Origin of the sequence: Flexivirga oryzae (assembly GCF_014190805.1) — a bacterium.
Classification (GTDB): domain Bacteria; phylum Actinomycetota; class Actinomycetes; order Actinomycetales; family Dermatophilaceae; genus Flexivirga; species Flexivirga oryzae.
In genome coordinates this window covers 1,771,240-1,827,122 of the sequence record NZ_JACHVQ010000001.1, presented here as the reverse complement: position 1 = coordinate 1,827,122, position 55,883 = coordinate 1,771,240, and the positions used below count along the sequence as shown (strand labels likewise).

Genomic DNA, 55,883 nt, shown 5'->3' with positions numbered 1-55,883 from the left:
GCGCCACCAACGCGCGCGGCGGAACGTTCGACTTCGGCAGCGGCGGGGACGACCAGTTCACCCCGGTGGAGATCATGCTCGCGGCGATCGCCGGGTGCACCGGCATCGACGTAGACATCTTCACCGCACGGCGCAGTGAGCCCACGCGTTTCGAGGTGACGGCCGAGGGTGACAAGCTGCGCGACGAGCAGGGCAACCACATGGGGCCCATCGACATCACCTTCCGGGTCGAGTTCCCGGAGGGTGCGGACGGGGACGCTGCACGCGAGATCCTGCCCGAGTCGATCCGCAAGTCGCACGAACGGTTGTGCACGGTCAGTCGCACCGTCATGCTGCCGACCGAAGTGACCTCCCACCAGGCGGAGTGAGTGGCGGTGCGCCACATCGTCTTCCTGCGTGCGGTCAACGTCGGTGGTCGCTGGGTGAAGATGCAGCGGCTGCGGGAAGTGTTGACCGGGGCCGGCTTCGCCGACGTCGAGACCCACATCCAGAGCGGCAACGTGCTCATCGGCAGCCCGACGCGCAGCGGCGCGAAGGTCGCGGCGACACTCGAGCCGCTGCTGGAGGAGGAGTTCGGTTTCGCCATACCATGCATCGTGCGCAGCCCGGCCCAGCTGCTGGCGACCGTCGAACGGGCGGACTCGTTGACCGACCCGCTGGACGGAGCGACGCTGCGGCGTTACGTCACCTTCTTCCGTGACCCGCTCCCGCCGGACCGCCGCTCGGAGTTGGCCGACTGGGACGTGCCGGGGGAGCGGCTGCACCCAGATGGAAGCGAATTGCACTGGTGGCTGGGCAAACCCGCACACGAGGCGAAGATCTCCAATGCCCGGATGGAGCGCGGTGGGTTGGTTGCCACCACGCGTGATCTGAAGGTCGTGCGGACCCTGGCGGACAAGTGGGCGTGACCCAGGACGACGGCGGAAGTGCGCCGGAACCTGGTTTCGAGACGACGTTGCTCCTCGCGCCGGCAAGCCGGTCCGGCGCCGTAGCGCGAACGTGCACAACGTGGGGCAACACAGGGGTTTCTTGCGAGTGGCGGTGACCTCCGCACATTTGTCGACAGGGGTATGGCGAGGGCGCTTGTATTCGTCCACCGGGACCCACGGACGAATCACGGGACCCCTGAATCCTGCGGAGAGTCATGCTTACTCCTGTCATTGGTGCGCCCCGATTTCGCCCGTTGCGCTGGTTCGCCGGACTCTTCGCGGCGGTTCTGATTGCCGCCATGCTCCCGATGGTTGCTGCACCCGAGGCGCATGCGTCAACCGTGAGTGAACAGGAGCCAAATGGTTCGATGGCGACTGCCAACGCCGTCGCGCTCGGCACCACGGTGTCGGGTTCGTCGTTGTCGGCCGGCTGGGGTGACCATGACTATTTTGCGTATGACGTGCCGTCGGCGGGTCGGGGGAAGTTGTCGTTGACGTTCCCGTCGGGGTTGGGGACCGGGACTGCGTATGAGGTCGCGGTTTACGACCAGAGTGGTTATGAGTTGTACGACTTCTATCTGGACGGTGGCGACTGGAACGGGAAGTGGCTCGCCGGGCAAGCGACGTATCTTCCGGCTGGGCGCGTCTACGTGATGATCTACGGTACGGACAGCGAAGCTTCGTGGGGACAGCCCTACCAGCTGACGGTTTCCGTGGCTGCTGGGGTGGTGGAGACGGAGCCGAATACTTCCACCGCGTCGGCGGATGTGGAGTCGTTGGGCAGGACGGTGTCGGGTTCGTCGTTGGCGGCCGGCTGGGGTGACCATGACTATTTTGCGTATGACGTGCCGTCGGCGGGTCGGGGGAAGTTGTCGTTGACGTTCCCGTCGGGGTTGGGGACCGGGACTGCGTATGAGGTCGCGGTTTACGACCAGAGTGGTTATGAGTTGTACGACTTCTATCTGGACGGTGGCGACTGGAACGGGAAGTGGCTCGCCGGGCAAGCGACGTATCTTCCGGCTGGGCGCGTCTACGTGATGATCTACGGTACGGACAGCGAAGCTTCGTGGGGACAGCCCTACCAGCTGACGGTTTCCGTGGCTGCTGGGGTGGTGGAGACGGAGCCGAATACTTCCACCGCGTCGGCGGATGTGGAGTCGTTGGGCAGGACGGTGTCGGGTTCATCGTTGGCGGCCGGCTGGGGTGACCATGACTATTTTGCGTATGACGTGACGTCGGCGGGTCGGGGGAAGTTGTCGTTGACGTTCCCGTCGGGGTTGGGGACCGGGACTGCGTATGAGGTCGCGGTTTACGACCAGAGTGGTGATGAGTTGTACGACTTCTATCTGGACGGTGGCGACTGGAACGGGAAGTCGCTCGGTGCGAAGGCGCTGGCACTTCCGGCTGGGCGCGTCTACGTGATGATCTACGGCACGGACAGCGAAGCTTCGTGGGGAAAGCCCTACCAATTGACACTTTTCCGAACTTTGACTGCGACGCCGACACCGAAGATCTCCGGGACCGCGAAGGTCGGCAGCACGTTGAAAGCAGTGCCCGGGGCGTGGAAGCCGAGCCCGGTAACCCTGTCGTACCAGTGGTTGCGCAACGGCACTGCGATCAAGGGTGCGACAGGTGCCTCACGCAAGGTTTCCCTCGCTGACGCGGGCAAGAAGATCACCGTTCGCGTCACAGGCCGCAAGACGGGCTACGCCACTGTGTCGAAGGCGAGCGCCGCGAGAGCGATCCCGCTGCTGAAGCTGACCGCGACGCCGACACCGAAGATCTCCGGGACCGCGAAGGTCGGCAGCACGTTGAAAGCAGTGCCCGGGGCGTGGAAGCCGAGCCCGGTAACCCTGTCCTACCAGTGGTTGCACAGTGGCACTGCGATCAAGGGCGCGACAGGTGCCTCACACAAGGTGACTGCCGCCGACGCGGGCAAGAAGATCACCGTGCGTGTGACAGGCCGCAAGACGGGATACGCCACCGTCTCGAAGACCAGTGCCGCGAGAGTTCCCAAGGGTTGATGCCCTTGGGAGGACAGGACGTACGGTAGGCGCATGGCTCGCTACTTCGACGTGCACCCCAAGGACCCGCAGCCGCGCAGCATCGCGCAAGCCGTGCAGATCCTGCGCGACGGCGGACTGATCGCCTACCCCACCGACTCGTGTTTCGCCCTCGGCTGCACGCTCGGCAACCGGGACGGCCGTGACCGGATCGTGCGGATCCGGCAGCTGAACGACAAGCACAACTTCACCCTGATGTGCCGCGACTTCGCACAACTCGGGCAGCTCGTGCACGTCGACAACCGCATCTTCCGGGCGATCAAGGCGGCGACGCCGGGGCCGTACACGTTCATCCTGCCGGCCACGTCCGAGGTGCCGCACCGGCTGCTGCAGCCCAAGAAGCGGACCGTCGGCGTGCGGATCTGCGATCACCCGGTCGCCCGCGAGCTGCTCGCCGAGCTCGGCGAGCCGATCATGACCAGCACGCTGCTCCTGCCGGACGAGGAGGAGCCGCTCACCGACGGCTGGCAGGTGAAGGAGGAGCTGGACCACCAGGTGGACGCCGTGATCGACTCCGGGGAGTGTGGTGTGGAGCCCACGACGGTCGTCGACTTCTCGGGCGGGTATGCCGAGGTGACTCGCGTCGGCGCCGGTGACCCGGCACCGTTCGAGGCGTGAAGCAGCCGGATCCGGTCGAACGCGCCCTCGCACATGTTCGGGCTCGCGCGAGCGGTCCCGCCCTCGACCCCACGCTGCGCGTCACATGCAGCTTCCACCCCGACCGGTTCGCCGGCCCCGGCTCGTCGGAGCTCGTCATCGAGCGACTGGCCAGGGAGGGCGTGTACGCGTCCCAGTTCGTCACGGGCACCAGCAACGGTGGTTTGACCGCGTTCGAGGGCGGAGACCGGTTTCGTTGGGAGAGCGCGCTTTTCGGCGGGGCGTATGACGCAGCCGATCCCGACCTGCGCCCGAAGTACGGCGCTCTGAACCATCGACGTCGCAGCACGGGTGCGTCGCCGAGATTCGGCTCGTCATACATCAGGCTGGCGGCGCACACCCTGGAGCGCACGACGTTCTGCTATCCGGACAGCGTCGATGACCCGTCGGATCTCGCAGTGGCGACGGCGTGCCGGCTGACCGCGTTGGCCGATGCGGACACTCGCGACCTGCTCGACGACTACGTCGAGGCGCAGGTGCACGGGCACCTCGCGCTGGCCGACGACGTGGAGGCGGTCGTGCTCGATCCCAGCTTCCGTGGCACCCGGGTCGAGGATGTGGCGCAGCGGCTGCCGTGCGCGGTGGAGTGGCACCACGGGTTCTGCGCCTCTGTGCCGGACATCGAGGCGCACCCCGAGTATCGCGGTCACGAGATCGTCGCACTGGCAAGGGATATCGCGCTCGACGGTCGGCTCACACCGAGGCTGATCGGCGACCGGGCGCGGCTCGGCGGTGCGGATCTGCAGGCCGTGAAACGGGTCTGGCACTACACGGCTCGGTTCGGCACCACCGAAGGGCGCGGGACGCCGGTGACTCACTAGGCTGGCAGCCATGACACGTGCTCTTCTGGTGACGAAACCCGGCGACCGATCCGTCCTCGAAGTGCGAGACGTCGACGTCGCGCCCCCCGGAACAGGTGAGTTGCAGGTGCGGGTGGCCGCAGTGGGTGTGAACTTCATCGACGTCTACCAGCGGCAGGGCGTCTACCCGATGGAGACGCCGTTCGTGCTCTGCCAGGAGGGCGCCGGCACGGTGGAAGCGGTCGGCCCGGAGGTCGAGGGCGTTGCCGTCGGTGACCGGGTCGCATGGGCGGGACCGATGGGCAGCGCCGCTGAAGTCGCGAACATCCCTGCGGCCAAGGCGGTCCCGGTGCCTGACGGGCTCGACCTGGACGTCGCTGCAGCCGCGATGTTGCAGGGTATGACGGCGCACTACCTCGTCAACTCGACCTGGCCCGTCGAGACCGGCCAGATCGCGCTGGTGCACGCGGCCGCCGGGGGAGTCGGACAGTTGCTGGTGCAGCTCATCACCGGCAAGGGCGCATCGGTCGTGGCGACCGCCGGAAGCGACGAAAAGCTGGCGATCGCAGAGCAGCTCGGCGCTGCGCACCTGATCAACTACCGCGAGTTCTCCGGCGACGCGCTGGCCGAACAGGTACGGAAGCTGGCCGGGCGGGGCGTGGACGTCGCCTACGACGGTGTCGGCAAGGCCACCTTCGACGCCTCGCTGAAGTCGTTGCGACCGCGGGGGATGGGGGTGCTCTTCGGCGGAGCGAGCGGCCAGGTCGAGCCCCTCGACCTGCAGGTCCTCAACCGGCTCGGCTCCCTCTTCGTGACCCGCCCGACCCTGGTGTCCTACGTCGCGGACCGCGAGGAACTGCTGTGGCGGGCCGACGACATCCTCGGGCAGCTGGCCGACGGCCGGCTGAAGCTGCAGGTGGGTGCCCGCTTCGCACTCGACGACGCGGCCTCGGCCTACGAGGCGCTCGAGGGACGCGGGACGACCGGGAAGCTGCTCCTGATCCCCTGATCAGCCCACTGTGGCGCTGGCCGGGTGACCACCCCCGCGCCGGGCTGGGTGACCGCCCCGCGCCGGGCTGGCTGACCGCCCCGTGCCGGGCTGGGTGACCACCCCTGCGTTGGCCGAGTAGTCCGAGTCCGAGCTGGCCGGGTGACCACCCCCGCGCCGGGCTGGGTGACCGCCCCTGCGTTGGCCGAGTAGTCCGAGCCGCTAGGCGAGGACGTATCGAGGTCAACCACCACGCGCACCAACAACCCGGGACACCGGCGAATCCACGAAAAACACTGACAGGACACGAAATACAGGCGATCAACCCTTGCCACCAGCATCGAACACGCGTACCATAAGTTCATGGGAGGGAACACCAACAACACCGCACCTGGTGCGGGCATGACCGCCGCGGAGAAACTCCATGCGGCGATGCAGTTGCTGACCGCCGCGTTCGACGACAGTCGCCTCGATGAGATCACCCTGACCAAACACGACCTGCTGCAGCAGACCGTCGCCGCGCAACAGGTGCTGAACACCGCCTGGGCGATCCAGTCCGCCCGCCTGGCCCAAGCCGCCGCGGTCGAAGAAACCGTGATCCCCGACCATGACGAACCCGACGGGTCGAGGACCCGGCAGGTCCGGCACGCGATCGGGGCGCACCAGGACGAATACATCGGGTGTGAGGTCGGGCCCCTGCTGGGGTGGACCCCCGGGTACGCCGTGCACCGGGTTGCCGAGGCCAGCGACGCGATCACCCGCACCCCCAGACTGTTCCGGCAGGTCGCCGCCGGACGGCTGGAACCGGCCAAACTGAGCACCATCCACCGGGCCCTGGGCCGGGTCAGCACCGTCAACGACGACGGCGACCCCATCACCCTGGACCTGGCCCGGCAGATCGAGACCGCGTTGCTGGGCGCCGACCCGGACGACCCCGCCACCCGCGAAGGGCTCACCCACGCGCAAGCCGTCGCCGCCGAAGACGCCAACATCGACCTACTGGCCCGCCAATCCACCCGGCAGCTGCAACACCGCACCCACAAGGCCCTGGCGGCCCTCGACCCGGTCGCCGGCGGCAACGCCGCCGCCCGACGCCGCCGCGACCGGATCGGCGTGTACACCCACCCCGACGACGAACCCGGCCTGTGCCACCTGCACGCCATCCTGCCCAGTACGGCAGCCGCGAAAATCATGGCCGCCGTGGACGACCTGGCCCGGCACCTGCACACCGACACCACCACCACCAAAACACTGGCCGAATGCCGCGCCGACGCCCTGACCGACCTCATCCTCAACAACGCCCAGGTCACCACCAACCTGCTCATCCAAATCCCCATCCACACCCGTACCGGCGCCACCAACGGCATGACAAGTGACAGTGGGACAGACCGCACCGCCGAAGGCACCGCCTTCCAACCACCAGCAACCGGAACCGGCAGCGCAGTCCCTGGCAGCGCTGGGGTCGGTGGGTGCACTCCGGGGTGGCCGGCCGCGTTCGCACACCCGATCACCGGCCTGAGCGTCTTCCCGCACGGCACACCCGTTCCATCGCCGGACGACAGCGGCGGCGGCGGTGGTGCGCGGACGGTGCTGAAGACCGAAGCGCAGATCGAAACCGAGTTCAACGACCTCCTGCAACGCCTCTACCCACCCGACCCCGACGACGAGTGCGACCCGGACGACTACCGGGACGACCGGGACGACTGGCAACACCACCAGCAGCACGAACACCAGCAACACGAACACCCGAGAGACTGCGACACCACGACGAGGTCACCGGGCCAATCACCACCGGCCCCGGCGACACCACCATCGTCACTGCAGCCCGCGGTGACAGCGTGGCTCGGTGATGCCACCGTGCCCGGGGTCGGGATCATCCCCGCCGCCGTCATCCAGGAACTGTCCCGATCGTTCGGGGCCACGATCACCCGCGCCCTCATCGACGCCGACACCGGCGTCACCATCGCAACCAGTAACACCCACTACCGGCCCAGCACGAAACTCGCGGCCTTCGTGCGGGCCCGGGACGTGCACTGCCGGTTCCCCGGCTGCACCCGCCCCGCCCGCTGGTGCGACATCGACCACGTCACCCCCTGGCCGGCCGGGGACACCACCCCGACCAACCTTCACTGCCTATGCCGCCACCATCACCGCGCCAAGCACTCCACCGGCTGGTCCGTCACCATGACCCCCGACGGCGTATGCACCTGGACCACCCCCACCGGACGCACCCACACCACCACACCCGCCGAATAACACGACAACACAACATGTTCGGCCCGTGACCGCGGGTCTCGGTCTCGACGCGGATCCCTCAGCGCTTGAACCGGGCAGGGACCTTGGCCAGGTCGACCGACAGCAGTTCACCGGTGTCCTGCGTGCCGTTCGGGAGCGTCTTCACCTTGAGTCGGTAGGGCGCAGTGTCGTTCGAGAGCCCGTCGATCCCGAAGTCGCTGTCGTTGGAGATGACGACCCGCTTGCCGCCGTCGACGACCGCGACACCCTCGATCTTGTCGTGGCCGAAGAAGCCGCCGGTCGGGTCGATCGAGGTGACCAGTCCCGCCACGTCGAGGAAGAGCGAGCTCCTGACCGGCTTGATCCCGACCGCCCCCAGGTCGTTCGTCGCCGCCGCTGTCGCATCCTTGCCGACGATGCCCTCGATCGTGTGGCCCGAGACGAGCAGCCCGCCGCCGACCGCGTCATACCTCGAATTCCGGACCGTGGAGAACTTCCCGACGTCCGTCGCACCACGCAGGTCGATCCGGTAGAGCTTCTTGTTCGCGTTCGGCTCCATCTCGCCATCGCGTTCGTCCACGAGGAACTGGTGATCGTTCAGTGCCGAGATCTCGCTGACCGCGGTCGACGGCTTGTCGTCGCTGTGCAGCAGGTAGATGTATTCGGCTGTGCGACGTGTCCGTATGTCGATCGTGACGATGCGAACAGCGCTGACGTTCTTCGACTTCGGGCCGTCCGGCGCGTTGAGACCGGCCTGCATGATCCCGACCAGGGTCTTGCCGTCGGGAGTGACGGTGAGACCCTCCATCCCCTTGTTGGGTTCGCGCTCGGACAACTCGGTCGGCAGCGAACCGTCGAAGGGCGACAGCCGCTCGATCGCGCGCCCGTCGCGGGAGAAATGCGTGATGAACGGACCGTATTCATCGGACACCCAGAACGAGCCGTCGCGCATGACCGCAAGCCCCTCCGGGTCGTAGCCGTACGGACTCGCCGGCAACTCCTTGCCGTCCAGGTCCACGATCGTCTCGCCGGTGTTGCCCGCCAGACTCGTCAGGCCGTTGTATGGCGTGCCGTCCGACGCCCGCAACGGGATCGTGCGAACCAGCGTGGCCTTACCGTTGCGCAGCCGGAACTCACCGATGGCCGGCGTGAAGTCGGGGAGCGGCTCCACCTTCACGCCGTCGGGGCCGTCGACGTTCGGCCCCCGGTCAGTGAGCCCGTAGAAGACATCACGCGATCCGGGCTTGAGGGCGAAGGAGGACCCGTAGCCGGCGCCGTCGATCGTCACGCCGCCGACGTTGCCGAGTGGCTTGACCGACTCGGTGTAGAGCTGCACCGCGGCGCGGGCAGAGGGCCGTCCGTGGTGGGAGTCGGCGAAAGCCGGTGCGGCGGTGACGCACGCAGCGGTGGTGACGGCGAGGACTGCGGCAGCGCGACGGGACATGGACGCTCTCCTGAGATGTGGGACGACATTCGATGTGGCCGGTGGCCGACGCGCAGTCAATCGGCGCCAGGTGGCCGGAAGGTGTGCATTCGACGTGCTGTCGATGAACAGTCCGGTGTCCGGAGTGCCCGATTTGAAAAATACATAGAATATGCATATAGTTTCCCGTGGTTCTGAAGTCATCCAGTCGAAGGAGCGAAGCGTGAGTCACGCTGAGGCCGGGGAGAAGCGGCCCTCAATGTTCAACCAGCCGAAGGCGGTGTACGCGGTTGCGTTCGCCTGTGTGGTGTCCTTCATGGGCATCGGGCTGGTCGACCCGATCCTGCCGGCGATCTCCAGCCAGCTGCACGCCACGCCCAGTCAGACGACGCTGCTGTTCACCAGCTACCTGGTCGTCACCGCGGTCGCCATGCTCGTGACCAACGCGGTGTCCAGTCGCATCGGCGCGAAGAAGACGTTGATCGCCGGCCTCGTGCTGATCGTGGTGTTCGCCGCCCTCGCCGGTTCGGCCGGTTCGATCAACGGCATCGTCGGCTTCCGGGCCGGATGGGGCCTCGGCAACGCGCTGTTCATCGCGACCTCGCTCGCCGTCATCGTGTCGTCCGCGACCGGTGGCTTCGCCGGTGCGATCATCCTCTACGAGACGGCGCTCGGCGTCGGCATCGCGTGCGGCCCGCTGCTCGGCGGCGTGCTGGGGGAGGCCAACTGGCGCTACCCGTTCTTCGGCGTCTCCGTGCTCATGCTCATCTCGCTCATCGCGACGATCTTCTTCCTCCCGGCCACGCCGAAACCCAAGACGCACACGTCGCTCGCCGCGCCGCTGAAGGCGCTGCGTCACCGGGGTCTGCTGACCATGGGCGTTGCCGCACTCTTCTACAACTGGGCGTTCTTCACCATGCTCGGTTACGCGCCGTTCCCGATGAAGCTGTCGGCCATCCAGCTGGGCTTCGTCTTCTTCGGCTGGGGCATCCTGGTCGCCATCTTCGCGATCTTCGGTGCGCCGTGGCTGCAGCGCCGGTTCGGCACGGCACCGACCCTGTATGTCGCCCTCACGCTCTTCGCCGTGGATCTCGCGCTCATCGCGATCTGGCCCACCAACCGCACGGTCCTGATCTGCGCGGTCATCGCGGCCGGGATCTTCATCGGCATCAACAACACCCTGACGACCCAGTCCGTGATGGTCGTCTCGCCGGTCGAGCGACCCGTCGCGTCCGCGTCATACGGCTTCGTCCGCTTCATCGGCGGCGGTCTGGCCCCGTTCGTGGCGGGCAAGCTGGTCGAGCACTTCAACCTGCACGTGCCGTTCGCACTCGCAGCGGTCTCCGCCGTCGTGGCCGCGCTGTTGCTGAGCACCGCGCACCGCACGCTCGCCAACGCCGACAAGGGCCTGGACGAGGACGGTCACCACGTGGAGGGCGCGGACGCACCCGAAGAGGTCGCCGGTGAGGTCGGGGACGAATTCGGCGGCGCGGCAGGCGCGTTGGACGACTACGAGGTCGAAGAGAAGCGCAGCTCGAAGCTCGTCGGCTGACCTTCTTGGAGGCCGGGCACGCCCATGAGAAGCTGATTTCATGGCCCTTCCCTCCACCCCGTTGACCGAGCAGGATGTCGAGCTCCTCCGCAAGGAGTTCGACGCCCGCCCGGTCAATCGGCTGTTACAGAACGCCGTCACGACCAGCCCGATCACCAAGGTCGCTCTCGACCGGTCGATCGTGACGACCACCGATCGCTCGATGTCGCACCGACTCGACAAATGGACCGCGACCAGCCAGGAGAAGAGCGGCCGGTGCTGGATGTTCGCCGGGCTCAACCTGCTGCGGGCAGGGGTGATGGACAACCTCGGGGTCAAGGACTTCGAGCTGTCCCAGAACTACCCGTTCTTCTGGGACAAGCTGGAGCGCTGCAACTACTTCCTGGAGTCGATGGTGCAGTTGGCCGACCGGCCGGCGGACGATCGCACGCTCGCCTGGCTGCTGCAGGACGTGATGGGCGACGGGGGACAGTGGAACATGTTCGCCGCGATCGTCGGCAAGTACGGCGTCGTACCCAAGTCGGTGATGCCGGAGACCGAGTCCTCGTCCAACTCCGCCGCGATGAACAAGAACCTGCGCAGCCTGCTCCGGCAGGCGGCCCGCGACATCCGGGCGGCGAAGGACGACGCCGAGGTCCAGGAGACCCGCGCCCGGGTGATGGCGGCCGCCTACCGGATCCTCGCGATCCATCTCGGCACACCTCCGGCGAAATTCGACTGGCAGTGGACCGATGACACCGGAGAGTTCCACCGCGACGGCGGCATGACGCCGGCGGAGTTCCGCGACCGCTACGTGACGATCGACGTCGACGACTACGTGTGTCTCGTCGACGACCCGCGCCCGAGCAGCCCCCGCGGTCGCACCTTCACCGTCGACCGGCTCGGCAACGTCGTCGACGGGGCACCCGTGCGCTACCTCAACGTGCCCGCCGAAACACTCAGAACGCTCGCCGCCGAAGCGATCACCTCCGGAGAACCCGTCTGGTTCGGCTGCGACGTCGGGCAGATGATGGAGCGCGACCTCGGCATCTGGGACGCCGCGCTGTACGACTTCGACGGCGTCTACGACACGACCTTCGCGCTGGACAAGGCCGAGCGGCTGCAACTGCACGAGACCCTGATGACCCACGCGATGCTGCTGACCGGTGTCGACCTGGACGGTGGGACCCCGCGCAAGTGGCGCGTCGAGAACTCCTGGGGCGACGACAAGGCCGACAAGGGCTTCTACACGATGAACGACTCCTGGTTCGGCGAATACGTCTTCGAGATCGCCGCACCGCGCGACCGGCTGCCCGCAGACCTGCAGGCCGCGCTCGAGGCGGAGCCGATCGTGCTGCCCGCCTGGGATCCGATGGGCTCCCTCGCATGAGCGTCGCGCCCGACACGGGTGAGATCACCCAGCACAGCTTCGCGTCCTTCGACGGCGTCCAGCTCGTATGGCGCGAGCTCGGCGAAGGCCGCCCGCTCCTGCTGATCCACGGCTTCGTGTCCAACGCACTGACCAACTGGATCCGCTACGGACACGCGAAAACCGTTGCTGCCAAGGGGTTCCGGGTGATCATGCCCGACCTGCGCGGCCACGGTGACAGCGGCCGGCCGCACGACGCAGCGGCATACCCGCCCGACGTGCTGGCCATGGACGGCGCGGCACTCGTCGAGCACCTCGGGCTGGACGACTACGACCTCGGCGGCTACTCGCTCGGCGCGCACACCAGCGTCCGCATGTGGTTGCGGGGCGCGCGCCCACGGCGGCTGATCGCTGCGGGGATGGGCCTCGACGGGATCGAGAACCTCCACACCCGCGACGAGGTCTACGAGGAGGCGTTCGACCTCGACCGGGAGGTCGACAAGCGTTCCGCGGCCGGCAAGGCACGCATCTTCATGCGCCAGACCGGCTCCGATCCCGTTGCGCTGCGCGGGATCTGGCGATCCAGCGTGCGCACCGACCCGGCTGAGCTCGCCTCTCTCACCGCACCGTTCCTGGCGCTGTGCGGCGCGGAGGACGCCGACCACCGGCCCGGCTCCGAGCGACTGGTCGAGTTGGTGGGGCACGGGACGTTCGCCGAGATCCCCGGCAATCACATGAGCGCCGTGGCCAACCCCGCGCTGGGCCGTGCGATCGCCGATTGGTTGGCCGCTCCGGCGGACTGACGCACCGGTTCGGGTTCCGCTCGCGCGACTGCTATCGTTCCCTTAACGAGAATGAATATCAATACTGATTGAGGGAGACGTTTCGTGAGATTGCGCTGGCTCGCCGTCGCGGCCGCACCGACCCTGCTCCTGGCCGGCTGCGGGTCGAGCTCGGGCGGGGCAGCGAAGTCCGACGGCCGGGTCCCCGTGGTGGCGAGCACCAACGTCTACGGCGACATCGTCCGGCAGATCGGCGGCTCGCACGTCGACGTGACCTCGATCCTGAGCGATCCCAACGTCGACCCACACGGTTACGAGTCCAGTGTGAAGAACGCCGCCGCCGTCTCGGACGCGAAGCTCGTGGTCGAGAACGGCGTCGGCTACGACGACTTCATGTCGAAGCTGACCGGTATGGCCGACGCGCACGGCCAGACGGTGATCACCGTCGCCACCGTGCTGGGTGTGAAAGGCGCGGACGCGAACCCGCATCTCTGGTACGACGTGCCGAGGATGCCGAAGGTCGCACAGGCGATCGCTGCCGCGCTGGCGAAGCTCGATCCGACGCACGCCGCGGCGTACACGAAGAACGCCACGGCCTTCACCCAGGCGCTGCGCCCGGTCGAGAAGGTCCTGCACACCATCAAGGGCAGGTACGACGGCGCGAAGATCGCCTACACCGAACGCGTCGCCGGTTACCTGCTGACCGACGCCGGACTCCGGCTCGGCATACCGGCGAGCTTCCCGCAGGCGGTCGAGGAGGGCGACGACCCGAGCCCGGCCGATACTGTTGCCTTCGACCAGGCTCTGCAGCACCACACGGTGCGGGCGCTGGTCTACAACAGTCAGGTGACCGACAAGCAGACGGACCAGTTGAAGAAGCAGGCGATGGACGCGGGGGTTCCGTTGGTGCCGGTCACGGAGACCATGCCGCCCCGGAGCGCGAGCTACCAGGCGTGGCAGCTCGGACAGGCCAAGAACCTCCTCGCAGCGTTGGAGAAGACGTCATGACGAGTGTGATCGACACCGCAACGCCGCCCCTGGTCGACTTCCGGGGTGCGACGCTCACGATCGGCGACCGCACCCTCTGGTCCGGCCTCGACCTGACCATCGGGCGCGGCGAGTTCGTCGCGATCCTCGGACCGAACGGTGCGGGCAAGACGACGTTGTTGAAGGCGCTGCTCGGCCTGATGCGGCTGTCCGGCGGCTCGGTGACGGTGGCCGGCAAGCGCCCGTCCCGGGGCAGTTCCGACGTCGGCTACGTGCCACAGCAGAAGATCTTCGACCCCGACCTCGGGCTGCGCGGCCGTGACCTGGTCGCGCTCGGCGCGGACGGGCACCGGTTCGGCGCTCCGTGGTCGAAGCGGGCCGTGCGCCGGGCTGCGGACGAGGTGATCCGGGCGGTCGGGGCGCAGGAGTATGCCGACGCGCCGATCGGCAGGCTCTCCGGCGGTGAACAGCAGCGGCTGCGGATCGCGCAGGCGCTGATGAGCGATCCGCAGGTCCTGCTGTGCGACGAGCCGCTCACCTCACTCGACCTGCGTCATCAGGAGGGTGTGCTCGACCTGCTCGACCGGCGGCGCCGCGAGTCCGGCACCGCCATCGTCATGGTGACGCACGAGATCAACCCGATCCTGCCGTTCGTCGACCGGATCGTCTATCTGGTCGGCGGGAAATGGGCGGTGGGCACGCCCGACGAGGTGCTCACCACCGAACGGCTCTCGCAGCTCTACGGATCACCGGTGGACGTGCTGCGCGTCCGTGGCCGGGTGATCGTCGTCGGCGGCGGCGAGTCACCCGAACTGTCCCACCACTGCGGCCCCGAGGCCGTCTCCGCGTGAGGACAACGCCGAAGTGAGCAACATGTTCGAGCTGCTGCACTACTCGTTCGCGCAGCACGCCCTCATCGCGGCGACCCTGATCGCGCTGACCTGCGGCCTGGTCGCTCCGTTCGTGGTGATGCGCGACATGGCCTTCGCGGTGCACGGCACGGCCGAGCTGTCGTTCACCAGCGCGGTCGCCGGGCTGCTGATCGCCGGTGACGCGGTCCGAGGTGCGCTCATCGGGTCACTCGTCATCGCGGCGGCGTTCGCGCTGCTCGGACGACGGCAACGCGAGGGGAACACCGCGATCGGCGTCGTCCTCGCGTTCGGGCTGGGCCTCGGTGTCTTCCTGCTGAGCTTCTACAACGGCTTCGCGTCGGCGGCGACCAACATCCTCTTCGGCTCCCTGGTCACGGCATCGACCGGCGACGTCCTGGTGCTCGGCGCGCTCGCCCTGGTGGTCCTGATCGTGATGGTCGTGATCTTCCGGCCGCTGCTGTTCGCCTCCGTCGACTCCGCCGTCGCGAGCGCGCGCGGTGTCCCGGTCAACGCGCTCAGCCTGGTCTTCCTGGTGCTGCTGGCGCTCACGGTGACCGAGGCGGCCCAGGTGGTCGGCACCCTGCTGGTCCTCAGTCTGGCGATCACGCCGGCGGCCTCGGCGCGGCGCTGGACCGCGGACCCGTTGAAGTTCGTCGCGGTCTCCGTGGCGTTCGCACTGATCGCCGCGGACGGTGGTTTCCTGCTGAGCCTCGCGCTGAGCGACACCGACATCAAGGCGAGCGTGCTGATCGCCTTCGTCAGCTTCGCGCTCTACCTGGTGTCGGTCGTCGCCGAGCGGGTGCGACCCGAACCGCGCCGTCAGGTCTCGGGCGCCGCCGCGTAACGGGACGCCAGCCAGGAACACATCATCAACTGCACCTGATGGAAGACCATCAGCGGCAACACGATGATGCTGACCCCGTGACCGGCGAAAAGCACTGCTGCCATGGGTAGTCCGCTCGCCAGGCTCTTCTTCGTGCCGCAGAACTGCACCGCGATGCAGTCCGCGTGGTCGAAGCCCAGCCGCTGCGCCGCGTGCCAGGTGAGCCACAACATGAAGATGACCAGCACGATCGACAACGCGATGAGGAACAGGATCTGCCCCGGGTCCACCGCGTGCCAGATGTGCTGCCGCACGCCCTTGCTGAACGCCGCATAGACGACCAGCACGATGGAGCCGCGGTCGACATACTTCAGCCGCGCCCGGTGCCCCTCGACGAAGGAGCCGACGAGCGGGCGGGCGAGTTGGCCGACGATGAACGGGGCGAGGATCTGCAGGCAGATGTCGACCATCTGCTGCCCGCTGATGGAGATGTTGCCGCTGCCGCCGATCAGCCCGGCGCTCGTCATCGCGATCACCAGCAGCGGCGTCAGGAACACACCGAGCAGGTTCGACGCCGACGCGCTGACGATCGCGCCGGCGACGTTGCCGCGCGCGATCGAGGTGAACGCGATCGACGACTGGACGGTCGACGGCACCAGGGTCAGGTAGAGCACACCGGTGTAGAGGTCGGCGGACAGCAGATGCGGCTGGAGCACCCGCAGGCCGATCCCGATCACCGGGAACACCACGAACGTGAACGCCAGGATCAGCGTGTGCAGCCGCCAGTGCTGCAGGCCGCGCCACGCCTCCTGCGGGTGCATGCGGGCGCCGTACAGGAAGAACAGCAGGGCGATCGCGGCGGTGACCAGGTGGTCGAGTGTGGGCGCGAACGACGCACTCGCGGGGAAGACGCTCGCGAGGACGACGGTGGCGAGGATCGCCACGATGAAGCCGTCGATGCGGAGCTTCGCGAGTGGATGCATGACCCCGTCACCCTAGGCCGACGCGGTGCCGCCTCGTGCGGCGGTCACCCCGGTGCGGCGGCTACCGCTCCTTGTGCCGGCCACCGGCCTCGATCAGCGCGATCGCGATGATCGTGAAAAGGGCTATCCCCACTGCCACCAGGCCGTACTGCGTCATGTCCACCCTCGGCACGTTAGGCGCGGTGTCTGGGCAACCACTGGACGTCGGGGGAGGGCCGAGCCGCCATACTGGCGCGTATGACGACCGCAGGGATCGTGCTGGCGGCGGGCGCCGGGCGACGGATGGGAAAGCCCAAGGCACTGGTCGACGGCTGGCTGGTCCACGCGGTCGACGTGCTGAGCGCCTGCGACCGGGTGGTCGTCGTGCTGGGCGCGGCCGCCGACCAGGCCCGCGGGCTGCTCGACGAGCACGCCGTCGACATCGTGGTGGCGCACGACTGGGAGACCGGTATGGGCGCCTCGCTGCGCGCCGGGGTCACCGCGTTGACCGACGAGACGCGGTGCCTGCTCACCCTGGTCGACCTGCCCGACGTCGGCGCCGACGTCATACAGCGGGTCCTCGCGCAGCCGGAGACGCCGCAGGTGCTGGCGCGGGCGGCATACCAAGGGGTTCCCGGGCACCCGGTGCTGCTGGGTCGCGAGCACTGGGCGGGCGCGATGGCCGAGGCGAAGGGCGACCGCGGCGCGCGGGACTACCTGCGTGCCAACCCGCCGGTGCTGGTCGAGTGCGGGGACCTGGCCACCGGCCAGGATGTGGACCGCTGAACGCGCTATCCAACCCCACACCAACCCGGCGGGCTTAGCCTGACGGCATGAACTCACCCCGCGCAGTGGCCCAGGCGCTGGAGCAGACCGGTTACCTGAGTGACTCCGCACTGGCCACCGTGACGTTCCTGGCGGGCGAGATGCAGCGCCCGCTGCTGCTGGAGGGCGAGCCCGGCACCGGCAAGACCGCCCTCGCCGAGGCACTAGCGCAGATCCACGGTGTGCCGCTGATCCGGCTGCAGTGCTACGAGGGCATCGATGCGACGCAGGCGCTGTACGACTGGGACTTCCCGCGCCAGATCCTGCACCTGCGGACCCTCGAGGCGGCCACCAAGGACGGTTCGCTCGATCCGACGGAGGCGGAGAAGTCGCTCTTCGACGAGCGTTTCCTGCTCTCCCGTCCGGTGCTGCGGGCGTTGCGGGAGTCGCCGGCGGTGCTGCTGATCGACGAGGTCGACCGGGCCGACGACGAGTTCGAGGCGTTCCTGCTCGAGGTGCTGTCGACCTGGGCGGTGAGCATCCCGGAGCTGGGCACCGTGGCCGCCGCGGTGCCGCCGACGGTCGTCCTCACCTCGAACCGCACCCGGGAACTGCACGACGCGTTGAAGCGCCGTTGCCTCTACCACTGGATCGACCACCCGGGGCTCGAGCGGGAGGTCGCGATCGTGCGCAGCCGCGAACCCGACGTCCCCGCAGCGCTCGCCCGGCAGGTCGTCGAGGTCGTGCAGGAGTTGCGTGGCGAGCACCTGCTCAAGCCGCCGGGTGTCGCCGAGACCCTCGACTGGGCACGGGCCCTGCAGCGCCTCGGCGCCAGCGAGCTGGACCTGGAGCAGGCCGCGAACACCCTCGGAGCGGTGGTGAAGTATCGCGAGGACACCGACCGGGTCAAGCACGTCCTCGACCGGATGCTCGCGAGATGACCGCTCAGCATCCACCCGACGAGATCCTGCTCGGCTTCACCCGTGCCCTGCGCGCCGCCGGCGTGCGGGTCACCCAGGACCGGGCCACCAGCTTCCTGACGGCGTCCGCCATCGTGGGACTGCACGACCCTGAGGCGGTGTATGTCGCGGGCCGCGCCACCTTGTGCTCGGGCCCGGACGCCCTGGAGCGCTACGACCGGGTCTTCGAGGCCTGGTTCGGCGACCGGTCCGAGCTGCCGCGCACCATCCCGCGCGAACGCCGGGAGGATGTCGCGGCGCCGTTGCCGGTCAGTGACGACCCGGGGGAGAACGGCGGGGAGGGCGAGCAGGACGTGGTGCGCGCCGCAGCCTCCGAGGCGGAGATCCTGCGCCACCGGGACGTCGCCGAGCTGGACGCGGCCCAGAAGGCGATCCTCGACGCGATGATCCGCGCCCTCCATCCGCGTGCGCCGCTACGGCGCGCGGCCCGTCATACCCCGTGGCGCCGCGGCGAGGTCGACCTGCAACGCACGCTGCGCGGCTCGTTGCAACTGATGGGGGAGCCGGGACAGGTACGGCGCCGCCGGCGCGGGACCGAGCCGCGGCGTGTCGTGCTGCTCGTCGACGTGTCGGCCAGCATGCGCCCGTACGCCGACGCGCTGCTTCGCCTCACGCACACCCTCGTGCGGACGGGCGCTCCGGTCGAGGTCTTCACGCTCGGCACCCGGCTGACCCGGATCACGACCGCACTGCGCACCGCCGACCCGGACCGTGCCCTGGTGCGGGCCGGCGACGAGGTCCCCGACTGGGCCGGCGGCACGCGGCTGGGCGAGACGCTCGAGGCGTTCCTGGACCGATGGGGCGCGCGCGGAATGGCACGGGGTGCCGTCGTGGTTGTCTTCAGTGACGGCTGGGAGCGCGGCGACGCAGCGCTGCTCGGTGGACAGATGGCCCGGCTGGGCCGCCTCGCACACCGGGTGGTGTGGGTCAACCCGCATCGCGGCAAGGACGGTTACGAGCCGGTGCAGCAAGGGATCGTTGCGGTGCTGCCGCACTGCGACGACTTCATCGCGGGTCACTCACTGCGTTCGTTCGAGCAGGTGTTGGAGGTGGTCGCCAGTGCGTGAGGTGCTGACGGAGCTGATGGAGTGGTACGACGCGGGCAAGACGGTCGGAGTCGGCACGGTCGTCGCGACCTTCCGGTCGGCGCCCCGGCCGCCCGGGGCTTCCATGCTCGTCGGGCCCGGTGGCGAGGCCGTCGGGTCGGTGTCGGGCGGCTGCGTCGAGGGCGCGGTCTACGAGCTCGCCGGTGAGGTCGTGGAGTCCGGCACCCCCGTGCTGCAGCGGTACGGCGTCTCCGACGACGACGCCTTCGCGGTCGGCCTGACCTGTGGCGGGATCCTGGACGTGTATGTCGAGAAGATCGACAAGACTACCTTCCCCGAGCTGGCAGCGGTCGCCCACGACATCGAGCACGAACGGCCGGTCGCGGTCGCGACGGTGGTCGACCATCCCGACAAGTCCTGGATCGGGCGGCGGATGGTGCTGCGGCCGGGGCAGGACCCGGTCGGCGACATCGGCAGCGACCGGGCGAACTCCGCGGTCTCCGACGACGGCATGGGTCTGCTGGCCAGCGGCCGCAGCGCGACCCTGACCTACGGCCCGGACGGGCAGCGGCTGGAGGACGGGATGCGGGTCTTCGTCTCGTCGTACGCGCCGCCGCCGCGGATGCTGGTCTTCGGGGCGATCGACTTCGCCGCCGCGGTCGCGAAGGTCGGATCGTTCCTCGGCTACCGGGTGACCGTGTGCGACGCGCGTCCGGTGTTCGCCACCAAGACGCGGTTCCCCGCCGCGGACGAGGTGATCGTCGACTGGCCACACCGTTACCTGTCCGGCGAACTCGAGGCCGGCCGGATCGACGGGCGGACGGTCATCGCCGTGCTCACCCACGACCACAAGTTCGACGTGCCGTTGCTGGAGGTGGCGTTGCGAGCTCCCGAGGTCGCCTATATCGGGGCGATGGGTTCACGGCGCACCCACGAGGACCGGATCGCCCGGTTGCGGGAGATCGGGGTTGCCGAGGACAACCTCGCGAAACTGCACAGCCCGCTCGGCCTCGACCTGGGCGCGCGCACCCCGGAAGAAACCGCGATCAGCATCGCCGCCGAGATCATCGCGCGGCAGTGGGGCGGCAGCGGTGGCCGCCTGGGCGAGCGGGAAGGTCGCATTCACGCCTGACGCGCTGCACTGCCGAGATAGTGTGATGGTGATCACAGGAGGTGCCGTGGACCACGTGGCTGCGTCATTGCGCGACCGCCGCCTGGATGCCGTGCGGGCCTGGACCGCCTTCGTGACAGAGGGCAACGAGTCCGTGCCGGTGCGTCCGGAGATCCTGTCCAGTTGGCGCCGGTCGGCGCAGGGGACCGCCCTGGAGGTCACGGGGGCACCCCTGGCCGACGAGGACGACACTGCCTCGTTCTGGCAGGACTCGCCGTTGCAGGCCGCCGTGATGGCGGTGCAGGACGAGTTGCGGCGCAGCGCGGAGGACGGCGACCTGGTGCTGGCCGTCACCGACACACAGACCCGGATCCTGTGGACCTACGGCGGGCGGGTGATGCGTCGCAAGGCCGAGACCGTCAACTTCGTCGCGGGCGGGCGCTGGGACGATGCCAGCGTCGGCACCAACGCGCTGGATCTGGCCGGCCGGCTCGACCAACCGGCGACCGTCTTCTCCGCCGAACACTTCTCGCCCATCGTGCACAACTGGGTGTGCTGGGCCGCCCCGGTGCACGACCCGGTGACCGGTGAACGTCTCGGGGTCATCGACCTGTCGACCACCTGGGATCGCGCACACCCGATCGGGCTGGCGACCGCCCGGATGATGGCGCGGATGATCGAGAGCGCCATGCCGGACACCCGGCAGCACCCCCGGCTGGGTCTGCCCCCGGTCGACCAAGGGCTCTCGCTGACGTTGCTGGGTGCGGCCGAGGCACGGCTGGACGGTCAGCGGCTGCTGCTCAACCGCCGGCAGACCGAGATCCTCGCGTTGCTCGCGCTGCACCCGGACGGTCTGTCGCTGGAACGTCTGCACGCGCTGTTGTACGGCGACGCCGCGGTCAGCGTGTCCACCCTCAAGGCGGAGGTGTCGCATCTGCGGTCCACCCTCGGCGGCGCCATCTCGTCGCGGCCCTACCGGCTGATGCTGCCGGTCACGATCGACGTCGACGAGGTCCTGGAGCGGATCCGCCAGGGCCAGGTGCTGGCCGCCGTCACGGCATACGGCGGTGACCTGATGCCCGGCACCAACTCACCGGCGTTGTCCGAGCTGGCCGAGGTCGTCGCGGTCGCGGTGCGTGAGGCGCTGCTGGCCGACCCCGACCCCGACGCGGTCCTCGGCTACAGCGAGATCGCGCCCTACGACGTCGAGGTGCTGGAAGCCTGCCTGGCCCGGCTCGGCACCACCGGACACCGTGCCGTCCCGCTGCTGCGCGGACGGCTCGCGGCCGCCCAGCGCTGAGGCCAACCTTCGGCCAACCAAGGCCACCTAGGTTCGGAGTTGACGCCACAAGTCTGCGTACTGAAAAGGGTGCCAACATGACGAAGATCGAACTCACCGTCGACGGGGGCAAAGTCGCCGAAGACGTCGAGCCACGGATGCTGCTCGTGCAGTTCCTGCGTGAAAAGTTAGGTAAGACAGGCACACTCATCGGTTGCGACACCAGCAACTGCGGTGCCTGCACCGTCCACCTGAACGGGCACGCGGTGAAGTCCTGCAACATGCTCGCCGTGCAGGCCGACGGCGCCGAGGTCACCACCATCGAGGGCCTGGCGGCGACCTACGACGGAGGCGATCTGCACCCGATGCAGGAGGCCTTCCACGAGTGCCACGCCCTGCAGTGCGGCTACTGCACGCCGGGCATGATCATGCGGTCGGTCGACCTGCTGAACGAGAATCCGGACCCGACCGAGGAAGAGATCCGCGAGGGCCTGGAAGGCAACCTGTGCCGGTGCACCGGCTACCACAACATCGTCCGCGCGGTGCAGACCGCCGCGGCCGCAGGGAAGGGAGCCGCCCAGTGACTGTCACCGATGACCGACCCGCCGCCGAGATCGGCAGGGACCGGCGCCGCAAGGAGGACCGTCGGCTGATCACCGGCAGCAGCCGGTACACCGACAACATCGTGCTGCCGGGGATGCTGCATCTTGGCATGGTGCGCAGCCCGTTCGCGCACGCCAAGATCACGTCGATCGACACCACGGAGGCCAAGGCCGCCACCAACGTGGTCGCGGTCTACACGGCGGCGGACCTCGACGAGTCGGTCGGCGTCCTGATCAACGCCTGGCCGATCACCCCGGACCAGAAGGCCCCGGTGCACGCCGTGCTCCCGACCGACCGGGTGAGTTTCGCCGGTGAGATCGTGGCCGTCGTGGTCGCGCGCAGCGCGGCTGCCGCACGGGACGCCGCCGAGCTGGTCGACGTGGACTACGAGGAGCTGCCCGCGGCGATCGACCTGAAGGAAGCCGCCGCGGACAAGGTGCTGGCGCACCCGGACCTCGGCACCAACAAGTCGGCGCTGTGGGTGTTCGACTCGGCGGAGGCAGGCACGGGCGGCAACGTCGAGGACGCCATCGCGCAGGCCCGCACCGACGGTGTGGTGATCGAGCGGGAGTTCCGGCAGAACCGGCTGATTCCCGCGTTCATGGAGCCCCGCTCGGTCGTCGTGGACCCGACGGGTGAGCAGCTGACGATGTGGTCGGCGACCCAGGTCCCGCACATCCTGCGGTTCGCGCTCGCCGCGACGACCGGGGTGCCGGAGAACAAGATCCGGGTCATCGCACCCGACGTGGGCGGCGGCTTCGGCGGCAAGTTGCAGGTCACCCCCGAGGAGTGGCTCGCCTGGTGGATCGCCCGGCAGCAGCACAAGCCGGTGAAATACACCGAGACCCGCTCCGAGTCGATGATGGCCGCCCACCACGGCCGCGACCAGTGGCAGAAGCTGACCCTGGCCGCCACCAAGGACGGCACGCTCACCGGCCTCAAGGTGGAGCTCACCGCGGACCTCGGGTCGTATGTCGCCATCGTCGGCGGCGGCGTCCCGGTCCTCGGCGCCTTCATGTACAACGCGATCTACAAGATCCCGGCGTACCACTTCGCCTGCCAGACGGTCCTGACCAACAAGACGTGGACCGATGCCTACCGCGGCGCCGGGCGCCCGGAGGCGACGTTCGCGATCGAGCGCCTGATGAGCGAGCTCGCCAACGAGCTCGGCGTGGACCCGCTCGAATTGCGCGAGAAGAACTGGATCAAGCACGAGGAGTTCCCCTACACCACCGTCGCCGGGCTCGAATACGACTCGGGCAACTACGAAGCCGCGACCGAGGCCGCCAAACAGTTCTTCGGGTATGACGAGCTGCGTGCCGAGCAGGCCCGTCGGCGTGAGGCCGGGGACCCGGTGCAGCTGGGCATCGGCGTCTCCACCTTCACCGAGATGTGCGGCCTCGCACCCTCCCGGGTGCTCGGTTCGCTGGACTACGGCGCCGGTGGCTGGGAGCACGCGTCGGTGCGGATGCTGGCGACCGGCAAGGTGGAGGTCGCCACCGGCACCAGCGCGCACGGCCAGGGGCACGAGACGGCGTTCAGCCAGATCGTCGCCGACCGGCTCGGGGTGCCGTTCGAGGATGTGGAGATCCTGCACGGCGACACCCAGGTGTCGGTGAAGGGCCTGGACACCTACGGCTCCCGGTCACTGGTGGTCGGCGGCGAGGCGCTGGTGAAAGCCGCGGACAAGGTGGTCGAGAAGGCCAAGCCCGTCGCCGCACACCTGCTGGAGGCGTCGGTGGACGACATCGAGTTCGCCGGTGGCCGCTTCAGCGTCAAGGGCACCGATGCCGGCCTGTCCATCCAGGAGGTCGCCGGTGCGGTCTTCACGGCACACAACCTGCCGGACAGGATGGAGCCGTCGATCGACGCGGAAGCTACCTTCGACCCGGTCAACTTCAACTACCCGCACGGCACGCACCTGTGCGCCGTCGAGGTGGACACCGAGACGGGTCAGGTCAAGCTGCACAAGTACACCTGCGTCGACGACGTCGGCAACATCGTCAACCCGCTGATCGTCGAAGGACAGGTGCACGGTGGCCTCGCGCAGGGCATCGCGCAGGCGCTCTACGAGGACGCCGTGTTCGACGAGGCGGGCACGCTCGTGTCCGGGTCGTTCGTCGACTACTTGGTGCCGAGCGCAGCCGACCTGATCAGCTTCGACGTGCACAACGCGACGACACCGGCGACCACGAACACGTTGGGCACCAAGGGAGTCGGCGAGGCCGGCACGATCGCCTCAACCCCGGCTGTGGTCAACGCGGTGCTCGACGCCGTTCGGCAGTTCGGCGTGAAGGACGTCATCATGCCGTGCTCACCGGCACGGGTCTACGCGGCCATCGCGGCTGGACGGGCCGGCGATACCGGCTCGGCGACGGAAGGAGCAGGCCAATGATTCCTGCAGCGTTCGACTACGCGGCACCGGCGACCGTCGAGGAGGCGCTCGCGCTGCTGGCCGAGCACGGTGACGACGCCAAGATCATCGCGGGCGGGCAGTCGCTGCTGCCGGTGCTCCGATTGCGGCTGAACGCACCGGAGTTCGTCATCGACTTGGGGAAGATCGATGCGTTGCGGGGCGTGCGGGACGATGGCGACGCCATCGTCATCGGCGCGATGACGACGCACACCGCGGTCGCCACCGACCCGCTGGTCGCCGAGCACGCCGCACTCGTCGGCAAAGCGGTGCGCACGGTCGCCGACGCACAGGTCCGCAATCGCGGCACCTTCGGTGGCGCGCTCGCACACGCGGATCCGGCGGGTGACGTCGGCGCCCCCGCGCTCGCGCTGGGTGCGCAGTTCGTCATCGCCGGACAGGGCGGCAGCACCCGGACGGTCGATGCATCTGACTTCTTCGACGACCTCTTCGAGACGGCGATCGGTGAGGACGAGTTGCTCACCGAGGTGCGCATCCCAAAACACACCGGCTGGGGCGCGCACTACGAGAAGTTCGTACGCATCGCGCAGCAGTGGTCGATCGTCGCGGTCGCGGCGGCGGTCAAGGCCGAGGGCGCCACCATCTCGCAGGCACGGGTGGCGCTGACCAACATGGGCTCGACGCCGTTGCGGGCCACCGCTGTCGAGCAGGCGTTGCAGGGGCAACCCGCGACCGAGGACGCCATACGAGCGGCAGTCGGCGCAGTTGCCGACGGCACCAACCCGCCGACCGACCTGAACGGCGACGCGGACTACCGCAAGCACCTCGCGGAGGTCCTCACCCGTCGCGCCGTCTTGACCGCTGCGACAGGATGATCACATGGATCTGACACATTCCTTCACCGTGCCCGCCGGCGTCGACGAGACCTGGGCGGCGTTCCAGGACATCGAGTCGGTCGCGGAGTGCTTCCCGGGAGCGCAGGTGACCTCGGCTGACGACGAGGGTTTCGAAGGCACCGTCAAGGTCAAGCTCGGCCCGATCGCGCTGGTCTACAAGGGGTCCGGCACGTTCACCGAGCGCGACGAGGCCGCGCACAAGATGGTCATCGACGCCAAGGGCAAGGACAAGCGCGGCAACGGCACCGCCGGTGCGCTGGTCACTGCGACCATGACTCCCGTCGATGACGGGACGAAGGTCGAGGTGGTCACCGACCTGTCGATCACCGGCAAGCCGGCGCAGTTCGGCCGCGGCGTCATCCAGGACGTCTCGGACAAGCTGCTGGGTCAGTTCGTCGACTGCCTGCAGGGCAAGGTCGGCGCCGGTGGTGGCGATGGCGGGCCCGAGGAAACCGCCGCGCCTGCGGCGGAGTCGGCTCCGGGTGCATCGACTCCGGCGCCTGATGCTGCCGCTGCGGCCGCACCGGCACCGGAACAAGCGGCCACCCCGCAACCCGCGGCGGCACCCGCTGCGACAGCGCCGAAGTCCGGTGACGACGCCCTCGACCTCGGTGCCACGGTGCTGCCGGTCATGGCGAAGATGTACTGGAAACAGGCGGTGGCGGCACTGGCCGGTGTCGCGGTGCTCGGCGTACTGATCAAGCGCCTGCGCCGCCACTGACGCGCACCCGCCGTCAGTCGGCGGGTGCTGCTGCCGGTCGCGTGTGCAGGGTGTCCCGCACGACGATCCAGCTCACGGCGGCGCACATTGCGAGCGCGGCAGTGGCGGTGAACGCGGTCGGGAAGCCCCATTCCTGGGCGAGGAAGCCGGCAACAACCGGCCCGATGACGGTGCCCAGGTCCCGGCTCATCTGGAAGATGACCAGCACCGGGCCACCGCGTCCGTGGCCGTACATCACGTCGGCCAGCACTGCCTGCTGCGCCGGGCTGACCATCCCGGTGCCGATGCCGCCGACCAGGGTCGACGCGAAGGCGACCCAGACCGACCCGGTGAAGGCCAGCACCAGCGTCGCCAGCGCGAGGATCGTCATACCGAGGACGATGAGTGGGCGGCGACCGACCCGATCCGCGAGCCGGCCTGCAGGCATCATCGCGACGACGTCGCCACAGGCGTATGTCGCCAGGGCGAGTCCCGCGACGCCGTCGGGCTGGTTCAGCACCAGGGTGAAATAGAGCGGCACGATGGACACCCGCATCGCGTACACCCAGCCGAAGATCGCGGCAGTGGCGACCGCCGAGCGATAGCCGCCGATCCGCAGCGCGTCCGCCAACGGCATCGCGTTCGTGGGCGAGTCGTCGAGTTCGGCGAGGTCGGTTCCGCGCAACTGGACGTGGACGACGGCGATCGCACCGAAGAGCGCGACGGCGTACACCAAGAACGGGACGCGGAGCCCGAAGCCGATGAGCGCACCGCCGAGCATCGGCCCGCTGATGCTGCCCAGGACGAAGCTGGAGGAATAGAGCCCGGAGATGCGGCCACGCGCCTCCGGTGGCGAGATGCGGATCATCAGACCCATCGCGGACAGCGAGAACAGCACTGAGCCGACGCCACCGACGCCCCTGAAAATCATGAGTTGCCAGTAAGTTTGGGCGAACGCGGAGGCGAGTGTCGACAGGGCGACGATGAACACGCCGAGGACGTACATCGGACGCTCGCCGAACCGCGTCACCAGCCGGCCGCTGGTGGGCGCGCAGGCCAGCCGCATCGCTGCGAAGACCGACACGATCGCCGATGCCGCGGTGACTCCGACACCGAAGCTGTGTGCGAACTGCGGCAGCGCCGGCGCGACCACGCCGTAGCCGAGAGCGATGACGAAGCCCGCCGACACGAGCACCCAGACCTCGCGCGGCACGGCGGGGGCGTCCTTCGCCGCGGCGGTCTTCTCGATCATCTTGGGAACAAGTATGTCCCAGCCCGGTGACCCTCGATCGGTCACCGGCTCAACAGCAGCAGCACCTCGTGGTGACCGGTCTGCGGGAACATGTCGAACAGCCGCGCACGGGTGACCCGGAACGACTGCATCGCCGCCAGGTCGGTGGCCAGGCTGGTGACGTTGCAGCTGGAGTAGAGCACGTGCGGCACGTCCGAGCGCTCGAGGTCGCCCGCGAGGTCACCGATCCCGCGGCGTGGCGGATTCACGATGACCAGATCCGGCGTGTCCGAGCTGAGCGCGGTCGTCGCGTCACCGACCGTGAACTGTATGTCGTCCAGTGCTTCCCGCTGCGGCAGCTGCGTCGCGCTGAGCCTGGCGCTGGCCACTGCGTCCGGTGAGATCTCGATGCCGCGCATCCTGGCTGTCGACGTGCCCGGTGCCGTCGCCGCATGCAGCGCAAACCCTCCGACGCCGCAGAACAGGTCGAGGACACTGGCGGGACCGAGCTGTGACACCCATTGCTGTGCCTGACGGTAGAGCTGCGAAGCCACCGCGGTGTTGGTCTGGAAGAAGCTGCGCGGTCGCAGGTGCAGCACGATGTCGTTGACATGCATCGGCAGCGTCTGCTCCTCGGTGAGGAAGGTCTCCTCATCGCCTTCGAGCGCTGCCTTGTGCTCCGGCAGCAGATTGACCGAGACGACCCGAGCTCCGGGGATCGACGCCCGGAGGTCGGGCAGTGCACGCTCGATCCGACCCAGCTGCCCGGGCGAGCGCAGCACGAAGCGGATCATCGACTCACCGTCGGGGGAGTGGGTGACGATGAGGTGTTTCAGCTCGCCGGTGCGGCGCGGCACGTCGTATGGCGTCAGACCGACCCCGGTGACGAAGTCCGCGAGCTGTCGCACCGTCTCGTGCAGTCCTGGCTCGTAGAGGCCGCAGTCGCGCAGGTCGACGCCCTGCCCGCCGCGGTCCAGGATGCCGAAAGTGGGCGACTGCCGGGTGCCGCCGACGACCAGCTTGGCCTTGTTGCGGAAGTGCGACTCGGGGCCGGAAGCCGGTCGCGCCCAGCCATGCTCGGGAAACCGGTCGGACAATGCCCGCGCGACCAGCGTCTGCAGGTCCTGGAGCTGCGCGTCATACCCCTGGCCCATGAGGGTGCACGATCGGCACGCGCCATCGTCGAAGTAGTCGCACTGCACGACACCGATTCTCCCTGATGCCTGTCACAGCTTCCGGCTAGCGTTGACCGTAAACCCGACCAAGGAGTCACCATGACCACTCTGACCGACAGACCAGCGACCGCACTGCTGGTCATCGACGTGCAGCAAGGCGTCGTCGACGGCGCCTACGAGCGCGACGCCGTCGTGAGCAACGTGAAGTCGCTGGTCGACCGCGCACGGAAGGAGGACGTCCCGGTCGTCTGGGTGCAGCACCACGACGAGCAACTCCAACAGGGCTCTCCCGAGTGGCAGTTGGCGCCGGAGCTGTCCCGTGAGGACTCCGAGCCGCTGGTGGAGAAGACCTTCGGCGACTCCTTCGAAGGCACCGACCTCGAGGACGTGCTCGCAGCTTCAGGGGTCGGTCACCTCGTCGTGACCGGAGCCCAGACCGACATGTGCGTCCGGTCGACGATCCACGGCGCATTCGCCCGCGGCTACGACGTGACGCTGGTCGGTGACGCGCACACCACCGAGGACCTGTCCGAGTACGGCGCGCCGAGCCCCGATCTCGTGATCTCGCACACCAACCTCTACTGGGGTTGGCAGGGCGGCCCGGGCAAGTCCGCGGCGACCGTCAACACCGTCGATGTCGTGTTCGAGGCGCCGCACGGTGGGGAGTGATCCGGTGGCGGACGGCCATGACGTCATCCAGGTGGTGGGTGCTCGGGAGAACAACCTGCGCAACGTCTCGTTGGAGCTCCCCAAGCGGCGCCTGACGGTCTTCACCGGAGTCTCCGGGTCGGGGAAGAGTTCACTGGTCTTCGACACCATCGCGGCGGAGTCACAACGGCAGATCAACGAGACCTACAGCGCGTTCGTGCAGGGCTTCATGCCGACGCTGGCCCGTCCGGACGTGGATGTGCTCGCGGGTCTGACGACGGCGATCATCGTTGATCAGGAGCGGTTGGGGTCCGACCCGCGTTCCACGGTCGGGACCGCCACCGATGCGCTGGCGATGCTCCGGATCCTTTTCGCGCGCCTGGGGGAGCCCAATCTCGGCTCTCCGCGCGCCTATTCGTTCAACGTCGCCTCGGTGAGCGGAGCGGGAGCGGTGACGGTCCAGAAGGCCGGCCGGACGGTGAAGGAGCGGCGCAGCTTCAGCGTGGTCGGAGGCATGTGCCCACGGTGCGAGGGACGTGGCAGTGTCACCGACTTCGATCTGACTGCCTTGTATGACGAGACGAAGTCCCTTCGTGAGGGCGCACTCACCATCCCCGGCTACAGCATGGACGGCTGGTACGGCCGGATCTTCCTCGGCTGCGGGTTCTTCGACCCCGACAAGCCGATCGCCAAGTTCACCAAGCGCGAGCGAGAGGCGCTGCTCTACAAGGAGCCCACCCGGATCAAGGTCGATGGCATCAACGTCACCTACGAAGGCCTGATCCCGAAGATCCGCAAGTCGTTCCTGGCCAAGGACCGGGAGGCGATGCAGCCGCACATCCGGGCGTTCGTGGATCGTGCGGTCACGTTCACGACCTGCCCCCAGTGCGAGGGCACGCGGCTCGCCGAGGCAGCACGCGCTTCGAAAGTGGCGGGCTGCAGCATCGCAGAGGTCAGCGCGATGCAGATCAGCGACGTTGCCGACTGGCTTCGCGAGGTCTCCGACCCGGCCGTTGAGCCGTTGCTGGCCGCGCTGCGACAGACGATCGACTCGTTCGTGCGCATCGGGCTGGGCTACCTGAGTTTGGATCGTCCCTCCGGGACGCTCTCGGGCGGAGAGGCACAGCGCACCAAGATGATCCGGCACCTCGGGTCATCGCTGACGGACATCACCTACGTCTTCGACGAGCCGTCGATCGGCTTGCACCCGCACGACATCGAGCGGATGAACGACTTGCTGCTCCAGTTGCGCGACAAGAGCAACACCGTGTTGGTCGTCGAGCACAAACCGGAGCTGATCGCGATCGCCGATCATGTCGTCGATCTGGGGCCAGGTGCCGGCACGGACGGTGGTGAGGTCGTCTACGAAGGCACGGTCGACGGGTTGCGGTCTGCAGCCACCCGCACCGGCCGGCACCTGCACGACAAGGTCACGGTGAAGGACGCGGTGCGGTCGTCGAGCGACGCGTTGGAGATCCGCGGGGCGTCGCTGCACAACCTGCAGGACATCGACGTCGATGTGCCTCTGGGCGTCCTGTGTGTGCTGACCGGGGTCGCCGGTTCCGGGAAGAGCTCACTCGTCCAGGGATCGATCGCCCGACGCGACGGTGTCGTCGTGGTCGACCAGGCACCGATCCGCGGGTCCCGGCGCAGCAACCCGGCCACCTACACCGGGCTGCTGGACCCGATCAGGAAGGCCTTCGCCAAGGCCAACGGGGTGAAACCCGCTCTGTTCAGTGCAAATTCGGACGGGGCCTGCCCGGCCTGCAACGGCGCCGGCGTCGTCTACACCGACCTGGCGATGATGGCGAGTGTGGCCACGACCTGTGATGTGTGCGACGGCAAGCGATTCCAGCCCGAAGTGCTCGACTACCTCTTCGGCGGCAAGAACATCAGCGAAGTGCTCTCGCTGCAGGTGTCGGAGGCCGAGCAGTTCTTCGCCGATGGCGACGGCCGGCTGCCGGCAGCCCACAAGATCCTGCGGCGGCTGGTCGATGTCGGGCTGGGCTACGTGACCATCGGGCAGCCGCTCACCACCTTGTCCGGGGGAGAGCGACAACGCCTGAAGCTCGCCGCACAGATGGCCGACACGGCCGAGGTCTACGTGCTGGATGAGCCGACCGTCGGTCTGCACCTGGCCGACGTGGAGCAGTTGCTCGGCCTGCTCGATCGTCTCGTCGACGAGGGCAGGTCGGTCATCGTCATCGAGCACCATCAGGCGGTGATGGCGCACGCCGACTGGATCATCGACCTCGGCCCGGGGGCTGGGCACGACGGTGGCACTGTCGTCTTCGAGGGCACCCCGGCGGAGTTGGTTACGGCGAAGTCGACGCTGACGGGCAAGCACCTCGCGGCATACGTCGGGTAGCGCGGCAACTGGGCGTCACGGGCCTCTAACCTGGCCACAATGACCACGACACGAATGTTCGTCGCGATCCGGCCGTCGGAGGAGGTCCGGGAGCAGCTCGCCGACTTCCTCCGGCCACGTACCGGCATGACCTGGATCGACGCCGCCCAATGGCACCTGACCCTCGCCTTCCTCGCCGCCGTGCCCGCACACCGCGACGACGAGCTGGTCGACGCCCTTCGCCGGACCGCGCTGCGGCACAACACTTTCAACCTGCAACTTGCCGGCGCTGGTGCGTTCCCGAACCCGTTGGAGGCGCGGGTGATGTGGCTGCGGCCGAGTGTCGACCTGACCGCTCTCGCGACAGGTGTGCGGCACGCGGCCAACTCGGTCGGCGCGACACCGGATGGACAGCGCTTCGTCGGTCATCTGAGTGTGGCGCGTCCGCGACGTCCGATCGACGCGCGCCGGTGGCTGCAGGTGCTCGACACCTTCCGCAGCGACACGTGGCGGGTCGACGGGATCGAGCTGGTCGCGTCATACCTGGGGGAGGGGCCGCACCGCAGGCCCCGCCACGAGACCGTCGCCACACTGCCGTTGCAGCACGAGGGCGGATGAGGGGTTCGCCGGCACGGGTCTAGCGTGAGTGTCATGGCATCGCGTCATTACCCCGCGCCGGAGCTGGACGTCAGCGAATGGATCGGGACACCGCACACCCTGGAGGAACTGCGCGGCAAGGTGGTCCTCATCGAGACGTTCCAGATGCTCTGCCCGGGGTGTGTCCGCTACGGGTTGCCACAGGCGCAGAAGGTGCACCGGGCGTTCCCGCAGGTGACCGTGCTCGGGTTGCACACGGTGTTCGAGCATCACGAGGTGACCGGGGTCGACGCGCTCAAGGTTTTCCTCAGCGAATTCCGGATGACCTTCCCGGTCGGCATCGACCGGCAGGACGGCGGCATGCTGCCGGTGACGATGCGCAAGTACGGCCTGGAAGGCACTCCCTCGACGCTGGTGGTCGATCGCGAGGGTGGTCTGGCGCTTTCGCACTTCGGCCAACTGGACGACCTTGCGCTCGGTGCTGTGCTGGGTCAGGTGATGGCCGACGGCCGCAACGAATAATCCGTTTGCATTCCTCGCCGTAACGGTGTGGGCTCGCAGTCATGCCGATCGCATTGAGCACACCGGACATCACGGACCTGCCCACCGTCACTGCGGCGCTGCGCGACTGGCAGCGGGACGATGTGCCGCTGCAGTTCCACCCCGGTGATCTGGGGTGGTTCCACCGGTTCGGTGCCGAGCGCACTGCGGCAGCGACCCGTACCTGGACGTCGGACGGTCGCATCGTTGCGGTGGGCATGGCCGATGAGCCCGATCTGATCCGCCTGACGATGGCGCCGGATCTGCTGGCGGATCGGCAGCTGGCGGAGCAGTTGGTCGCCGATCTGTCGGATCCGGAACGGGGCGTGTTGGGCGAAGGCGAGGTCTTCGTCGAGGTTCCGAACGGGGCGCTCGTGCGCGAGGTCTTTCGTGAAAGCGGCTGGCAACTGGACGAGGAGTGGACTCCGCTCAGTCATGATCTGGTCGATCTGCCCGAGCCGTCACTGCGCATCGAGGTGGTCGGTCCGGAGCTCGCCGGCCTGCGGAGCGAGCTGCAACGAACCTCTTTCACCAAGTCGACGTTCACGCAGGAGGGCTGGCAGGCGATGGCGACGGGAGCGCCATACCAGGACGCCCGCTGCCTGATCGGGTATGACGACTCCGGCACACCCGTTGCCGCAGTGACGGTGTGGGCCGCAGGACCGGGGAAGCCGGGACTCATCGAGCCACTGGGTGTGCACCGTGACCACCGAGGTCATGGGCACGGACGTGCCATCAGCCACGCCGCCGGAATCGCGTTGCGCGACATGGGATCGTCGTCGATGCAGGTGTGCACGCCGAGCGCGAACGTCGGCGCGGTCGCGACATACCATTCCGCCGGTTTCCAGCAGCTCCCGCTACGTCGCGACCTCGCACGCAAGGCATAGTGCGCACTGGATTCATCTCCGTGGCAGGCGTTTTCGGGCAGAGTCGGCTCGCGAGGCCCTGCTCACCATCCCATCAACCATTCATCACGCTCTGGATTGACGAGAGTTTCCCGCCGGATCACATTGTCCTCGCAACGGATTAGGAACAGCTCACCCGTGTCGTCACGCTCGCCAGCGATGATGCCGTTGACGACGTGGTCGAAGGTGAAGGGCTCGAACTCTGGCCTGCCGTCGAGGCGAGCATGTGCCCCCGGCCGGAGGAAGTGGTCGATGAGGTATTGCAGCCATTCTTCGGCCATCCGGGACTTCTCGCGGCGTTCCCACCCAAGACAGCAGCCCTGGGTGCATGGCTGCCAATCGAGATAGGGATACGGCGAACCGTCATCAGGGGACAACGACTTGAAAGGGTCCCTGCCGTCGGGGCGAGAGCCTGCCTGGTGCTGTTGCCAATCGTCGATTGCGAGGGCGCGCGGATTCATGGCCACTTCGTAGGGCTCGGTGTAGTGGCGTCGGTCTATCGCGGCGAACGCGCGGAGCCACTCCACCTCGAAATCGTTGAGCAACGGGTGGATGTCGAGGCGTCCCAAGTACGTGGTGCTGAATCCCATGACACGACAGCGAAGCACGTTTGCCGCGATCGCGTCCGGCGCTATCCACAGGAGACTGGGTTGTGGAAAACCGCTGGGCGGTCTTGGAGTTCGTGCAACCGTAGATGGATGACTCTTGAACGTTGGCAGCTACGAGACCCGAAAACCACACTCCTTGAGATCAATGAACGGTGCCCCCTGGAGCTGGGTCGCACGGTCGTTGCGGCGGTGCGTATGACGGATCAAGCCGTGACTGCGGCCAGGGTCGCACTGGAGCCTGGCCAGCACTTGCGTCCGCATCCATACGACAGCGATTTAGCCCGGGGTATCGCCGAGGAGATCGCGCCCGACCGAGGGTCACTGGGGGCCGAGAATGGTGGAATCAGCCACATCCTGGTCACCGTGGTGTGTCGTGACGGCTACGTCGTCCCTGCCAGGCGAGAGTTCGAGTGGTTCCGTGCATGGCGCTACAGCAATCACTTTCGCGGTGCCATTGACGGGGATGTGTATGTCGTGACCCCGCATGGTTGGACTGGGGCACTGGATTCGCGGGCAGGTTACGAGCCTTGCCTTGTCGAGACGAAGGAGGAGCCGTCGTGAAACTGTTGTTGACGTCCGGGGGAGTGACCAACGACAGCATCCGCAGCGCGCTGGTCGACATGGTGGGTAAGTCGATCAGCGAGTGCACGGCGTTGTGCATCCCGACCGCGATGTACGGTCACCCGGCGGTCGGGCCGGGGACGAGGGTGTGGGACTTCATCAGTGGGAGGTCCACGAACCCGATGGTCGATCTGGGGTGGAAGTCGGTCGGCGTCCTGGAGCTCACGGCGCTGCCGAGCATCGAGTCCGAGCGGTGGATGCCGATGGTTAGAGAGACGGATGTTCTGTTGGCGGCAGGCGGGGACGTGCTCTACCTGTGCCACTGGATGCGGGAGTCCGGTCTAGCGGAGTTGCTCCCGTCGTTGACGGACACGGTGTGGGTCGGGCTCAGCGCGGGGAGCATGGTGATGACGCCGCGGGTGGGGGAGGACTTCATCCAGTGGCGACCACCATCCGGTGACGACAGCACCCTCGGCGTCGTCGACTTCTCCATCTGCCCGCATCTGGCTTCGGCTGGTATGCCGGGCAACTCGATGGCCGAGGCCGAAGCGTGGGCTGCCGGCATCTCGGGCCCGGCATACGCGATGGACGACCAGACCGCCATCGCAGTCGTGGACGGCGAGACGGAAGTCATCTCCGAGGGCCACTGGTCGTTGTTGCACCCGTAGGTCCACGAGAACCCTGGATCTTGACGGGATCAGATCGTCAGGAAATACTGACGTCAGTAATTGCTGACGAAGGGATCTGGGCGCATGAGTCATGAGGCCACGACAACCGACAGTCAACCCGATTGGGTGATGGGCTTGCAGGGCGCCGATGTCTTGTATGGCGACGCCGCACCACCGGAGTTCACCAGCGCGCCGTGGACCGTCCACTTCTCGCTCCCGTCGGACCTGTCCGAACTCGACGGGGTGGCAGATCCGTTGCTGTTCGTGCACGCCGGTTCGGCTCACGTGCGGGCGATCGAGTCGAAGATGGATGAACTTGTCACGATGGCCCGCGCGCAGGGTCGCTCGTGGACCGAGATCGGCCGGGCGCTCGGGGTCACGAAGCAGACGGCGTGGGCGCGCCTGTCGCGGATCGTGGCCGAAGGCAAGACCAAAGTCATCGAGGACGCCGGCAATGGGGAAGTGGTGGTGCGCAGCAAGGACGACATCACGGCCGGCGATGGCGCCAAGCACGACGTGCTCCAGGGCAAGGCCGCGGCGTCAACACGTACGACTGCCAATGTGTTTCGGCTGTTGGAGCGTCACGGCATACCCACCCACTTCGTGGAGGGTGTCGACGACGTTGCGTTCCGGGCCCGACAGGTGAAGATGATTCCCCTGGAGCTCGTTGCCCGTCGTTATGCCAGTGGCAGTTTCCGCGATCGCTTCCCGGAGCTGACCGACGGTGCTCGGCTCGACGAACTGGCCTTCGAGGTTTTCGAGAAGGACGATGCCCACCACGATCCGCTGTTGGAGTTCGACTTCGACGACGGCGTGCTGCGACGCTACGTCCCCAACGCCAAGGCTGCGGCAGCCATCGGGGCCGAGGCGAAACCCGGTGATCTGATCGGCGAGGAGGTGCTGGGGGAGAGCCGGTACTCCGACGTCACGCCAGACCTCTTGGCGAAGCTCCGGGTCCTCACCGTCTCATCCTTCGAAGCCATCGAGAGTGCCTGGAAGCAGCAGGGCGGCACCTACATCGACTTCAAGATCGAGTGCGGATTCGACTGCGAGACAGGCGAACTGCTGGTGGCCGACGTCATCGACAGTGACTCCGGCCGGCTGCGGTTCGGCGATGTCGACATGTCGAAGCAGTCGTATCGCGACGGCGCGGCGACGCTGCCCGAGGTCAAGAAGAAGTTCGAGGAGGTCGCCGCCCTCACCGATCGCTTCGAGTGACCAGCGGATCCGGCCGAATGCCGCAGCGCAAGAAGTTCATCCTCTTCGATCACGACGGCGTGCTGGTGGACACCGAGCACTGGTACTACAGGGCCGGCGAACGTGCTCTCGCGGACATCGGACTCACGTTGGATCGGGCGCAGTACCTGCGAGACATCCGAGCTCGTTCAGCGCGACTGGCGACCTTTGACCGGGCACTGGCCGCGACGCATCCCGAGCCCTGTGTTCTGGTGGCGAGCTGAAGTCGGGGCTTGGATTTCGGGACATCAAGGGTCGGATCTCGGTTGTTGCGGGGGAGTAACCGTGCGAAAATGGCGATATTGATGGGTACTCGATATCGCCACAAGGAGTCGCCATGGATATCGGCGTGAGAGAGCTACGTGACGGACTCAGCCGCCACCTGGCGTCTGTGCGTGAGGGTCACACGATCACCGTCACAGACCACGGTCGGCCTGTTGCACGGATCGTTCCAATCGGTGTCCCGACAAAGTTGGAGCAGCTTGTTTCCGACGGCAAGGTGACACCAGCGGTCCGTCGGAAGGGGCCACGTCCAGCGCCGATCAAGACCGCAGCAGCGGTGAGTGATCTCGTCGACGACCAGCGCAGGTGATCATCTATTTCGACACGTCGGCGCTCGTGCCGCTGTTGATCGATGAGCCGACCTCGGAGGTATGCGGCGAACTTTGGGATGGTGCCGACAACGTTGCCTGCACGAGGCTCGGCTACATCGAAGCCGTTGCAGCAGTAGCGATGGCAGAGCGCATCGGTCGGATTTCCGAGGCCGACGCCACCGCAGGGCGTGGCGTCTTGGACGAACTCTGGCCCGCGTTTGACGTGATCGAACTCAGTGGCGAACTGATGTCCGAGGCTGCGAGGTTGGCAATCCTGCACGGGCTTCGCGGCTATGACGCCACCCATTGTGCGGCGGCAATCGCCGTGAACGACGTCGAACTCGTCGCCGCATCCGGCGACAAGCGCCTGCTCGCGGCCTGGCGAGCCGAAGGCGTTTCGGTTTGTGACACGTCCGTGTGACTGGCGGATCAGTCCTATAAAACTGCACTGGGGGACGTGTTCAAGTGAGACAAGCGGCTTGACGTGTTTGCGACACGCAACGGCCGATGCGTACAGTTCTCTGTACGGAGGTGGTTATGAAAACCATGAGCTACACAGAGTCGCGCGCGAAGTACGCCGAGGTTCTCGACTCGGTCGTGAACGACCGGGAAGAGGTGGTCATCACGCGGGCCGGACACGAGCCAGCAGTCATCGTGTCGTTGGACGACTATGAGTCGCTCAAGGAGACGGCCTACCTCATGCGATCGCCGGCGAACGCGCGCCGCTTGCTGGACGCCATAGAGCGCCTGGAGTCCGGGCACGGCGAGCATCACGAGCTGATCGACACAGATTGACGTGCTGCTCATCTGGGATGAGAACGCCTGGGATGACTATCTGTGGTGGCAGGCGCAGGACCGCAGGGTTCTGAAACGAATCAACCAGTTACTCGCGGACATTCAGCGAAATGGCAATGACGGGATCGGAAAACCGGAGGCCGTCAAGCACAATTTCGCAGGTTACTGGTCGCGACGTGTCACAGATGAGCATCGCCTCGTGTACAAGCTGGCAGAGAATGAGATTCGCATCGCAGCTTGTCGGCATCACTACGGGTGAGCCCTCCAGTAACTGGTTCACTCACGTACCGGCCGAACTGGGCCGTGCCATGTGTTTCGATTCGTCCTATTTATGCGCCGATAATCTACATTATGTCAAGTATCAGTCTGCATATCGCATCAGACGAGCCATTCGAGGCGCGGCTGTCCTCTGCCCCGCCCGGTGTCTCAACGAAGGTCCTGGCCCGATCCGGTGGGATCTGATCGCCCAGCAGTACGACCAGATGATCAAGTACGACACCACAGAACGCCCGCGGTCAGTCCGTCGACGGCTTTACCGGTTGAAGAACATGGATTCGCGCCGTCCGGGCGTCACTGCGCCCCAACGAGGCCAGATAGTCGCGAGCGGTCGCCTCTGCGTCAGCGAGTTCGGCACACTGGGTCACGCCGACGCCGTCCACGTGCAGTTCCCACCCCAGCCGCCACGGCACGGGGCGAACCCAGTAGCCCCTGCGCCAGGTCTTGCCTCCCTCGCCATGCACGTCCGGACAGTCAGCGGCGCAGCAACCACAAATCGGGCCACGGCCGAGGTCGATGTCGGCTTCGTTCCCGCATGTGCAGTCCTGGCACGTGCATCGGAGTCCATCTTCGACTGACGACATCCAGTGAATCTAGCCAGCGCTGGCCCTGCAAGCGAGCGAGTTATTCGGCCGAATACGCCGGAACTTGATACGCAGGCTGTCCAGTAGTAGCCGAACCTACGACTCGGCACACCAGCGGTCGGGTGCGCTACGTGCTGAGACGCAGCCTCTCCGCGACTTCAGATGCCGTTTCAGCAAGACCGGCAGCTAGCAGCCGCCGGTCAGCGCTAACGAGAGGGATCTTCAGCGCTACGGAGGTGGCAGCCCAACTGGCGTCGTAGAACGACAAACTGTGCGTATCTGCGAGCCGCGCGGCGTCATGCAGCCAGTCCTGTGACATCACCAACGGCGAGCCGACGATCGCCACGAGGTCGTCCAACTGATCCGCAACGTCGTCTGCCCCCCACCTCAGCGCACGCGCCAGGACGTTGCCAACCTCGTATATGGCCAGGTCCAGCACGTGCGCATCGAGATCGCCGTGGACGTGTGAGTCCCGGATCGCCCGTGCTTCAGCGAGCTCGCTCTCCCCCTCCGAGTGAAACCACTTGATCAATACCGAGGTGTCGACCAGAAGGCTGGTCATCGACGCTCGTCTCGGTCTGCGCGCACGACGTCTGCCGACTCGAAGCTGCCGGCATCTTGAAAGCGACGCTCCGATCGCTCGACCGCACTCGCGAGGTCCGCCGGATCACGACGCTTGAGCTCCCGCCTGGCGGCCGCAGCAAGAAGCGCGCTGCGACTCGTCGAGCGACGCTTCACCTCCGCGTCCAGCTCAGCCAGGAGATCATCGGGCAGTGAAACCATCACTTTGGACATACTCGGAGTATAGCCGAGAATACAGCCCGCGACGCGCCGTTCCACGGGTTCAAGTCGAATACGACCAACCTTGATACGCAGGGTCTCCACTACTACTAGTGACACAACCGGCGCACGCGAGGGCGGACCCAGCTACCAAGACCACAAGGAACAAGAGCGTCGAGCCCGCGACCCTGGCTCGGATTCGGCTCATCGAGTCCTGTAAATACGTCCACAGTGGTCGATCCGGATCACGAACAGGGCATTTTGTTCCTGATCGATCCGGTACAGCACGCGATAGTCACCACGCCGGGCTCCCTGAAGACCTTCGAGTTCGTTGTGCATCGGCTTGCCCATGCGAGGCGGGTCGATCGGCAGGACTGCGGTCAGAAACTCGACGATCGCGCTGGCGTACCGAGGCGGGATCCGGCCTAGATCACGGATTGCTGGCGATGTCAGTTCGACGCGCCACAACCGCTCATCGCTCATCGCACCGGCGGCAAGCCGTACCGGGTACGCAGGTCGTCAGCGCTGACAGTGTTGCTGGTGGCAGTGTCGTCGTCGGCCTGCGCGAGGTCTTCGCGGATCCCGGGCTGAGACTGCCAGAACAACGTGTCTTGAATCGACTCCCACTCATCCGCAGAAATCATGACGGCCACCGGCGCACCGTTCTTGGTAAACGTGACGTGCTCATGCGTGCGTGCGGCGTCGTCAACGAGCTCGTTCAGCTTCGCCTTCGCCGCGCTGATCGATAACGTTCTCACGCGTCAATAGTACAAACTTTAAGACCTTAATCAAGGTCTTCTCCAGACCGAAACTGCGGACGGATCGAGCGAGCTAGTTCCAGGAAACTCAAGTGCACTCCCCGGACGCTCAACCTCCGCAGTCGACAGCGACCGAAAGGGCCTCGCACACCTGCCGCATTCTGCTGTCACTGAGGCGTCCGAGCCGTTCGACCAGCACCGCGAGCGACACACTTTCGACGGAGTCGAGGTTGACCGCCGATCGCAGCGGGATCGGATCGTCTTCCGGCTCGAGGACGACTTCGCTCACCAACCCGCGGATGGTTGTGGTGCACGGCGCGATGAGTGCCCGACGATGTCGGGGAATCACCGCGTCCCGCGACAGCACGACGACCGGTCTACGTCCGATCTCGGCCATTTCGCACCACCACACCTCGCCACGCCGGGGCACGGCATTCACGAGGCTGCGACGTTGCGTCGGAACGATGCCAGGTCACCCCACTCATCGGGTTCGTCGAGTGGATGCTCGTCGTACGCGGCATAGTTCGCATCGATCTCTGCGGCACGGTGACTCGCGAGCAGCGACGTCAGGGCTTCGTCCATGAGAGCCGCGTCCGTGAGGCCGGACCGGAGGCGACGCGCAGAGTCCAACAGGTCCGAGTCGACCGTGGTGCTGAGTCGTATGCGAGACATGCCACAAGTATGCCATTGCGATCCGTATGCTTGCTGGCGTGCCTGAGATCGAGATCGTCGTCGCGCACTCGGAGCGGACCACGCTGCGTGTGGGCAACGTGTTTCTCAAGGTCGACGCGGATCCGGCACGGATCGAACACGAAATCATCGCAATGGATCTCGCACCTATCCCGACACCGCAGGTGCTCTGGCACCAGCCCTCCGTGCTCGCTCTCGCAACGGTTCCCGGGAAGCCGCTCGGAAAGCTCGGTGAACCGTTGAGCGCTCCTCCGGCGGCCTGGGTCGCGGCCGGCGCCACCATACGAAAGCTGCACGAGGCACCGCTGCCACCGTGGACCGCCCCGGGTCACGACGAGCTCGCAGCGGAACTCGACCAGGAGTGCTCCTGGCTGATCGCGCACGACGTACTCCCGGCCGCGCTCGTCTCACGCAACCGCAAGGTCGCCGAGGCCGCGCTCCGCCCGTGGACGCCGGCATTCGCCCACGGCGATCTGCAGATCGCGCATGTGTTCGTCGACGACAACGAGGAGATCACCGGTGTGCTCGACTGGTCGGAAGGCGCCCAGGGCGACCCGCTCTACGATCTCGCGACGCTGACTCTCGGCCATGAAGAACGCCTCCACGACCTATTGACCGGATATGGCGCTCCGGTCGACCTCGACGTCATACGCGGTTGGTGGTCGGCGCGCAGCCTGCTTGCGGCACGCTGGCTGATCGAGCACGGCTTCGACCCGGACTCCCCCGGCTGCGAGTTCGACGTGCTGCGCGCCGCACGCTGAGCAGTCTTCGGGACCCGCAGCGGACTATGGCCGTGTAGGTGAGTTCCGACAGCGTTTGCCGATGAGTTTCAACAGCACCTGGGCATGTAGCCGATTGGATGTCAGTGAGCGTCTCCGCTGAGTCCGGCCTGCGCGTGCCGTAGGACTTGACCGCCGCTGCTCGTGACGGGCGAGCACCCTCGGCGACGCAGACCTGAGGTGCCCGGTCGTCCGCAGGAGCCGCAAAGGGAAGCGGAATCTAGTCCTCGTGCTCGACGGCGACATTGAAGGCCCACACGCGGCTCCGAGTGCCAGACTGCTGAACGGCCTCGGGGGACCGAAGAGCTGCCGACATCAGGGGGCGACCGGAAACACCATTTTCGGCCCGGCCGGGCCGCCCCGCCAGAGGCGACGAGAGACTGGTGAGAAACCTCACTGAAGGACTTGCGAGGCTATCGCTGCCGGAAGCGGCGTCGAGGGCGGTCGAACTCTGATGCGGCGCCGTTGACGGTTACGGTGATCTGGGTGCATTCCCACGGGTACACGGCAACCCAGAGTTGACCGTCGGATATGACGTCGTAGGGCTGCCAACCGCGGTGCCCTACTCGTGCCCTAAACCTGGGCGGGTGCGCGCTGACGCCGACTGCGATGGCCATCCGGCGGCCCTGCTCCTCCACGATGACGTCGCCGATGAACAGGTCCGTGGGGTCGTCTACCCAGGACTCGTCGGCCGAGTCCTGGGTAGACGACTCGGCAGGACGTATTCGATACCGACCGTTCGTAGCGTCCCGGTCGAGCACATGCCCGGTGCGCGGCAACGGGTACGTCCTGACTTCATTACGCGTTGTATCCACCATCTGCCGCATCTGCCGGAAGGTCCCATTCGAAGTAGCAAGCCGACGTCGAACTCGCGCAGTGCCAGATCGGTGAGCGGAGGTTCATCCACCAGAACCCTGGGTAGCCGCTCACCTCCCAGCTGCCGCCCACTTCGCCCGCGTAGTAGCGGTACGTGTTGTTGTACAGACCAGGGGCATTCCACGAATACGACTTGCCGCCAGCGATCGTCGTCTCTTTGGATTCGATCTCTGTACCGACGTGCGTGGCTGATGCCCCTTCAGCCCCGGAACTTGTACGAAGCAACTGTGATTGAAAGAGAAAGTTTTCGACGGAGTGGGTAGGGGAGATGCTGCTCTTCGAGGTCACGCGGTGGCCGTTCAAGGAAAATGTGACGTGCATGTGTACTTCCCCAAGGACCTTCGACCCGTACCCATAGTTACCGTTGCCATCGACCGTTGCGACGGTCCTACTCTCGTTGTAACACGCCTCCGCATCGCCACTGGTGCTACACCACCCGCCGCCCCCGGAGGGTGGTGGTATCGATGCCGGGGACACCTCCCGGGCGTTGGTTCCTCCCGGTGGCATCAGGGCACGACCACGCACCGACCCGGGCCGAGAGGGCGCGGCCGCACTGGCCGACGTTCGAAGTCGAGGCCGTGTAGTTTCTGATCACATTTGTTGCGTGCTGCGGTACTTCCGCGTGAGCTGTGGCGACCGGGCCGATGACGCTGCTAATGCCGAGCAGGCCGGTGACCAGGCCTATGCGTCGTAAAATCTTCATGAATCCCCTGTTCCCCTTCGAAATTGATGCCGCAAAGTTGCTGCATCGTGCGGGCGTGATAATACGCGCACTACCTCCAAATACGGGGGAAAGGGTGGAAGTTCCTGCGAGACATGATTCAGCCAGTTACGGCCAGGACATGGCCCGCTTACCGCTGGCCGGTCGTGCTGCTGGGAGCATCGAATCTGTCGCTAGCCATGGCTGACAGTCGGCGTGCCGCTGCCGACCGTCGCGCGGCCGCCTCGGACCACCACACGGCCAGGCCCGCCACCGCAAGCAACACCGTCGCACTGCCGCACGCCAAGGAACCGATCGCTGCACTCCGCAGCTGCTCGGCCGGAACGTCACTATGCGGCGCCGAAACCCCGATCAAACCGGCGACGACAATCACGGCGCCGATAGCCAGCGAAACGGCCGAAAGCACCCCAGTCTCGATTTGAGCGCTCTGCCACCGTGCAGAGGTCTGGGGCTCAGGGCCTGCCGCGAGCCGATCCGCCACCTTCGTCGACAGCATGGCGCCTAGAAGCACGATGCCCGACAGCACAAGAACCGGCAAAAAGAGCAACGCTCCTGAAGCGACAAAGGTACCGACCCGGCTCGAGAAATCGGGCTGCGTCACAGGGCCGTTGGCCGACTCGGACCAGCTGACCCCCAACCCGTACAGGGTCGCTCCTAGCATCACGGCCGCCGCTGCTTGCAGACAACGAATACAAATCCTCACCCAGGCACCCACGCATCGACCCTTAAGATTGGCAACGGAGATCTGAGGTTTCATCATCCACCAGTTGTCCCCCCGGTATGCCCCGGACCGCGACGTTGGTCGTGTCAGTAGCCATCGTCGTGGCGGTGATCCTACCCGCGTACGTGTCACTGTTTCGCGCCATGCACAGGTCGTCCAAGCAGCCGCCACCGGAATGGTGCTGCCGAAAGTCACCTACATTTCGGGCCCGCTGCAGCCCGGGGTGCTGTCGAAACTCATCGGCAAACGCTGTCGGAACTCACCTATACAGCCAGGACTACGGCACCCACCACCTCTACCGTCGAAGGGTGCACCAGAAGACGCCCGTCAATGTCCGCGGAGTGGCGTTGGTCGCGGGCGCGCACGTGGTGGACGACTTCTACCAGGGCGTCATACCTGCGCTGTTGCCGTTCCTGGTGTCCCAGCGGCACTACAGCTACGCCGCGATCTCGGGCATCACCCTCGCAGCCACCGTGCTCAGCTCCGTGGCGCAGCCGGCTTTCGGGGTGCTCGCCGACCGCGGCTCGCGTCGCTGGATGGTGCCGGCAGGAATGCTGCTCGCCGGCGTCGGCGCGTCCCTGGCGGGGCTGATGCCGTCATACATCCTCACCTGGCTGGTGGTCGCCCTGTCCGGTCTCGGCATCGCGGCCTTCCACCCGGAGGCCGCCCGCGGCGCCCGGCAGGCGGCGGGCAACAGCAACACCGCGATGAGTGTCTTCGCGCTCGGCGGAAACGCCGGTTATGCACTGGGGACCCTCGTCGCCACACCCGTGCTGCTCTGGCTCGGGGTGCACGGCACCGGTTTGCTGGTCCTGCCCGCGATCGTGATGGCGCTGATCCTGTCGCGGACCCTCGGCCGCACCCTCGACCAGCGCGAGGAGCACCGCTCGAAGTCGCGACTGCCCAGCGGTGACGACGACTGGCGCGCCTTCTCGACACTCACAGCGATCGTGATCGTCCGATCGATCTTCTTCTTCGGCGTGACGTCGTTCGTCTCGCTCTACTTCATCAATCAGCTCGGGACGTCCAAGGCAACGGGCAACGCCGCGCTCACCGTCTTCCTGGTGACCGGTGCCCTCGGCACCCTGGTCGGAGGTTGGCTGGGTGACCGGTTCAGTCCGATCGTGAGTATTCGCAGCGGTTTCGCACTGGCGATCCCCGCTCTGTCCGGCGCACTCCTGGCGCCGTCCACCCCGATGGCGATGGTGTGCGTCGCCGTTACCGGTATCGCGACGTATCTCCCGTTCAGTGTTTTCGTCCTACTCGGCCAGAACTATCTGCCGAATCGGATCGGCACCGCGAGCGGAGTGACGGTGGGGCTCGCCGTCAGCATCGGCGGGCTCGCCAACCCCTTGGTCGGCTGGCTCGCGGACGCGACCAGTCTGCGTATGGCGTTGACGGTCCTGCTCGTGCTTCCTGCGATCGCCCTAGGGGTTTCGATGTTCTTGCGTATGCCGGAACCCGGACGCTGACTCAGTGCTCCGCGTGCAGTCGCCGGAGCCGCATGCCGGCCTTCTGGAAGCCGACCAGGACGACCACGAAGATCGAACTGACGACGAGTGATCCCACTGTTGCACCGGCCAACTCGACCTGCTGCAAGCCGGACAGGGTGGTCTGCCCGGAACGCCAGTCACTGGTAATGATGCCGATCACCACCAGGCAGAGCGGAGCCGCGACCAGCCCGCACGGGGGCATGAGGGCGGCACCCAACGCCCAGGTCACGCCGGGACCGGTCCCCTGTTGCACGGACAACGTGGACAAGGTGGTCTCGAGAGGGCTCGGCGGCGTGAAGATCCGCGCCCGCTGGGTCACCTCGGCCGTCGACCAGGCCCGGACACTGCGGAAGAAGCTGGCCAGCCTCGACAGGTAGAACCCGGCAGCGCAGACTGCGATGACGACGGCAATCCAACCACCCGCAACCAGTGGCCAATTCACCAGCGGTCGGTTGGGTTCCGCCTGGTTCCACGTGCTCCCCAGCACGACCGTGAGCAGGCCGCCCGCGAGCAACCAGGAGATGCAGCCGAAGCCGGCGCCGCCGCGCAGGTGCATGAACGGCGACTGTGTGAGAGCGCGGCCGAGCGCCTCCCGCTCCGCGTCGGTCATCACTGCATCGGTCGTGTCCACGTCAGCTCTGTAACAGGATCCAGGTCTTGCCCCGCGCAAGCTGCAGTTGCCGACCCCGGTCGTCGCGCAGCCTGAACGGATTGTTCTTCGCGGTCCGATCCCAGGTGCCGGTCACCCGTCTGCCGTCACGGTAGAGGGTGAGGGAGCCCTTCCCGACGGACACGGTCTTGTACACGGGGGTTCCCGCCGGGTCCTTGTAACCGTCGGACACGGTGCGGGTCTTGAGCACCAGCACGTTGCTGGCGGTGACCTGCTGACCGCCAGCGCCACTGTCGGTGTATGCGCGACCGTTCCAGCTCGGCAGGTAGCGGTTTGCCTTGTAGGAGAACGAGAACCGGTCGCCCCCGATCTGCACCGTGAACTGCGTCTCCCGAGTAGCCGTCTTCAGGCGGGTGGCCGAGCCGAACCGCAATCCGATGTCGCGGGATGTCGGCAGCCCCTTGCGCTTCGAGAGCGCGGCCAGGTCGAAGTAGAGGTTGTGCGGCGCGACCCGCCCCGGATCGCGCGTCCCCTGGGAGTCCAACGTGATCGAGGCATTGCTGAGCTTGGGCCGGACCTGCGAGGCGACCCCGGAGTAGACGAGCAGCGGTTTACCGAACATCGGGAGGAGATCGATGTCGGTGCTGCGCACGCTCCGGACCGGTTCGACGCGCCGTGGAAAACGTGACTGGTAGACCGGCATCAGCCTCGTCAAGCTGCCTTCGACCTCTTCGACGAAGACGAGATCCGCTGCCGACAGGCCGAACTGCGGCATGGCGGCGGCCGTGTTCTCCAGCTTCACGGCGATGACCGGGTTACCGTTCCGCGCGAGACCGGTCAGTGGGTCGCGCCGTGCAGCAGGCGCGCTGCTTGTCGGCGCGGTTGCTTTCGGTGCGGTGGTCCGCGGCGTCGTCGATGCAGTGCCCGGCGTGGACATCGGTGACGACACCGACGCGGCGCCCGAACCACTGCTGGAGCATGCGGCCAGGACCAGTGCAGTTGCGGCGACACCCACCGTGACCACGCGGCGTCGAGTGTTGTTTCGCATTACGGCAACGCTACCGTCTCAACGATGGACCGCTCTCTGTCGACACTCACGGACACGCAGCGCGACCTCCTCCGGGAGTGGTTGCCCGATCTCCACGTTGTTCGTGACCACAGCTGGGGACTGGTCGACAACGTCGTCCTCGAGGTCGAGTCTCAAGGGCAGCGCTTCGTCGTCAAGGCGGACGGCGAAACCAATCACCACATCGCACGTGAACTCGACGCCCATGAACAATGGCTCGCACCATGGGTCGCGCTTGGTCGGGCACCACGACTCGTTGCCGGTGACCGGTCCGCGAAGATCGTTGTCACGGAATACCTGCCGGGTCACCTGGTCCTCGGCTCCGACGCACAGCGCAACCCGGACACCTTTCGGCAAGCCGGTGAGCTGCTCGCCATACTGCACGGCCAGCCCGCTGTGATCGACGCGTCGTACGAGGCCCGGGAGAACGCCAAGATCTTGCAGAATCTGGACAAGGAGCACCGCATCTCCCCGGAGTTGGAGACCGAACTGCGCGGCATCGTGATGGGTTGGCCGGACGAACCGGTGGCACTGGTGCCCACACACGGCGACTGGCAGCCGCGCAACTGGCTGGTGCACGATGGCCGGATCAGCGTCATCGACTTCGGACGCGCTGCCCTGCGGTCGGTCCTGGCCGACTGGACTCGCCTGGAAGCACGAGACTTTCGCGAGGACCCGGCGCGCGAGGCGGCGTTCGTCGAGGGGTATGGCGCGGATCCCCGCGAGTCCGGCGCCTGGTTCCGGGAACGCCTGCGCGAGGCGATCAACACTGCGGTCTGGGCACACCTCATCGGCGACGAGCCATTCGAGGAGCAGGGCCACCAGATGATCGCCCGCGCCCTCAACGCCTCCTAGCCGGCGGCCGTCCGGCGCCATACCGGTCCGGCGCCAGCAACGCGCTCCCGAGCGACAGCAGACCGAGCAACACCAGCAGGGCGACGATCGGGCGCGCTCCGCCACCCCACCGGAGCAACGCGGTCGCGATGAACGGCGTGAATCCGGACAGCATGGTGGCAACGTTGTACGCCAACGACAGACCGGTGTAGCGGGTGCTTCTGCCGAACAGCTCGGTGAACCAGGCAGGTTCGATCGCGAAGTTGACTCCGCTCGCGATCCCCCAGCCGAGGAACAGGGCGACCCAGACGATGACCAGGGAGTCGCTGGACAACATCTGGAAGAACGGCCACGCGAAGCCGATCCCGAAGACCGCACCCACGACGAAGACCCTCTGCCGGCCCACCCGGTCAGCGAGCAGCGCTGCGCCCCAATAGCATCCGACCCCAGCCAGCACGCTCGAGCTGACGGCGACCAGGGCCACGTCGCGGTCGAAGTGACCCGCCCGCGGCACATAGGACAAGGCGAAGACGAGCACCAAGTAGCCCCACATGTTCTCGGCCAACCGCATCCCGACCGACAGGAGCAAGGGCACTCGATCCGAGCGGACGGACTCGGTGATCGGGGCTGGTGAGATCGCGCCGGTGCTTTCCAGGGCCTGGAAGTCGACGGTCTCCAGGATCCCGGCCCGGATCCACACGCCGATCGCGAGCACGACGGAGCTCGCCAGGAACGGCACGCGCCATCCCCACGTCTGGAGCGCGGCGTCGGACAGCGTCGACACCGGTACGAACACCGCTGTTGCGAGAACTGCGCCGAGGGCCGTACCCATCTGGGGCAGGCTTCCCCACCGGGCCTTGCGATCGGCGGGTGCGTTCTCGACGGCGACCAGTGCCGCACCGGCCCACTCACCGCCCACTCCGAATCCCTGCACCAGACGCAGCACGACGAGCAGAACGGGTGCGAGCGAACCCACCTGGCCTGCTGTCGGCAACACCCCGATGGCCGTCGACGCCAGCCCCATCGTCCAGAGTGTCGTGAGCAGGACGCGCCGGCGTCCGTAACGGTCACCGAGCCGGCCGAGGACCAGGCCACCGATCGGTCTGGCGACGAATCCCACGCCGAGCACCGCGAACGACTGCATGGTGCCGCTGAGGCGCTGCGCCGATGGGAAGAAGACGTCTCCGAAGACAAGGGCGGACGCTGTCGCGAACGCGAAGTAGTCGTACCACTCCACGGTGCTGCCGACGAGCGATGCTGCGCGTGCGCGCCGACGCGCCCGCGAGAGTTCGGAACTTGCTGTAAACGCGCGTGTTTCAGGTATGGCAGTAGCCACCGAGCTTCCTTCCTTCGCCGGCATGACCCGGACAGGTTCGACGGTCGGTGGCCGGCTACCACCCTCTCAGCCCACGCATCGTGCGGACTCCCGTTGGATGGCGCCACCGTAGCCCGCCTACGACGCTGCGGGGTGGCAGGATCGCCATGTGGATATCACCGTCGCCCCCATCGCACACGTACGCCTCGGCCGGACCGACCCAGAGGATGACTTCTGGGGCGGTGCCCAGTGCCGTATCGAACTCGCGGAAGAGTATGACGCGGAAAGCCTTTCGGGCCTGGAGGATTTCAGCCATCTCGAGATCGTCTACCTCTTCGATCGCGTCGACCCGGGATCGGTGGAGACCACAGCGCGGCATCCGCGAAATCGCAGCGACTGGCCGCTCGTCGGCATCTTCGGCCAGCGCGGCAAGCGGCGCCCAAATCGGCTCGGGGTGAGCCGTTGCGCGCTGATCTCGGTCGAGCACCGTGCGCTGGTGGTCGAAGGCCTGGACGCGATCGACGGGACGCCCATCCTGGACATGAAGCCGTGGATGCGCGAATTCGGCCCCCGTGGCGAGGTGCGGCAACCGGAGTGGGCGACGGAGCTGATGGCCGATTACTACCGGCCCGAATCGTCCCGCTGAACCTCGCCCGCTCACCGAGCGTTGCCCGGCGGTCACCCGCAAGCAGGTCGAGTAGGCGGAGCGCTAGCGCAGCCGTATCGAGACCCCTGCGATCCCTGAGTAGCCCGGAGCTTGCGACGGGTGAAGACCCCTGCGATCCCTGAGTAGCCCGGAGCTTGCGACGGGCGAAGACCCTGCGATCCCTGAGTAGCCCGGAGCCTGCGACGGGCGTATCGAAGGGTCGCACCCGCGCGGGTCGAGTAGGCGGAGCGCTAGCGGAGCCGTATCGAGACCCCGCGAGGACACGCGGTAGAGGTCGGAACCGGCTGTGCTTGTGATGGTTTCGCCGCGAAGGGGTTGTCGGTGCTCACCCCTAGACTCGGTCCTAGAACAGCAGCTCAGGCAAGGCGGGAAGGGGTGACCGGCCATGACGAGCGACCCGCGGTGGGTGGACGTGTCCGGGCTACCCGGACCGATCGCGGATGCGGTCACCGCCCTGACCGAGCACACCGATCGCGCCCAGCCAGCCCGCGTCACCATCACCACCGACACCCACACCGATACCGATACCGGGCAGGTGTCTCGGGAGCGGCTGGGTGACCTGATCCAGGCCGCCGAAAAGGTGAAATCGTTCGCCGACGCGGCCCTGGTGGACGCGACCGCGGCCCTGGTCGCCGACATCACCGCCCACCACGGGGTGGGCGCCGACGACCCCCGGTACGCGGCCAAGGTCGCCGCCCACCGCAAAGCCGCCTGCCAAGCAGTCGTCCACGAGGTGCAGTTGTTGACCGGGTCCACGATCACCGCCGCCCGAGACCGGGTCAGGTTCGCCACCGCCCTGGACGCCCGCGTTCACGGGGCGCAGGACCTACACCTACTCACCCACCACCACCCTTCTAACCCAAACACACCCGGGCGGCCTCCGGGAGCGACCCTTCGATACGCCCTTCGCAAGCTCCGGGCTACTCAGGGGACGCCAGGTTCACAGCACCGCTGCGGGCTACTCAGGGGACGCCAGGCTCACACCACCGCTGCGGGCTACTCAGGGGACGCCAGGTTCACAGCACCGCTCCGGGCTACTCAGGGAACCCCGACGGAGAGCCACTCAGCGCGCAGGACGCCGTAAACCACTGAGTCGTAACGAATGCCGCGAACCTCCCGAGCTTCGCGAAACGTGGCCTCCTTCGTCCAGCCGAGCTTTTCACCGACCCGGCACATGGCGATGTTGCCGGACCACGTCACGAAGTCGAGGCGGTGTGCGGTCGAGGACCCGAAGACGTCATCGGTCAACATCCGCAGCGCCTGCGCACCGATGCCCTTCCCGCGCACCGCCGGGTCATACACCGTGAGACCGCACCGCGCCCAGCTGGATGCCTCGTGCTCCCAGTGCCAGGCAGCTCGCCCGACGAGCACGTCCTGGTCGTCGACGATCGCGAACTCGTCCGGCTCGGAATCACCTTCGGAGATCCTGGAGCTCAAACGCGCAACGTGCGCAGCAACGGCGGCCGGAGGTGGCTTGGAAAAATACGGAGCATCCCACAGATGCCACTCCTGCTCCGGCTGCAGCCAGTGCTCCAACTGCGGAAGATCGCGGACCCGGAACGGTCGCAACTGAATCCCCATCATCATCGGCACGACCCTCGCTCAGGTCTCGACACAGAACTCATTTCCCTCAGGATCGGACATAACGACTAGATCGTCTGACCTGCGCATCACCATGGCCCCGAGCCGTTCGAGCCGCAGCACTTCCTTTGCCAGCGGGCCGACGGCGCGCAAATCGAAGTGTTGCCGGTTCTTCGCAGCCTTCGGCTCGGGCACCCGCTGGAACCACAGCGTCGGCCCACCCCACCCGGGCGGCTCGACCCAGGCCCGACTCGACGTGCTGTCCTCGTCCACGGTCGAGCCGAGGGCAGCGGCCCAGAACTCCGCGACCGCCAGCGGGTCCGAGCAGTCGAATGTCACGGACTTCACGAAACTCACCACCCGGACACGCTATCCGCCGAGCACGACCCGAGCATTCGAAAATCGAGCGGCGAAGGTGCCAACCGGTGACGTACCGTCCAAGGGCCCGTCGCACCACACGCCACGCACCCACAAGGACACGAGCCACATGTCGCACGGAACCGTTCTGATCACCGGAGTCGGCCGCAGGCGAGGTATCGCAGCGGGTCTCGCCGTCGCGTTGGCGGCGGCCGGCTGGGACCTCACGCTCAACCACTGGCAGCCGTATGACGAACGTCTCGGCAAGGAGCACGGGCGCGACGACCCCGCCGACGTCGCGCAGGAGTGTCGCACTCACGGGGCCGAGGTCGACGTGATCTCGGCCGATCTCGCCGACGTGACCGTTCCCGATGCACTCATAGGCCGGGCGAACCGTCGTGACGACCTCACCGCGATCGTCCTCGCGCACACCGAAGGAGTGAACAGCGGCGTACTGGACACCACCATCGAGAGTTGGGATCGCCACTACGCGGTCAACGCCCGCACGAACTGGCTACTGATCAAGGCGTTCGCCGAGCAATTGTCCTCGCCCGTACGAGAGGCCGAGGCTGGACGGATCGTCGCGCTCACGAGCGACCACTCGGCATACAACCTCCCCTACGGAACGAGTAAGGGCGCGCTCGATCGCCTCGTCGTCGCCGCAGCCATCGAACTGGGAGGTGCGGGCATCCGGGCGAACTGCATCAATCCCGGTCCGATCGACACCGGCTGGATGGACGACGAGATCCGCGAGGCCGGCGTCGCGCAGACTCCGCTCGGACGTCTCGGAACCCCGCAGGACACCGCCGACCTGGTGACCTTCCTGCTCTCCCCCGCCGGCGGCTGGATCACCGGCCAGGTGCTCTACAGCAGCGGTGGCTTCCACACCTCGAAATAGCCCGTGCGAACCGCCTTTCCCGAACGCTGCACCCGACGACGCACAGTGCGCCCCGGAGCAGGCTGCGTAGAGTCGGTGAGACCAGCCAGGAGGTGTCAACGTGCGTGCCGGGGTTCGGAAGGTCGTGTTGCTCGAAGGCGTGAGTGACATCGCCGCGGTCACCGCGGCAGCCGCGGCACAGCAGTTGGAGTTGGACGACGTGGAGCTCGTCGACCTTGGCGGCGTCACCAACGTGCAGCGCGAACTCCTCGAACTCACCCACGCCCGCAGCGAATTCGAGATCCTCGGGCTCTGCGACGCTCCCGAGGTCCGCTTCGTGGAACACGCACTCCGTGAGGTCGGCTGTGCCGTCCGCGACCCGAGCGATCTGGCCGGCTACGGCTTCTTCGTCTGCCAGGCCGACCTGGAGGAGGAGCTGATCCGCGCCCTCGGAGCCACGCAGACGGTCCACGTCATCGAACAGCTCGGCCTCGGTCAGAAGCTCGCCACCATGCGGCAGCAACCCGCCTGGCAGGACCGTCCGCTGCCCGAGCAACTGCACCGGTTCTGCGGTGTCGCATCCGGCCGCAAGGAACTTCTCGCCGGCGCCCTGTCGGCCGCGCTCGATCCCGAGCACCTGCCCGATCCGCTGCTGCAACTGGTTGACCGGATCGCCGCCGCATGACCGACCCGTTCTGCCTCGGCCCCGCTCTCGCATTCGACCTGCACGACCCCACCGAGCCGCCGACCGGTGAGTGGCAGTCGCTGACGACGCGCATCACCGACGAGGCCCTGCGTCAACGCGTCGAACACGTCGGGGACGCGCTCTCCACCCCGGGCCGGGGCGAGGTGGACGCGCGGGTCGCCGCCTCGACCGAACAGTTCGGGTTGGCCGCTCGTCTCGTCGCCGCCCATATCTGCGCGAGAGCACTCGGACGGCACCTCGACCTGCACACCTCCTCGATCCGCTGGCGGCTGGACGCCCGAAGCGGGCTCCGGCTGTCCTTCGCCGCCACGCCGCACCCGGTGAACCCCTTGCAGGACAGTGCGATCGTGCAACTCACAGGCCGCATCCAGGCGTTGTATGGCGTCAGCCCGCACGTCGTGTGGGGCAACCTCGGCTCGGCAGCGAACAGCACGATCGCGCTGCTCCGCGCATCGCGACCGGAGCTGGTCGACGCCGCACGCACGACCGCCGATGAACTGCTGACCGACCCTCGCATCGACGGCGGCGACCTGCGGACCGGTCCCGGATTCCGCCGGGCGAGTTGCTGCCTGATCTATCGCGCGACCGACGGGCTGTGCGGCGACTGCGTGCTGCACCGTCGCGGGACCTCGCGGGTCTGAGACCGGCTCAGCCCTGCGGGTCGTCCAGGTCGTGCACCTCACGCACGAAGGCCGCGAAACCCGGCACGGTGAACTCGAGATACCCGTGACTGCTGTCGGTGATGATGCCTGCCCCGATCAGGCGGCCGCGCGGCACGCCGAGAGCGTCCGTGGGTTTGCCCATGGCAGCCGCGATGTCGTGACGTCGCACCGGGCCGTCGCCCAGCCGGGCCATCGCCAACACCATCTCGAGCTCGACCTGACGGGTGACCTTCGACAGCCTCGCGGTGAACAGCTCACGGATGTCCTCCTCGACATCCGCCGCCGCAAGCTCGACGTGCTCCCGCCGGATGGTGGCCCCCGGGTTGGGGAAACCCGCGTGCCGCCAGGCGTTTTCGCCGATGAGCTGCACCGTGTGCGGGTAGCCCGCGGCATACCGCACCGCCGCATCGATGGCGTCGGCACTCCAGCCGACACCGAGCTCCCGGGCCGGGTTCGCGAGCGCCACGGCCGCCGCGTCCGGTGGCAGGTCCTTCAGCTGCCGGTAGGCGAAGCGTTCGGAGTTGCTGACGGCGGCGTTGATGACGCTCACACTCTCCGGCAGACCGGCCGCGAAGAGCGCCACCGGGAGGAAGCGACGCTCGGACTGGAAGTGCTGCCACGCGTAGGAGATCGTGCGCAGGCTCGCCGGTTCGGCCGCCTGGATCTCGTCGATCAGCAACACCAACCCGCTGAACTGACGCTCCTGCGCGACCTCCACGGTGGCAACCAGCAGATCCTCGAACTCGCGGGTCGCGCCACGCGCACGCCGACCACCGGTCTTGCCCCAGGCCGCCTCGATGCTCGCCACACCGGGCACGCCACCGGTCACCTTCAACTCCAGGTGCGACAGGGCGGTTGCGACCCGCTCGCGCAACTTCACCGGCCAGCGCCGCACGAGGCGTTCGGCACCGTCGGCGATCGCCGGCACCAAACCGGCCGACTCCCCCGCAGTCACCCAGATGGTCGCCGCGTCTCTCGCATGCGCACGCTGTTCGACCTGTCGCAGCAAGGACGTCTTGCCCACACCGCGCGGGCCGTGGTCGACCCGGATCCGCGACACCAGCCGCCCGGTCGCGGACATCATGTCCAACCGCTCCGAAATCTCGGCCAACTGCCTGCTGCGACCGGGGGTTTCGCGCGCGACCGCGCCCGGTGTGTAGGGGCTCGGTTGCACCATGTCGCCTCGCTCGGTCTATACGTTTCGCCTCAACCGTCTCCAACCGTATCGGTTATCCGGTGACCCTCAGGAACGGATCCACAGCTATCCGCGCCTCACGACCAGGCCCAGGAGCCCCGCGAGCGCGGCGATCTCGCGGTCGACGTTGCGCCGCAACGTGCCCGAGAACTCTTCGTCCTCGTGTATGGCGTGCACGACCAGTGCTCCGCGTTCCCGCTCGGCGGTGGCGTCCACCTTCCCCACCAGCCTGTCCCCCGACAGGATCGGCAACGCG

General features: G+C 67.2%; 62 protein-coding genes (2 of these 62 only partly in view). 43 read left to right on the top strand and 19 right to left on the bottom strand.

Translation table 11 applies throughout. The annotated features are described in order from the left end of the window. From FHU39_RS08475 to FHU39_RS08445, 7 genes are all read left to right on the top strand, one after another. A protein-coding gene (locus tag FHU39_RS08475; RefSeq protein WP_183319946.1) for an OsmC family protein crosses the window boundary here: on the top strand, positions 1-368 show its 3' portion. The gene continues 67 nt to the left of window position 1, outside the view; the window shows 368 of its 435 coding nt (coding positions 68-435); the start codon falls outside the window, past its left edge; it ends in the stop codon at positions 366-368. 6 nt (positions 369-374) lie between these two features. Continuing rightward, positions 375-908 (top strand): DUF1697 domain-containing protein, encoded by a 534-nt coding sequence (locus FHU39_RS08470; RefSeq protein WP_221185186.1) that lies wholly within the window; start codon positions 375-377, stop codon positions 906-908. Positions 909-1,297: 389 nt separating this feature from the next. After that, positions 1,298-2,953, top strand: a complete 1,656-nt coding sequence (locus FHU39_RS08465; RefSeq protein ID WP_183319944.1) for a hypothetical protein — start codon at positions 1,298-1,300, stop codon at positions 2,951-2,953. Positions 2,954-2,986: 33 nt separating this feature from the next. Next, positions 2,987-3,610, top strand: coding sequence for an L-threonylcarbamoyladenylate synthase (locus FHU39_RS08460; RefSeq protein ID WP_183319943.1), 624 nt, complete (start codon positions 2,987-2,989; stop codon positions 3,608-3,610). Then, on the top strand, positions 3,607-4,470 hold the full coding sequence (locus FHU39_RS08455; protein WP_183319942.1) for a DUF3626 domain-containing protein: 864 nt from the start codon (positions 3,607-3,609) through the stop codon (positions 4,468-4,470). Before FHU39_RS08460 ends, FHU39_RS08455 begins: the two co-directional genes overlap by 4 nt. Before the next feature lie 10 nt (positions 4,471-4,480). Then, positions 4,481-5,458, top strand: a complete 978-nt coding sequence (locus FHU39_RS08450; RefSeq protein WP_183319941.1) for a quinone oxidoreductase family protein — start codon at positions 4,481-4,483, stop codon at positions 5,456-5,458. A 342-nt stretch (positions 5,459-5,800) separates the two neighbouring features. Then, the gene (locus FHU39_RS08445) at positions 5,801-7,693 is read left to right on the top strand and encodes an HNH endonuclease signature motif containing protein (protein WP_183319940.1); all 1,893 of its coding nucleotides are present in this window, start codon (positions 5,801-5,803) and stop codon (positions 7,691-7,693) included. A gap of 58 nt (positions 7,694-7,751) precedes the next feature. Here the strand turns inward: FHU39_RS08445 and FHU39_RS08440 are convergent, their stop codons facing one another. Beyond that, positions 7,752-9,116 carry an esterase-like activity of phytase family protein gene (locus FHU39_RS08440; protein WP_221185185.1) on the bottom strand — a complete coding sequence of 455 codons (1,365 nt, stop codon included), beginning with the start codon at positions 9,114-9,116 and terminating at the stop codon, positions 7,752-7,754. A 202-nt stretch (positions 9,117-9,318) separates the two neighbouring features. On the opposite strand from FHU39_RS08440, the gene FHU39_RS08435 reads away from it, so the two are divergent. From FHU39_RS08435 to FHU39_RS08410, 6 genes are all read left to right on the top strand, one after another. Then, a complete protein-coding gene (locus FHU39_RS08435) occupies positions 9,319-10,647 on the top strand; it encodes an MFS transporter (RefSeq protein WP_343065786.1) in 1,329 nt (442 codons plus the stop codon). Positions 10,648-10,687: 40 nt separating this feature from the next. Further along, complete coding sequence (locus FHU39_RS08430; RefSeq protein WP_183319938.1) at positions 10,688-12,016, top strand: C1 family peptidase; 1,329 nt, start codon at positions 10,688-10,690, stop codon at positions 12,014-12,016. After that, on the top strand, positions 12,013-12,798 hold the full coding sequence (locus tag FHU39_RS08425; RefSeq protein ID WP_183319937.1) for an alpha/beta fold hydrolase: 786 nt from the start codon (positions 12,013-12,015) through the stop codon (positions 12,796-12,798). Before FHU39_RS08430 ends, FHU39_RS08425 begins: the two co-directional genes overlap by 4 nt. Before the next feature lie 84 nt (positions 12,799-12,882). Then, positions 12,883-13,785 carry a metal ABC transporter solute-binding protein, Zn/Mn family gene (locus FHU39_RS08420; protein WP_183319936.1) on the top strand — a complete coding sequence of 301 codons (903 nt, stop codon included), beginning with the start codon at positions 12,883-12,885 and terminating at the stop codon, positions 13,783-13,785. Further along, positions 13,782-14,615, top strand: coding sequence for a metal ABC transporter ATP-binding protein (locus FHU39_RS08415; protein WP_183319935.1), 834 nt, complete (start codon positions 13,782-13,784; stop codon positions 14,613-14,615). Before FHU39_RS08420 ends, FHU39_RS08415 begins: the two co-directional genes overlap by 4 nt. Positions 14,616-14,637: 22 nt before the next feature. Next, positions 14,638-15,480 (top strand): metal ABC transporter permease, encoded by an 843-nt coding sequence (locus tag FHU39_RS08410; RefSeq protein ID WP_246336454.1) that lies wholly within the window; start codon positions 14,638-14,640, stop codon positions 15,478-15,480. Here FHU39_RS08410 and FHU39_RS08405 read toward each other — a convergent pair. Beyond that, on the bottom strand, positions 15,456-16,442 hold the full coding sequence (locus FHU39_RS08405) for a bile acid:sodium symporter family protein (RefSeq protein ID WP_183319933.1): 987 nt from the start codon (positions 16,440-16,442) through the stop codon (positions 15,456-15,458). The two genes, FHU39_RS08410 and FHU39_RS08405, sit on opposite strands and share 25 nt — an antisense overlap. Positions 16,443-16,679: 237 nt before the next feature. Here FHU39_RS08405 and FHU39_RS08400 point away from each other — a divergent pair, with 237 nt between their 5' ends. The 9 genes from FHU39_RS08400 to FHU39_RS08360 all read left to right on the top strand — a co-directional run bounded on the left by FHU39_RS08400 (position 16,680) and on the right by FHU39_RS08360 (position 26,196). After that, positions 16,680-17,207 (top strand): nucleotidyltransferase family protein, encoded by a 528-nt coding sequence (locus FHU39_RS08400; protein ID WP_183319932.1) that lies wholly within the window; start codon positions 16,680-16,682, stop codon positions 17,205-17,207. Between the two features lie 47 nt (positions 17,208-17,254). Continuing rightward, entirely contained in the window at positions 17,255-18,127 is an 873-nt protein-coding gene (locus FHU39_RS08395) for an AAA family ATPase (protein WP_183319931.1), read from the top strand. Beyond that, complete coding sequence (locus FHU39_RS08390; protein WP_183319930.1) at positions 18,124-19,233, top strand: vWA domain-containing protein; 1,110 nt, start codon at positions 18,124-18,126, stop codon at positions 19,231-19,233. The genes FHU39_RS08395 and FHU39_RS08390 overlap by 4 nt, the downstream gene beginning before the upstream one ends. Then, a complete protein-coding gene (locus FHU39_RS08385; protein ID WP_183319929.1) occupies positions 19,226-20,344 on the top strand; it encodes an XdhC family protein in 1,119 nt (372 codons plus the stop codon). Before FHU39_RS08390 ends, FHU39_RS08385 begins: the two co-directional genes overlap by 8 nt. Positions 20,345-20,390: 46 nt before the next feature. Then, complete coding sequence (locus FHU39_RS08380; protein ID WP_221185183.1) at positions 20,391-21,623, top strand: transcriptional regulator; 1,233 nt, start codon at positions 20,391-20,393, stop codon at positions 21,621-21,623. A 77-nt stretch (positions 21,624-21,700) separates the two neighbouring features. Beyond that, the gene (locus FHU39_RS08375; protein WP_183319927.1) at positions 21,701-22,186 is read left to right on the top strand and encodes a (2Fe-2S)-binding protein; all 486 of its coding nucleotides are present in this window, start codon (positions 21,701-21,703) and stop codon (positions 22,184-22,186) included. Then, a complete protein-coding gene (locus FHU39_RS08370; RefSeq protein ID WP_183319926.1) occupies positions 22,183-24,600 on the top strand; it encodes a molybdopterin cofactor-binding domain-containing protein in 2,418 nt (805 codons plus the stop codon). The genes FHU39_RS08375 and FHU39_RS08370 overlap by 4 nt, the downstream gene beginning before the upstream one ends. Next, positions 24,597-25,454, top strand: coding sequence for an FAD binding domain-containing protein (locus FHU39_RS08365; RefSeq protein ID WP_183319925.1), 858 nt, complete (start codon positions 24,597-24,599; stop codon positions 25,452-25,454). Before FHU39_RS08370 ends, FHU39_RS08365 begins: the two co-directional genes overlap by 4 nt. A gap of 4 nt (positions 25,455-25,458) precedes the next feature. Further along, positions 25,459-26,196 (top strand): SRPBCC family protein, encoded by a 738-nt coding sequence (locus FHU39_RS08360; RefSeq protein ID WP_183319924.1) that lies wholly within the window; start codon positions 25,459-25,461, stop codon positions 26,194-26,196. A 13-nt stretch (positions 26,197-26,209) separates the two neighbouring features. Here FHU39_RS08360 and FHU39_RS08355 read toward each other — a convergent pair whose 3' ends face one another. Further along, positions 26,210-27,427 carry an MFS transporter gene (locus FHU39_RS08355; RefSeq protein ID WP_183319923.1) on the bottom strand — a complete coding sequence of 406 codons (1,218 nt, stop codon included), beginning with the start codon at positions 27,425-27,427 and terminating at the stop codon, positions 26,210-26,212. A gap of 41 nt (positions 27,428-27,468) precedes the next feature. Continuing rightward, positions 27,469-28,608 (bottom strand): methyltransferase domain-containing protein, encoded by a 1,140-nt coding sequence (locus FHU39_RS08350; protein WP_183319922.1) that lies wholly within the window; start codon positions 28,606-28,608, stop codon positions 27,469-27,471. 72 nt (positions 28,609-28,680) lie between these two features. On the opposite strand from FHU39_RS08350, the gene FHU39_RS08345 reads away from it, so the two are divergent. From FHU39_RS08345 to FHU39_RS08325, 5 genes are read left to right on the top strand one after another with little or no spacing between them, the layout of a single operon-like run. After that, the gene (locus tag FHU39_RS08345; protein ID WP_183319921.1) at positions 28,681-29,250 is read left to right on the top strand and encodes a cysteine hydrolase family protein; all 570 of its coding nucleotides are present in this window, start codon (positions 28,681-28,683) and stop codon (positions 29,248-29,250) included. Then, entirely contained in the window at positions 29,216-31,597 is a 2,382-nt protein-coding gene (locus FHU39_RS08340) for an ATP-binding cassette domain-containing protein (protein ID WP_183319920.1), read from the top strand. The genes FHU39_RS08345 and FHU39_RS08340 overlap by 35 nt, the downstream gene beginning before the upstream one ends. A 39-nt stretch (positions 31,598-31,636) precedes the next feature. After that, positions 31,637-32,194 carry an RNA 2',3'-cyclic phosphodiesterase gene (gene thpR, locus FHU39_RS08335; protein ID WP_183319919.1) on the top strand — a complete coding sequence of 186 codons (558 nt, stop codon included), beginning with the start codon at positions 31,637-31,639 and terminating at the stop codon, positions 32,192-32,194. A 33-nt stretch (positions 32,195-32,227) separates the two neighbouring features. Beyond that, the gene (locus FHU39_RS08330; RefSeq protein WP_183319918.1) at positions 32,228-32,695 is read left to right on the top strand and encodes a TlpA family protein disulfide reductase; all 468 of its coding nucleotides are present in this window, start codon (positions 32,228-32,230) and stop codon (positions 32,693-32,695) included. Between the two features lie 41 nt (positions 32,696-32,736). Continuing rightward, the gene (locus FHU39_RS08325) at positions 32,737-33,600 is read left to right on the top strand and encodes a GNAT family N-acetyltransferase (RefSeq protein ID WP_183319917.1); all 864 of its coding nucleotides are present in this window, start codon (positions 32,737-32,739) and stop codon (positions 33,598-33,600) included. 62 nt (positions 33,601-33,662) lie between these two features. On the opposite strand, the gene FHU39_RS08320 is transcribed toward FHU39_RS08325, so the two are convergent. After that, positions 33,663-34,208 carry a hypothetical protein gene (locus FHU39_RS08320; protein ID WP_183319916.1) on the bottom strand — a complete coding sequence of 182 codons (546 nt, stop codon included), beginning with the start codon at positions 34,206-34,208 and terminating at the stop codon, positions 33,663-33,665. Positions 34,209-34,316: 108 nt separating this feature from the next. Between FHU39_RS08320 and FHU39_RS08315 the strand changes: the two genes are divergently transcribed. From FHU39_RS08315 to FHU39_RS08280, 8 genes are all read left to right on the top strand, one after another. Next, positions 34,317-34,787: a hypothetical protein gene (locus tag FHU39_RS08315; protein ID WP_183319915.1), complete on the top strand. Its 471-nt coding sequence runs from the start codon at positions 34,317-34,319 to the stop codon at positions 34,785-34,787. Beyond that, complete coding sequence (locus tag FHU39_RS08310; RefSeq protein ID WP_183319914.1) at positions 34,784-35,455, top strand: Type 1 glutamine amidotransferase-like domain-containing protein; 672 nt, start codon at positions 34,784-34,786, stop codon at positions 35,453-35,455. Before FHU39_RS08315 ends, FHU39_RS08310 begins: the two co-directional genes overlap by 4 nt. An 84-nt stretch (positions 35,456-35,539) precedes the next feature. Next, positions 35,540-36,673 (top strand): phosphoribosylaminoimidazolesuccinocarboxamide synthase, encoded by a 1,134-nt coding sequence (locus FHU39_RS08305; RefSeq protein ID WP_183319913.1) that lies wholly within the window; start codon positions 35,540-35,542, stop codon positions 36,671-36,673. Further along, positions 36,670-36,915, top strand: coding sequence for a hypothetical protein (locus FHU39_RS23785; protein ID WP_221185181.1), 246 nt, complete (start codon positions 36,670-36,672; stop codon positions 36,913-36,915). Before FHU39_RS08305 ends, FHU39_RS23785 begins: the two co-directional genes overlap by 4 nt. 113 nt (positions 36,916-37,028) lie before the next feature. Beyond that, positions 37,029-37,283: a type II toxin-antitoxin system Phd/YefM family antitoxin gene (locus FHU39_RS08295; RefSeq protein WP_183319912.1), complete on the top strand. Its 255-nt coding sequence runs from the start codon at positions 37,029-37,031 to the stop codon at positions 37,281-37,283. Beyond that, entirely contained in the window at positions 37,280-37,705 is a 426-nt protein-coding gene (locus FHU39_RS08290; protein ID WP_183319911.1) for a PIN domain-containing protein, read from the top strand. Before FHU39_RS08295 ends, FHU39_RS08290 begins: the two co-directional genes overlap by 4 nt. A 116-nt stretch (positions 37,706-37,821) precedes the next feature. Beyond that, complete coding sequence (locus FHU39_RS08285) at positions 37,822-38,079, top strand: type II toxin-antitoxin system Phd/YefM family antitoxin (protein ID WP_183319910.1); 258 nt, start codon at positions 37,822-37,824, stop codon at positions 38,077-38,079. Position 38,080: 1 nt separating this feature from the next. Beyond that, positions 38,081-38,338, top strand: a complete 258-nt coding sequence (locus tag FHU39_RS08280; protein ID WP_183319909.1) for a Txe/YoeB family addiction module toxin — start codon at positions 38,081-38,083, stop codon at positions 38,336-38,338. A gap of 728 nt (positions 38,339-39,066) precedes the next feature. Here the strand turns inward: FHU39_RS08280 and FHU39_RS08275 are convergent. From FHU39_RS08275 to FHU39_RS08250, 6 genes are all read right to left on the bottom strand, one after another. Further along, positions 39,067-39,501, bottom strand: coding sequence for a type II toxin-antitoxin system VapC family toxin (locus FHU39_RS08275; RefSeq protein WP_183319908.1), 435 nt, complete (start codon positions 39,499-39,501; stop codon positions 39,067-39,069). Beyond that, on the bottom strand, positions 39,498-39,734 hold the full coding sequence (locus tag FHU39_RS08270) for a ribbon-helix-helix protein, CopG family (protein ID WP_183319907.1): 237 nt from the start codon (positions 39,732-39,734) through the stop codon (positions 39,498-39,500). The genes FHU39_RS08275 and FHU39_RS08270 overlap by 4 nt, the downstream gene beginning before the upstream one ends. A 189-nt stretch (positions 39,735-39,923) precedes the next feature. Then, entirely contained in the window at positions 39,924-40,202 is a 279-nt protein-coding gene (locus FHU39_RS08265) for a type II toxin-antitoxin system RelE family toxin (protein WP_183319906.1), read from the bottom strand. Further along, positions 40,199-40,477 (bottom strand): type II toxin-antitoxin system prevent-host-death family antitoxin, encoded by a 279-nt coding sequence (locus FHU39_RS08260; protein ID WP_183319905.1) that lies wholly within the window; start codon positions 40,475-40,477, stop codon positions 40,199-40,201. The genes FHU39_RS08265 and FHU39_RS08260 overlap by 4 nt, the downstream gene beginning before the upstream one ends. A gap of 109 nt (positions 40,478-40,586) precedes the next feature. Next, positions 40,587-40,889, bottom strand: a complete 303-nt coding sequence (locus tag FHU39_RS08255) for a type II toxin-antitoxin system PemK/MazF family toxin (protein WP_343065870.1) — start codon at positions 40,887-40,889, stop codon at positions 40,587-40,589. A 23-nt stretch (positions 40,890-40,912) separates the two neighbouring features. Further along, positions 40,913-41,149 (bottom strand): DUF2191 domain-containing protein, encoded by a 237-nt coding sequence (locus FHU39_RS08250; protein WP_183319903.1) that lies wholly within the window; start codon positions 41,147-41,149, stop codon positions 40,913-40,915. A 38-nt stretch (positions 41,150-41,187) separates the two neighbouring features. On the opposite strand from FHU39_RS08250, the gene FHU39_RS08245 reads away from it, so the two are divergent. After that, positions 41,188-41,928 carry a phosphotransferase gene (locus tag FHU39_RS08245; protein ID WP_183319902.1) on the top strand — a complete coding sequence of 247 codons (741 nt, stop codon included), beginning with the start codon at positions 41,188-41,190 and terminating at the stop codon, positions 41,926-41,928. A gap of 816 nt (positions 41,929-42,744) precedes the next feature. Here the strand turns inward: FHU39_RS08245 and FHU39_RS08240 are convergent. Further along, on the bottom strand, positions 42,745-43,143 hold the full coding sequence (locus FHU39_RS08240; protein ID WP_183319901.1) for a hypothetical protein: 399 nt from the start codon (positions 43,141-43,143) through the stop codon (positions 42,745-42,747). Between the two features lie 1,429 nt (positions 43,144-44,572). Here FHU39_RS08240 and FHU39_RS08235 point away from each other — a divergent pair. Next, complete coding sequence (locus tag FHU39_RS08235; RefSeq protein WP_221185178.1) at positions 44,573-45,736, top strand: MFS transporter; 1,164 nt, start codon at positions 44,573-44,575, stop codon at positions 45,734-45,736. A 1-nt stretch (position 45,737) separates the two neighbouring features. Here FHU39_RS08235 and FHU39_RS08230 read toward each other — a convergent pair whose 3' ends face one another. Continuing rightward, on the bottom strand, positions 45,738-46,388 hold the full coding sequence (locus FHU39_RS08230) for a hypothetical protein (RefSeq protein WP_183319899.1): 651 nt from the start codon (positions 46,386-46,388) through the stop codon (positions 45,738-45,740). A 1-nt stretch (position 46,389) separates the two neighbouring features. Next, positions 46,390-47,415: a DUF3048 domain-containing protein gene (locus tag FHU39_RS08225; protein WP_183319898.1), complete on the bottom strand. Its 1,026-nt coding sequence runs from the start codon at positions 47,413-47,415 to the stop codon at positions 46,390-46,392. Between the two features lie 24 nt (positions 47,416-47,439). On the opposite strand from FHU39_RS08225, the gene FHU39_RS08220 reads away from it, so the two are divergent. Further along, a complete protein-coding gene (locus tag FHU39_RS08220) occupies positions 47,440-48,288 on the top strand; it encodes a phosphotransferase (protein WP_183319897.1) in 849 nt (282 codons plus the stop codon). Here the strand turns inward: FHU39_RS08220 and FHU39_RS08215 are convergent. Beyond that, a complete protein-coding gene (locus tag FHU39_RS08215; RefSeq protein ID WP_183319896.1) occupies positions 48,275-49,603 on the bottom strand; it encodes an MFS transporter in 1,329 nt (442 codons plus the stop codon). The genes FHU39_RS08220 and FHU39_RS08215 overlap by 14 nt on opposite strands. Positions 49,604-49,751: 148 nt before the next feature. Between FHU39_RS08215 and FHU39_RS08210 the strand changes: the two genes are divergently transcribed. Both FHU39_RS08210 and FHU39_RS08205 read left to right on the top strand, forming a co-directional pair. Beyond that, positions 49,752-50,228, top strand: coding sequence for a TrmO family methyltransferase domain-containing protein (locus tag FHU39_RS08210; RefSeq protein WP_183319895.1), 477 nt, complete (start codon positions 49,752-49,754; stop codon positions 50,226-50,228). A 406-nt stretch (positions 50,229-50,634) separates the two neighbouring features. Then, a complete protein-coding gene (locus FHU39_RS08205) occupies positions 50,635-51,333 on the top strand; it encodes a hypothetical protein (RefSeq protein ID WP_183319894.1) in 699 nt (232 codons plus the stop codon). Here FHU39_RS08205 and FHU39_RS08200 read toward each other — a convergent pair. Both FHU39_RS08200 and FHU39_RS08195 read right to left on the bottom strand, forming a co-directional pair. Then, positions 51,288-51,836 carry a GNAT family N-acetyltransferase gene (locus tag FHU39_RS08200; protein ID WP_246336185.1) on the bottom strand — a complete coding sequence of 183 codons (549 nt, stop codon included), beginning with the start codon at positions 51,834-51,836 and terminating at the stop codon, positions 51,288-51,290. The two genes, FHU39_RS08205 and FHU39_RS08200, sit on opposite strands and share 46 nt — an antisense overlap. Before the next feature lie 15 nt (positions 51,837-51,851). Then, complete coding sequence (locus FHU39_RS08195) at positions 51,852-52,178, bottom strand: VOC family protein (RefSeq protein WP_343065785.1); 327 nt, start codon at positions 52,176-52,178, stop codon at positions 51,852-51,854. 139 nt (positions 52,179-52,317) lie between these two features. Here FHU39_RS08195 and FHU39_RS08190 point away from each other — a divergent pair, with 139 nt between their 5' ends. From FHU39_RS08190 to FHU39_RS08180, 3 genes are all read left to right on the top strand, one after another. Further along, positions 52,318-53,085: an SDR family oxidoreductase gene (locus FHU39_RS08190; protein ID WP_183319892.1), complete on the top strand. Its 768-nt coding sequence runs from the start codon at positions 52,318-52,320 to the stop codon at positions 53,083-53,085. Positions 53,086-53,185: 100 nt separating this feature from the next. Then, positions 53,186-53,749 carry a hypothetical protein gene (locus tag FHU39_RS08185; RefSeq protein WP_183319891.1) on the top strand — a complete coding sequence of 188 codons (564 nt, stop codon included), beginning with the start codon at positions 53,186-53,188 and terminating at the stop codon, positions 53,747-53,749. Continuing rightward, positions 53,746-54,411 carry a (2Fe-2S)-binding protein gene (locus FHU39_RS08180; RefSeq protein WP_183319890.1) on the top strand — a complete coding sequence of 222 codons (666 nt, stop codon included), beginning with the start codon at positions 53,746-53,748 and terminating at the stop codon, positions 54,409-54,411. The genes FHU39_RS08185 and FHU39_RS08180 overlap by 4 nt, the downstream gene beginning before the upstream one ends. Positions 54,412-54,418: 7 nt before the next feature. On the opposite strand, the gene FHU39_RS08175 is transcribed toward FHU39_RS08180, so the two are convergent. Both FHU39_RS08175 and FHU39_RS08170 read right to left on the bottom strand, forming a co-directional pair. Next, a complete protein-coding gene (locus tag FHU39_RS08175) occupies positions 54,419-55,609 on the bottom strand; it encodes an AAA family ATPase (RefSeq protein WP_183319889.1) in 1,191 nt (396 codons plus the stop codon). 84 nt (positions 55,610-55,693) lie between these two features. Then, positions 55,694-55,883: the 3' portion of a DNA glycosylase AlkZ-like family protein gene (locus FHU39_RS08170; protein ID WP_183319888.1), read on the bottom strand. 920 nt of this gene lie beyond the right edge of the window; 190 of the gene's 1,110 nt are visible here — the last part of the coding sequence; the start codon falls outside the window, past its right edge — the gene reads right to left on this strand; it ends in the stop codon at positions 55,694-55,696.

Excerpts from the sequence above, each read along its gene's own strand:
- FHU39_RS08465 (WP_183319944.1), top strand. The coding sequence starts at position 1,298 with ATGGCGACTGCCAACGCCGTCGCGCTCGGCACCACGGTGTCGGGTTCG.
- FHU39_RS08460 (WP_183319943.1), top strand. The coding sequence starts at position 2,987 with ATGGCTCGCTACTTCGACGTGCACCCCAAGGACCCGCAGCCGCGCAGC.
- FHU39_RS08450 (WP_183319941.1), top strand. The coding sequence starts at position 4,481 with ATGACACGTGCTCTTCTGGTGACGAAACCCGGCGACCGATCCGTCCTC.
- FHU39_RS08445 (WP_183319940.1), top strand. The coding sequence starts at position 5,801 with ATGGGAGGGAACACCAACAACACCGCACCTGGTGCGGGCATGACCGCC.
- FHU39_RS08440 (WP_221185185.1), bottom strand. The coding sequence starts at position 9,116 with ATGTCCCGTCGCGCTGCCGCAGTCCTCGCCGTCACCACCGCTGCGTGC.
- FHU39_RS08430 (WP_183319938.1), top strand. The coding sequence starts at position 10,688 with ATGGCCCTTCCCTCCACCCCGTTGACCGAGCAGGATGTCGAGCTCCTC.
- FHU39_RS08425 (WP_183319937.1), top strand. The coding sequence starts at position 12,013 with ATGAGCGTCGCGCCCGACACGGGTGAGATCACCCAGCACAGCTTCGCG.
- FHU39_RS08415 (WP_183319935.1), top strand. The coding sequence starts at position 13,782 with ATGACGAGTGTGATCGACACCGCAACGCCGCCCCTGGTCGACTTCCGG.
- FHU39_RS08410 (WP_246336454.1), top strand. The coding sequence starts at position 14,638 with ATGTTCGAGCTGCTGCACTACTCGTTCGCGCAGCACGCCCTCATCGCG.
- FHU39_RS08405 (WP_183319933.1), bottom strand. The coding sequence starts at position 16,442 with ATGCATCCACTCGCGAAGCTCCGCATCGACGGCTTCATCGTGGCGATC.
- FHU39_RS08400 (WP_183319932.1), top strand. The coding sequence starts at position 16,680 with ATGACGACCGCAGGGATCGTGCTGGCGGCGGGCGCCGGGCGACGGATG.
- FHU39_RS08395 (WP_183319931.1), top strand. The coding sequence starts at position 17,255 with ATGAACTCACCCCGCGCAGTGGCCCAGGCGCTGGAGCAGACCGGTTAC.
- FHU39_RS08390 (WP_183319930.1), top strand. The coding sequence starts at position 18,124 with ATGACCGCTCAGCATCCACCCGACGAGATCCTGCTCGGCTTCACCCGT.
- FHU39_RS08375 (WP_183319927.1), top strand. The coding sequence starts at position 21,701 with ATGACGAAGATCGAACTCACCGTCGACGGGGGCAAAGTCGCCGAAGAC.
- FHU39_RS08365 (WP_183319925.1), top strand. The coding sequence starts at position 24,597 with ATGATTCCTGCAGCGTTCGACTACGCGGCACCGGCGACCGTCGAGGAG.
- FHU39_RS08360 (WP_183319924.1), top strand. The coding sequence starts at position 25,459 with ATGGATCTGACACATTCCTTCACCGTGCCCGCCGGCGTCGACGAGACC.
- FHU39_RS08355 (WP_183319923.1), bottom strand. The coding sequence starts at position 27,427 with ATGATCGAGAAGACCGCCGCGGCGAAGGACGCCCCCGCCGTGCCGCGC.
- FHU39_RS08345 (WP_183319921.1), top strand. The coding sequence starts at position 28,681 with ATGACCACTCTGACCGACAGACCAGCGACCGCACTGCTGGTCATCGAC.
- FHU39_RS08340 (WP_183319920.1), top strand. The coding sequence starts at position 29,216 with ATGTCGTGTTCGAGGCGCCGCACGGTGGGGAGTGATCCGGTGGCGGAC.
- thpR (WP_183319919.1), top strand. The coding sequence starts at position 31,637 with ATGACCACGACACGAATGTTCGTCGCGATCCGGCCGTCGGAGGAGGTC.
- FHU39_RS08330 (WP_183319918.1), top strand. The coding sequence starts at position 32,228 with ATGGCATCGCGTCATTACCCCGCGCCGGAGCTGGACGTCAGCGAATGG.
- FHU39_RS08325 (WP_183319917.1), top strand. The coding sequence starts at position 32,737 with ATGCCGATCGCATTGAGCACACCGGACATCACGGACCTGCCCACCGTC.
- FHU39_RS08320 (WP_183319916.1), bottom strand. The coding sequence starts at position 34,208 with ATGGGATTCAGCACCACGTACTTGGGACGCCTCGACATCCACCCGTTG.
- FHU39_RS08315 (WP_183319915.1), top strand. The coding sequence starts at position 34,317 with ATGACTCTTGAACGTTGGCAGCTACGAGACCCGAAAACCACACTCCTT.
- FHU39_RS08305 (WP_183319913.1), top strand. The coding sequence starts at position 35,540 with ATGAGTCATGAGGCCACGACAACCGACAGTCAACCCGATTGGGTGATG.
- FHU39_RS08295 (WP_183319912.1), top strand. The coding sequence starts at position 37,029 with ATGGATATCGGCGTGAGAGAGCTACGTGACGGACTCAGCCGCCACCTG.
- FHU39_RS08285 (WP_183319910.1), top strand. The coding sequence starts at position 37,822 with ATGAAAACCATGAGCTACACAGAGTCGCGCGCGAAGTACGCCGAGGTT.
- FHU39_RS08275 (WP_183319908.1), bottom strand. The coding sequence starts at position 39,501 with ATGACCAGCCTTCTGGTCGACACCTCGGTATTGATCAAGTGGTTTCAC.
- FHU39_RS08270 (WP_183319907.1), bottom strand. The coding sequence starts at position 39,734 with ATGTCCAAAGTGATGGTTTCACTGCCCGATGATCTCCTGGCTGAGCTG.
- FHU39_RS08265 (WP_183319906.1), bottom strand. The coding sequence starts at position 40,202 with ATGAGCGATGAGCGGTTGTGGCGCGTCGAACTGACATCGCCAGCAATC.
- FHU39_RS08250 (WP_183319903.1), bottom strand. The coding sequence starts at position 41,149 with ATGTCTCGCATACGACTCAGCACCACGGTCGACTCGGACCTGTTGGAC.
- FHU39_RS08240 (WP_183319901.1), bottom strand. The coding sequence starts at position 43,143 with ATGCACGTCACATTTTCCTTGAACGGCCACCGCGTGACCTCGAAGAGC.
- FHU39_RS08225 (WP_183319898.1), bottom strand. The coding sequence starts at position 47,415 with ATGCGAAACAACACTCGACGCCGCGTGGTCACGGTGGGTGTCGCCGCA.
- FHU39_RS08220 (WP_183319897.1), top strand. The coding sequence starts at position 47,440 with ATGGACCGCTCTCTGTCGACACTCACGGACACGCAGCGCGACCTCCTC.
- FHU39_RS08205 (WP_183319894.1), top strand. The coding sequence starts at position 50,635 with ATGACGAGCGACCCGCGGTGGGTGGACGTGTCCGGGCTACCCGGACCG.
- FHU39_RS08200 (WP_246336185.1), bottom strand. The coding sequence starts at position 51,836 with ATGATGATGGGGATTCAGTTGCGACCGTTCCGGGTCCGCGATCTTCCG.
- FHU39_RS08190 (WP_183319892.1), top strand. The coding sequence starts at position 52,318 with ATGTCGCACGGAACCGTTCTGATCACCGGAGTCGGCCGCAGGCGAGGT.
- FHU39_RS08180 (WP_183319890.1), top strand. The coding sequence starts at position 53,746 with ATGACCGACCCGTTCTGCCTCGGCCCCGCTCTCGCATTCGACCTGCAC.
- FHU39_RS08175 (WP_183319889.1), bottom strand. The coding sequence starts at position 55,609 with ATGGTGCAACCGAGCCCCTACACACCGGGCGCGGTCGCGCGCGAAACC.